This window comes from Ruegeria sp. YKSF070 (assembly GCF_059612725.1).
The window spans coordinates 1-56077 of record NZ_JBXWRD010000024.1 but is presented as its reverse complement, the minus strand read 5'-3'; the positions used below and the strand labels follow the sequence as shown (position 1 = coordinate 56077).

57 protein-coding genes, 1 tRNA gene and 1 pseudogene (1 of these 59 cut by a window edge) are annotated in these 56077 nt (G+C 61.4%); 34 read left to right on the top strand and 25 right to left on the bottom strand.

Features of this window, described 5'->3' with window-relative positions:
• Positions 1-1609, top strand: partial view of a di-heme-cytochrome C peroxidase gene (locus AC2FL1_RS13305; protein WP_496877261.1) — the 3' portion only. It extends 311 nt beyond the left edge of the window; the window shows 1609 of its 1920 coding nt (coding positions 312-1920); the start codon falls outside the window, past its left edge; its stop codon occupies positions 1607-1609.
• Positions 1610-1833: 224 nt separating this feature from the next.
• Here AC2FL1_RS13305 and crcB read toward each other — a convergent pair whose 3' ends face one another.
• From crcB to pobA, 7 genes are all read right to left on the bottom strand, one after another.
• On the bottom strand, positions 1834-2196 hold the full coding sequence (gene crcB / locus AC2FL1_RS13300) for a fluoride efflux transporter CrcB (RefSeq protein ID WP_496877260.1): 363 nt from the start codon (positions 2194-2196) through the stop codon (positions 1834-1836).
• Complete coding sequence (locus AC2FL1_RS13295; protein ID WP_496827029.1) at positions 2193-2573, bottom strand: FluC/FEX family fluoride channel; 381 nt, start codon at positions 2571-2573, stop codon at positions 2193-2195. The genes crcB and AC2FL1_RS13295 overlap by 4 nt, the downstream gene beginning before the upstream one ends.
• Before the next feature lie 31 nt (positions 2574-2604).
• A complete protein-coding gene (locus tag AC2FL1_RS13290; protein WP_496877259.1) occupies positions 2605-3444 on the bottom strand; it encodes a 3-oxoadipate:acetyl-CoA acetyltransferase in 840 nt (279 codons plus the stop codon).
• A 15-nt stretch (positions 3445-3459) separates the two neighbouring features.
• Positions 3460-4080, bottom strand: a complete 621-nt coding sequence (gene pcaG / locus AC2FL1_RS13285) for a protocatechuate 3,4-dioxygenase subunit alpha (RefSeq protein ID WP_496877258.1) — start codon at positions 4078-4080, stop codon at positions 3460-3462.
• A 64-nt stretch (positions 4081-4144) separates the two neighbouring features.
• Complete coding sequence (gene pcaH, locus AC2FL1_RS13280; protein WP_496877257.1) at positions 4145-4873, bottom strand: protocatechuate 3,4-dioxygenase subunit beta; 729 nt, start codon at positions 4871-4873, stop codon at positions 4145-4147.
• A gap of 44 nt (positions 4874-4917) precedes the next feature.
• Positions 4918-5295: a 4-carboxymuconolactone decarboxylase gene (gene pcaC / locus AC2FL1_RS13275; RefSeq protein ID WP_496827036.1), complete on the bottom strand. Its 378-nt coding sequence runs from the start codon at positions 5293-5295 to the stop codon at positions 4918-4920.
• A gap of 22 nt (positions 5296-5317) precedes the next feature.
• Positions 5318-6487, bottom strand: coding sequence for a 4-hydroxybenzoate 3-monooxygenase (pobA, locus tag AC2FL1_RS13270; protein WP_496877256.1), 1170 nt, complete (start codon positions 6485-6487; stop codon positions 5318-5320).
• Positions 6488-6579: 92 nt separating this feature from the next.
• Here pobA and pcaQ point away from each other — a divergent pair, with 92 nt between their 5' ends.
• The 9 genes from pcaQ to AC2FL1_RS13225 all read left to right on the top strand — a co-directional run bounded on the left by pcaQ (position 6580) and on the right by AC2FL1_RS13225 (position 15947).
• Positions 6580-7497: a pca operon transcription factor PcaQ gene (gene pcaQ / locus AC2FL1_RS13265; RefSeq protein WP_496827040.1), complete on the top strand. Its 918-nt coding sequence runs from the start codon at positions 6580-6582 to the stop codon at positions 7495-7497.
• 72 nt (positions 7498-7569) lie between these two features.
• Complete coding sequence (locus tag AC2FL1_RS13260; protein WP_496877255.1) at positions 7570-7968, top strand: DUF2946 family protein; 399 nt, start codon at positions 7570-7572, stop codon at positions 7966-7968.
• Complete coding sequence (locus AC2FL1_RS13255; protein ID WP_496877254.1) at positions 7962-10133, top strand: 4Fe-4S binding protein; 2172 nt, start codon at positions 7962-7964, stop codon at positions 10131-10133. The genes AC2FL1_RS13260 and AC2FL1_RS13255 overlap by 7 nt, the downstream gene beginning before the upstream one ends.
• Before the next feature lie 14 nt (positions 10134-10147).
• Entirely contained in the window at positions 10148-12055 is a 1908-nt protein-coding gene (gene nosZ / locus AC2FL1_RS13250) for a TAT-dependent nitrous-oxide reductase (protein ID WP_496877253.1), read from the top strand.
• A gap of 3 nt (positions 12056-12058) precedes the next feature.
• On the top strand, positions 12059-13315 hold the full coding sequence (locus AC2FL1_RS13245; protein WP_496877252.1) for a nitrous oxide reductase family maturation protein NosD: 1257 nt from the start codon (positions 12059-12061) through the stop codon (positions 13313-13315).
• A complete protein-coding gene (locus AC2FL1_RS13240; RefSeq protein WP_496877251.1) occupies positions 13305-14198 on the top strand; it encodes an ABC transporter ATP-binding protein in 894 nt (297 codons plus the stop codon). Before AC2FL1_RS13245 ends, AC2FL1_RS13240 begins: the two co-directional genes overlap by 11 nt.
• Positions 14195-15016 (top strand): ABC transporter permease, encoded by an 822-nt coding sequence (locus tag AC2FL1_RS13235; RefSeq protein WP_496827051.1) that lies wholly within the window; start codon positions 14195-14197, stop codon positions 15014-15016. The genes AC2FL1_RS13240 and AC2FL1_RS13235 overlap by 4 nt, the downstream gene beginning before the upstream one ends.
• Positions 15013-15534 carry a nitrous oxide reductase accessory protein NosL gene (locus AC2FL1_RS13230; RefSeq protein ID WP_496877250.1) on the top strand — a complete coding sequence of 174 codons (522 nt, stop codon included), beginning with the start codon at positions 15013-15015 and terminating at the stop codon, positions 15532-15534. The genes AC2FL1_RS13235 and AC2FL1_RS13230 overlap by 4 nt, the downstream gene beginning before the upstream one ends.
• A 35-nt stretch (positions 15535-15569) precedes the next feature.
• Complete coding sequence (locus AC2FL1_RS13225) at positions 15570-15947, top strand: c-type cytochrome (RefSeq protein ID WP_496877249.1); 378 nt, start codon at positions 15570-15572, stop codon at positions 15945-15947.
• Between the two features lie 31 nt (positions 15948-15978).
• Here AC2FL1_RS13225 and AC2FL1_RS13220 read toward each other — a convergent pair whose 3' ends face one another.
• Positions 15979-16593 carry a helix-turn-helix domain-containing protein gene (locus AC2FL1_RS13220; RefSeq protein WP_496877248.1) on the bottom strand — a complete coding sequence of 205 codons (615 nt, stop codon included), beginning with the start codon at positions 16591-16593 and terminating at the stop codon, positions 15979-15981.
• 379 nt (positions 16594-16972) lie between these two features.
• On the opposite strand from AC2FL1_RS13220, the gene gcvT reads away from it, so the two are divergent.
• The 4 genes from gcvT (at position 16973) to AC2FL1_RS13200 (ending at position 22488) form a co-directional block, all read left to right on the top strand.
• Complete coding sequence (gcvT, locus tag AC2FL1_RS13215; RefSeq protein ID WP_496877247.1) at positions 16973-18070, top strand: glycine cleavage system aminomethyltransferase GcvT; 1098 nt, start codon at positions 16973-16975, stop codon at positions 18068-18070.
• Positions 18071-18189: 119 nt separating this feature from the next.
• Positions 18190-18555 carry a glycine cleavage system protein GcvH gene (gene gcvH / locus AC2FL1_RS13210; RefSeq protein WP_234143734.1) on the top strand — a complete coding sequence of 122 codons (366 nt, stop codon included), beginning with the start codon at positions 18190-18192 and terminating at the stop codon, positions 18553-18555.
• A 56-nt stretch (positions 18556-18611) separates the two neighbouring features.
• A complete protein-coding gene (gcvP, locus tag AC2FL1_RS13205; protein ID WP_496827059.1) occupies positions 18612-21470 on the top strand; it encodes an aminomethyl-transferring glycine dehydrogenase in 2859 nt (952 codons plus the stop codon).
• A 61-nt stretch (positions 21471-21531) separates the two neighbouring features.
• Complete coding sequence (locus AC2FL1_RS13200) at positions 21532-22488, top strand: helix-turn-helix domain-containing protein (RefSeq protein ID WP_496877246.1); 957 nt, start codon at positions 21532-21534, stop codon at positions 22486-22488.
• Between the two features lie 57 nt (positions 22489-22545).
• Here the strand turns inward: AC2FL1_RS13200 and katG are convergent, their stop codons facing one another.
• From katG to AC2FL1_RS13165, 7 genes are all read right to left on the bottom strand, one after another.
• Positions 22546-24741, bottom strand: a complete 2196-nt coding sequence (gene katG / locus AC2FL1_RS13195) for a catalase/peroxidase HPI (protein ID WP_496877245.1) — start codon at positions 24739-24741, stop codon at positions 22546-22548.
• Positions 24742-24895: 154 nt separating this feature from the next.
• Positions 24896-25588 carry a cysteate racemase gene (gene cuyB / locus AC2FL1_RS13190; protein ID WP_496827065.1) on the bottom strand — a complete coding sequence of 231 codons (693 nt, stop codon included), beginning with the start codon at positions 25586-25588 and terminating at the stop codon, positions 24896-24898.
• 111 nt (positions 25589-25699) lie between these two features.
• On the bottom strand, positions 25700-28135 hold the full coding sequence (locus AC2FL1_RS13185; protein ID WP_496877244.1) for a GcvT family protein: 2436 nt from the start codon (positions 28133-28135) through the stop codon (positions 25700-25702).
• A gap of 140 nt (positions 28136-28275) precedes the next feature.
• Positions 28276-29058 (bottom strand): dimethylarginine dimethylaminohydrolase family protein, encoded by a 783-nt coding sequence (locus AC2FL1_RS13180; RefSeq protein WP_496877243.1) that lies wholly within the window; start codon positions 29056-29058, stop codon positions 28276-28278.
• Positions 29059-29064: 6 nt separating this feature from the next.
• The gene (locus tag AC2FL1_RS13175) at positions 29065-30666 is read right to left on the bottom strand and encodes a 5-guanidino-2-oxopentanoate decarboxylase (protein WP_496877242.1); all 1602 of its coding nucleotides are present in this window, start codon (positions 30664-30666) and stop codon (positions 29065-29067) included.
• Positions 30666-31853 carry a pyridoxal phosphate-dependent aminotransferase gene (locus AC2FL1_RS13170; protein WP_496877241.1) on the bottom strand — a complete coding sequence of 396 codons (1188 nt, stop codon included), beginning with the start codon at positions 31851-31853 and terminating at the stop codon, positions 30666-30668. The genes AC2FL1_RS13175 and AC2FL1_RS13170 overlap by 1 nt, the downstream gene beginning before the upstream one ends.
• Positions 31850-32497 carry a TetR/AcrR family transcriptional regulator gene (locus tag AC2FL1_RS13165; RefSeq protein ID WP_496877240.1) on the bottom strand — a complete coding sequence of 216 codons (648 nt, stop codon included), beginning with the start codon at positions 32495-32497 and terminating at the stop codon, positions 31850-31852. The genes AC2FL1_RS13170 and AC2FL1_RS13165 overlap by 4 nt, the downstream gene beginning before the upstream one ends.
• Positions 32498-32635: 138 nt before the next feature.
• Between AC2FL1_RS13165 and AC2FL1_RS13160 the strand changes: the two genes are divergently transcribed.
• The 17 genes from AC2FL1_RS13160 (at position 32636) to AC2FL1_RS13080 (ending at position 44308) form a co-directional block, all read left to right on the top strand.
• Entirely contained in the window at positions 32636-33418 is a 783-nt protein-coding gene (locus tag AC2FL1_RS13160; RefSeq protein ID WP_496877273.1) for an ABC transporter ATP-binding protein, read from the top strand.
• A gap of 32 nt (positions 33419-33450) precedes the next feature.
• Positions 33451-34221 (top strand): transporter substrate-binding domain-containing protein, encoded by a 771-nt coding sequence (locus tag AC2FL1_RS13155; protein ID WP_496877239.1) that lies wholly within the window; start codon positions 33451-33453, stop codon positions 34219-34221.
• A 9-nt stretch (positions 34222-34230) separates the two neighbouring features.
• Entirely contained in the window at positions 34231-34983 is a 753-nt protein-coding gene (locus AC2FL1_RS13150) for an ABC transporter permease (protein WP_234140126.1), read from the top strand.
• Positions 34980-35768 carry an ABC transporter permease gene (locus AC2FL1_RS13145; RefSeq protein ID WP_496827078.1) on the top strand — a complete coding sequence of 263 codons (789 nt, stop codon included), beginning with the start codon at positions 34980-34982 and terminating at the stop codon, positions 35766-35768. The genes AC2FL1_RS13150 and AC2FL1_RS13145 overlap by 4 nt, the downstream gene beginning before the upstream one ends.
• Positions 35769-35846: 78 nt before the next feature.
• On the top strand, positions 35847-36326 hold the full coding sequence (locus tag AC2FL1_RS13140) for a UPF0262 family protein (RefSeq protein ID WP_496827080.1): 480 nt from the start codon (positions 35847-35849) through the stop codon (positions 36324-36326).
• 3 nt (positions 36327-36329) lie between these two features.
• A complete protein-coding gene (locus tag AC2FL1_RS13135) occupies positions 36330-36788 on the top strand; it encodes an arsenate-mycothiol transferase ArsC (RefSeq protein ID WP_144084117.1) in 459 nt (152 codons plus the stop codon).
• Complete coding sequence (locus tag AC2FL1_RS13130) at positions 36785-37183, top strand: nuclear transport factor 2 family protein (RefSeq protein ID WP_496877238.1); 399 nt, start codon at positions 36785-36787, stop codon at positions 37181-37183. Before AC2FL1_RS13135 ends, AC2FL1_RS13130 begins: the two co-directional genes overlap by 4 nt.
• Positions 37176-37769 carry a GNAT family N-acetyltransferase gene (locus AC2FL1_RS13125; RefSeq protein ID WP_496877237.1) on the top strand — a complete coding sequence of 198 codons (594 nt, stop codon included), beginning with the start codon at positions 37176-37178 and terminating at the stop codon, positions 37767-37769. Before AC2FL1_RS13130 ends, AC2FL1_RS13125 begins: the two co-directional genes overlap by 8 nt.
• Positions 37770-37793: 24 nt before the next feature.
• Entirely contained in the window at positions 37794-38690 is an 897-nt protein-coding gene (locus tag AC2FL1_RS13120; RefSeq protein ID WP_496877236.1) for a carbon-nitrogen hydrolase family protein, read from the top strand.
• Positions 38691-38760: 70 nt separating this feature from the next.
• Complete coding sequence (gene infA / locus AC2FL1_RS13115; RefSeq protein ID WP_005978431.1) at positions 38761-38979, top strand: translation initiation factor IF-1; 219 nt, start codon at positions 38761-38763, stop codon at positions 38977-38979.
• Positions 38980-38989: 10 nt separating this feature from the next.
• Complete coding sequence (locus AC2FL1_RS13110) at positions 38990-39568, top strand: Maf family protein (RefSeq protein ID WP_496827088.1); 579 nt, start codon at positions 38990-38992, stop codon at positions 39566-39568.
• The gene (locus tag AC2FL1_RS13105; RefSeq protein WP_496877235.1) at positions 39565-40587 is read left to right on the top strand and encodes a ribonuclease E/G; all 1023 of its coding nucleotides are present in this window, start codon (positions 39565-39567) and stop codon (positions 40585-40587) included. The genes AC2FL1_RS13110 and AC2FL1_RS13105 overlap by 4 nt, the downstream gene beginning before the upstream one ends.
• Positions 40584-40766, top strand: coding sequence for a DNA gyrase inhibitor YacG (locus AC2FL1_RS13100; protein ID WP_496827092.1), 183 nt, complete (start codon positions 40584-40586; stop codon positions 40764-40766). Before AC2FL1_RS13105 ends, AC2FL1_RS13100 begins: the two co-directional genes overlap by 4 nt.
• 79 nt (positions 40767-40845) lie before the next feature.
• Positions 40846-40920: transfer RNA gene (locus AC2FL1_RS13095), tRNA-Phe, on the top strand.
• Positions 40921-41140: 220 nt separating this feature from the next.
• Positions 41141-42187 (top strand): Shedu anti-phage system protein SduA domain-containing protein, encoded by a 1047-nt coding sequence (locus AC2FL1_RS13090; protein ID WP_496877234.1) that lies wholly within the window; start codon positions 41141-41143, stop codon positions 42185-42187.
• A gap of 209 nt (positions 42188-42396) precedes the next feature.
• The gene (locus AC2FL1_RS13085; protein ID WP_496877233.1) at positions 42397-43359 is read left to right on the top strand and encodes a thymidylate synthase; all 963 of its coding nucleotides are present in this window, start codon (positions 42397-42399) and stop codon (positions 43357-43359) included.
• Between the two features lie 10 nt (positions 43360-43369).
• Positions 43370-44308, top strand: a complete 939-nt coding sequence (locus AC2FL1_RS13080) for an alpha-glutamyl/putrescinyl thymine pyrophosphorylase clade 3 protein (protein ID WP_496877232.1) — start codon at positions 43370-43372, stop codon at positions 44306-44308.
• On the opposite strand, the gene AC2FL1_RS13075 is transcribed toward AC2FL1_RS13080, so the two are convergent.
• The 3 genes from AC2FL1_RS13075 to AC2FL1_RS13065 form a co-directional block, all read right to left on the bottom strand.
• The gene (locus AC2FL1_RS13075; RefSeq protein WP_496877231.1) at positions 44287-45411 is read right to left on the bottom strand and encodes an ImmA/IrrE family metallo-endopeptidase; all 1125 of its coding nucleotides are present in this window, start codon (positions 45409-45411) and stop codon (positions 44287-44289) included. The genes AC2FL1_RS13080 and AC2FL1_RS13075 overlap by 22 nt on opposite strands.
• Entirely contained in the window at positions 45411-45698 is a 288-nt protein-coding gene (locus AC2FL1_RS13070; RefSeq protein ID WP_496877230.1) for a hypothetical protein, read from the bottom strand. The genes AC2FL1_RS13075 and AC2FL1_RS13070 overlap by 1 nt, the downstream gene beginning before the upstream one ends.
• A 307-nt stretch (positions 45699-46005) precedes the next feature.
• Positions 46006-46218 (bottom strand): hypothetical protein, encoded by a 213-nt coding sequence (locus AC2FL1_RS13065; RefSeq protein ID WP_496877229.1) that lies wholly within the window; start codon positions 46216-46218, stop codon positions 46006-46008.
• A gap of 159 nt (positions 46219-46377) precedes the next feature.
• Here AC2FL1_RS13065 and AC2FL1_RS13060 point away from each other — a divergent pair, with 159 nt between their 5' ends.
• Both AC2FL1_RS13060 and AC2FL1_RS13055 read left to right on the top strand, forming a co-directional pair.
• Positions 46378-47727 (top strand): hypothetical protein, encoded by a 1350-nt coding sequence (locus AC2FL1_RS13060; protein ID WP_496877228.1) that lies wholly within the window; start codon positions 46378-46380, stop codon positions 47725-47727.
• Positions 47728-48035: 308 nt separating this feature from the next.
• On the top strand, positions 48036-48266 hold the full coding sequence (locus AC2FL1_RS13055) for a hypothetical protein (protein ID WP_496877227.1): 231 nt from the start codon (positions 48036-48038) through the stop codon (positions 48264-48266).
• A 314-nt stretch (positions 48267-48580) separates the two neighbouring features.
• Here the strand turns inward: AC2FL1_RS13055 and AC2FL1_RS13050 are convergent, their stop codons facing one another.
• From AC2FL1_RS13050 to AC2FL1_RS13025, 6 genes are all read right to left on the bottom strand, one after another.
• On the bottom strand, positions 48581-48877 hold the full coding sequence (locus AC2FL1_RS13050; RefSeq protein ID WP_496877226.1) for a hypothetical protein: 297 nt from the start codon (positions 48875-48877) through the stop codon (positions 48581-48583).
• A gap of 135 nt (positions 48878-49012) precedes the next feature.
• The gene (locus tag AC2FL1_RS13045) at positions 49013-50314 is read right to left on the bottom strand and encodes an AAA family ATPase (protein WP_496877225.1); all 1302 of its coding nucleotides are present in this window, start codon (positions 50312-50314) and stop codon (positions 49013-49015) included.
• Positions 50311-51294, bottom strand: a complete 984-nt coding sequence (locus AC2FL1_RS13040; protein ID WP_496877224.1) for a DNA-primase RepB domain-containing protein — start codon at positions 51292-51294, stop codon at positions 50311-50313. The genes AC2FL1_RS13045 and AC2FL1_RS13040 overlap by 4 nt, the downstream gene beginning before the upstream one ends.
• 90 nt (positions 51295-51384) lie before the next feature.
• A complete protein-coding gene (locus tag AC2FL1_RS13035) occupies positions 51385-51609 on the bottom strand; it encodes a helix-turn-helix transcriptional regulator (RefSeq protein WP_496877223.1) in 225 nt (74 codons plus the stop codon).
• A 101-nt stretch (positions 51610-51710) separates the two neighbouring features.
• A complete protein-coding gene (locus AC2FL1_RS13030; protein WP_496877222.1) occupies positions 51711-52385 on the bottom strand; it encodes a hypothetical protein in 675 nt (224 codons plus the stop codon).
• The gene (locus AC2FL1_RS13025; protein ID WP_496877221.1) at positions 52304-53506 is read right to left on the bottom strand and encodes a tyrosine-type recombinase/integrase; all 1203 of its coding nucleotides are present in this window, start codon (positions 53504-53506) and stop codon (positions 52304-52306) included. The genes AC2FL1_RS13030 and AC2FL1_RS13025 overlap by 82 nt, the downstream gene beginning before the upstream one ends.
• 232 nt (positions 53507-53738) lie before the next feature.
• Between AC2FL1_RS13025 and AC2FL1_RS13020 the strand changes: the two genes are divergently transcribed.
• Positions 53739-55439 carry a patatin-like phospholipase family protein gene (locus AC2FL1_RS13020; protein WP_496877220.1) on the top strand — a complete coding sequence of 567 codons (1701 nt, stop codon included), beginning with the start codon at positions 53739-53741 and terminating at the stop codon, positions 55437-55439.
• Positions 55440-55988: 549 nt separating this feature from the next.
• On the opposite strand, the pseudogene AC2FL1_RS13015 reads toward AC2FL1_RS13020, so the two are convergent.
• Positions 55989-56077: pseudogene (locus tag AC2FL1_RS13015) on the bottom strand (IS5/IS1182 family transposase); the annotation flags it as partial.

Genomic DNA, 56077 nt, shown 5'->3' with positions numbered 1-56077 from the left:
GCTGCCGCTGGGCTGGGTGGTAGATCAGGACAAGACCCTGGATGCCGACCTGATGTGCGATACCTTCCCGGAAACCTGCGACGCGCTGACCATGCGCGAACCCTGGGTCGGGCTGACCTGCTCGGCCTGCCACACCAACGAGATTACTCATCAGGGCCGTCGCCTGCGGGTCGAGGGCGCGCCGACGCTGGCCGATTTCCAGCGGATGGAAGAGGACCTGTTGCAGGCGCTCAAGGACACGGTGGCCGATCGCGACCGGTTCGACCGTTTCGCGCGCGGGGTGCTGGGGGCCGATCAGACGATCGACGGGCGCGAGTCGCTGGAACTGCAACTCAACGAACAGATCGTCTGGCAACAGGCGCTGGCCGACAAGAACGCAGCACCCAAGGTGCGCTATGGCCATGCCCGGCTGGATGCGCAGGGCCATATCCTGAACAAGGTGGCGCTGACCATCCGCCACCCGAACCAGATCACCAATGTGCTGGCCGACGCGCCGGCCAGCTATCCACATATCTGGAACACCTCACAGCAGGACCAGCTGCAATGGAACGGCATCGCGCCGCGCATGTTCAAGATCCGGTTCCTGGGTGAGAACACCGAGTTGGGCGCGCTGGTGCGCAATACCTCCGAGGTGATTGGCGTCTTTGCTCATCTCGAAACGGACAAGTCCAAGGTCCTGCGCGGCTATCCCTCAAGCGCCCGGGTGCGCGAGCTGATTTCGCTGGAACGCCAGCTCGAAAGCCTGCAATCACCACGCTGGCCCGAGGAGATGCTGGGTGCCATCGACTGGGATCTCGCAGCGCGTGGGCGCGAGGTCTTTACCCGCAAGATCGACGGTGAAAGCTGCGCCGACTGCCACAGCCACATGGCGCCGACCGATACCAGCAGCAATATGAAAATCAGCATGACGCCGCTGGCAGAGTTGGGGACGGATGTGTTCACCACCTGCAATACCTTCCTGCATCGCTCGAAATCGGGCAATTTCGGCGGCCAGCTTGTGGACACGAAATTCACCCGCATCGACCGGGATGAGGACTATACCCGCCTGATGCTGGTCAACGCGACCGTGGGCACCATCCGTGGCAAGTTGTTCGAGGTTCTGGCTGCGATCCTGGGCGAGGATGACCGACCCAGCGGGATTCGCACCGAGACCGGGCTGGTGACCGAATACCTTCCCGGTGTCAGCGACGCGAAGAAGAAAGCCGATGCCGAGGAATGCCTGACGCAGGAGCATCCCCTCTTGGCTTACAAGGCCCGTTCGTTGAACGGGATCTGGGCCACCGCGCCCTATCTGCATAATGGTTCGGTGCCGACGCTCTATGACCTGCTGTTGCCCGCGCGCATGCGCAACGTCGCCACCGCGCTTGACGCGGAACTGCCCGAGGACGCGGCCACCCGGCCCGAGGTCTTTGGCGTCGGCAGCCGCGAGTTTGACCCGGTCAAGGTCGGTTTCGTGTCGGGTCTTGACCAGAACCCGTTCACCTTCCGCGCCCGGGGCGAGGATGGCGAGCCGATCCCGGGCAACTTCAATTCGGGCCACGATTATGGCACCGCGGGTTTGAGCGAGGAGGACCGCCGCGCGTTGGTCGAATACCTCAAGACGCTGTAACCAGGCGGTGCGCCTTCGGCGCGCTCAGGGTCTCGTCGTCGTTCCTCCTCCTCGGCGCGGGACGAGAGGTGACGTATCCTCGCCCCGGCTGCGCGGCTTGCCGGGTGCGGCGCCTCCGGCGGGAGTATTGTGAACCAGAAAGAAGCAGGGACCCTCTTGTTTCTTTCTGGTCGGAAATACTCCAGGGGGTCTGGGGGGCTGGTCCCCCAGCGCGGTCGTCAGGATCAACCGCCCAGATGGGTGCCCAACAGGTAGGCAAGTGCGCAGAGCCCCACGCTGGCGAGGATGTTGACGGCGGCGCTGGCGATCGAGCGGGCGCGATGCAGGTCGAGCGTCTGATAGGCAAAGCTGGAGAAGGTGGTGAAGCCGCCACAGAAACCGAGGATCAGCTGGCGGCTTTGGTCCGGGTCCGCTGCACCGCTTGCGGGTTGGCCGAGCCAAATACCCAGCAGAAGGGTTCCCAGCACATTGACCACCAGGGTTGCGAGCGGCAGGTCATGTGTCACACGACGCGCGACCCAGTGGCGCAGGACCGCCCCGAGACCGCCGCCGAGTGCAAAGAGCGCATGCAGGGCAAAGGTCGTCAACGTCGTGCCTCGCGGCCGCGCCCCAGCGCTTCGCCCAGGATGGCGGCGGCAAGGCCCGCGGCGATTTCCACCGTCATGGCGATGAGGCCGATGGACCAGCCGCCGGAATTTGTGAGCCGGTCCAGTTCGAGGATGAATGAGGAAAAGGTCGAAAGACCTCCGCAAAACCCTACCGCGCCCAGGTGCAACAGATGGGGGTGCAGCCGATGGCGGATGGCATAAAGCCAGCCAAGCAGGAAACACGCGGCGATGTTGATGCCGAAGGTGGCAGTGAGGAAGGGCAGTCCTGGCAGTTGGGCTCCCAAGAGTTCACGCAGGACAGAGCCTGTTGCCCCGCCTGCAAATACCGCCAGATAGCTGCCCGCCCTTTGTCTCATTGGGCTCGCATAGCTGGGTGTCCGACCGTTTTCAATTCCGCGCCGTTGCCGGAAGCCCGAGAAGCTCACGTGCCTGCTGCCAGGTGGCGACCGGGCGCTGGTATTTCTCGCACAACTCGACGCTGCGCCGTACCAATGCAGCGTTCGAGGGCGCAAGCGTTTGCCGGTCGAGGCGGATATTGTCCTCAAGCCCTGTACGCGTGTGTCCGCCTGCCGCGATTGCCCATTCGTTTACCGCCAGTTGATTGGCGCCGATCCCGGCGGCACACCATTCGGCCCGAGGGGCGCGGGTCTGCATCATCCGGACGTAGAAATCGAACACTTCGCGATCGGCAGGCATCGCGTTCTTCACCCCCATCACGAATTGCACATAGAGCTTGCCGTAGAGCAGCCCGTGCCCGTGCATGTCGATGGCGCGCAGGATATGGCTGAGATCGAAGGCCTCGATTTCCGGGGTGACCTGATGGGTTCGCATCTCGGAGGCCAGCCATTCGACCAGGTCGGGCGGGTTCTCGTAGACGCGGGTCGGGAAGTTGTTGGACCCGACCGAGAGCGAGGCCATGTCAGGTTTCAGTGGCAGCATGCCACCGCGCGCCCGACCGGCCCCTGACCGACCACCGGTCGAGAGTTGCACGATCATACCCGGGCAATGTTTGTGCAGCCCCTCCATCAGCCGGGCAAAACGGTCTGGATCGCTGGTGGGGGTGCCGTCATCATTGCGCACATGGCAATGGGCGATGGTGGCGCCGGCCTCGAACGCCTCATGTGTGCTCTCAATCTGTTCGCTGACCGAGATCGGCACGGCGGGATTGTCGGCCTTGGTGGGAACGGAGCCGGTGATTGCAACGCAGATGATGCAGGGCTTGTCCATGGGCAGTCTCCGGTCTCAGATATCGAAAAAGACGGTTTCCTGCGGGCCTTGCAGGTGAATGTCGAAGCGGTAGAGCGGTTTGCCCTCGCGTTCGTCGCGCGCTGCGATCAGGGTGGTGCGGCGGTTTTTCCATTCGATCAGGTTCAGCACCGGGTCGGCGGCATTGGCATCGGCCTCGTCGCTGAAATAGAGCCGGGTGTTAAGGCCAATGTTGATGCCGCGCGCCACGATCCAGAGGGTCAGGTGCGGCGCCTGTTTTGAACCGTTGCGCCCGGGTACCGGGCCGGGTTTGACGGTGTCAAAACCCCACTCGCCGGTCTCGAAATCGGTAATCACCCGGCCCCAGCCGCGAAACCCGTCCTCGACCTCGCCGGCGTGTTCGGGATGGGCATGGATGCCGGCGGCATTGGCCTGCCAGACCTCGATCAGCACATCCTTGACCGGGCTGCCGGTGCCGTCGATGACCCGGCCTTCGACCCGGATACGCTCTCCGGCGGCATTGGGTCCGGCAATGTCCCAGCCCAGCTCACGGTCATAGATGTCGAAACCGGCGGCGCCTGGGGCCAAACCGATATGGACATAGGGACCGGCGGTCTGGGACGGTGTTTCCTTCAGATAGTCGAGTCTCTGGGACATGATCATCTCCTCTTTGTCGCGTTTCCGAACCGGAAAATCGGACTTCATTTTGCCTTGAAACGCTTCAGTTCCCCTCAAGCCGGTTCTCGAACAGGGTCGAACGGCGCCCGCGCAGGACTACGTCGAACCGGTAGGCTAGGCTATCGAAGGGGATTGCGGCATTCATGTCGAGCGGCGCGATCAGCCGGTCGACGGCGTCGGGGTCGGGGATGGTGTTGACGATCGGGCATTTGTGGATCAGCGGGTCGCCCTCGAAATAGAGCTGGGTGATCAGCCGCTGGGCAAAGGCGGTTCCGAAGATCGACATGTGGATATGGGCGGGTCGCCAGCTGTTGACCCAATTGCGCCAGGGATAGGCGCCGGGTTTGACGGTGCGAAAGTAGTAATAGCCGTTCTCGTCGGTCAGGGTGCGCCCGCAACCACCGAAATTGGGATCGATGGGGGCCAGATAGGTATCTTTCTTGTGGCGATACCGCCCGCCCGCATTGGCCTGCCAGATTTCCACCAGTGTGTTCGGCAGGGGCCGAGAATTTTCGTCGAAAATTCTCCCATGCAAGAGGATCCGCTCGCCGATGGCGCTTTGGCCCGTCTGGGCGTAGTTATGGATCAGGTCATTGTCGCCAGCTCCGATATCGGTATGGCCGAAAACCGGTCCGGTTATCTCGCTCACCGTGTTCTCGAGGCTGATCAATGCCTGCCGGGGAGAGCGCGCAACCGAGGTCTTGTAGTCGGGGACATGCGCGGGCGGGTGCCAGGCGCGGTCGCGCTGGTAGAATTCGCCGGGTTTGGTCATCTGGGCTGTCTCCTCTTGGCTGGGCCGTTCGCGCTCCGGTCCGCTCACTCCGCTTCCATCTCGTCATAGGTCTGTCGCGCCAGCTTCAGCGCCTGATTGGCGCGCGGCACGCCGGCATAGATCGCCACATGCTGGAAGGCCTCCAGCACGTCCTGCTTGCTGGCGCCGGTACGGGCGGTGGCACGGATGTGCATGGGAATTTCGTCGAAATTCCCCAGCGCCGCCAACAGCGCCAGTGTCAGCATCGACCGGTCCCGGTCGCTGATCCCGTCCGATGCCCAGACCGTGCCCCAGGCACCTTCGGTGATCAGCGTCTGGAACGGGCTTTCGAACTCGGTCCGGTTCGCCTCGGCCCGGTCGACATAAGCGTCACCCAGCACCTGGCGGCGTACCTTCATTCCGTTGTCATAGCGTTCAGACATTCGTCTTCCTTTCCGCCATGCCCTAGTAGGGCAGACCGACATAGTTCTGTGCAAGCACCGTTTGCGCATCGCGGCTGTCGCGCAGGAATTCCAGTTCGGCCCGCTGGATGCGCAGGTCGAATTCGGTCTGTTCGGGAAAACGGTGCAATAGCTTGGTCATCCACCAGCTGAACCGCTGGGTTTTCCAGATGCGGGCCAGCGCCTGTTCGGAATAGCGATCAATCCCCTCGGTCTCGCCGGTCTCGAACACCTGCACCAGCGCGTGATACAGGTAATGGATATCGCTCGCCGCCGTGTTCAGCCCCTTGGCGCCGGTTGGCGGCACGATATGGGCCGCATCCCCGCAAAGGAACAGCCGCCCCCAGCGCATCGGTTCGCAGACAAAGGACCGGAGCGGCGCGATGGATTTCTCGATCGATGGTCCGGTGACCAGCCGGTCCCCCAGTGCGCGCGGCAACCGCTGTCGGAACTCGGTCCAGAAGGCATCATCGCTCCAGTCGGTCACCTTGTCGGACAGCGCACATTGGATGTAGTAGCGGCTGAGCGTGGCGTTGCGCATGGAACAAAGGGCAAAGCCGCGCTCGGACAAGCTATAGAGCACTTCGTCGCTCACAGGTGGCGTTTCGGACAACAGCCCCAGCCATCCAAACGGATAGACCTGTTCATATTCCTTGCGGATGCCGGCCGGAATGGTTTGTCGGCTGATCCCGTGGAACCCATCGCAGCCCGCAACATAGTCGCAGTCGATCCGGTGTTCGGTGCCGTCACTGCTGTAGGTGACATAGGGCGCGTCGCTGTCGGCATCGTGGATCGTGACACCCTCGGCATTGAACACCGTCTTGCCGCCCACAGCATCGCGGGCGTCATACAGATCATGCGTCAGTTCGGTCTGGCCATAGACTACCACGTGTCGCCCGATCAGATCCTCGAAACTGATGCGGATCTGTTCCTCGCCATGGGCCAGGATGGTGCCGTGATGCACGAAACCTTCGCGGTCCATCCGCTCGGCGACACCGGCCTCGCGCATCAGGTTGACGAATCCCGCCTCAAGCACACCGGCCCGGATGCGGCCCAGCACATGCGCGCGTGACTGGCGTTCCAGTACCACCGTGTCGATGCCCTTGCGATGCAACAGCTGCCCCAGCAGCAAGCCCGAAGGGCCACCTCCGACAATCACTATTTGCGTGCGCATCGTGTTTCCTCCCGTTCAGAACAGGATGAATGATTGAATGCGTGATGTAAAATGAGTAGTAAGGCAACTTAATTTCCAAAATAGGAAAGTTAATGATCGACCGCCGCATCAAGTTCCGCCACATCCAGTGCTTTGTGGAAATCGCGCGCGAGGGCAGTCTGAAGACGGCGGCGGAAAAGCTGTTCCTGACCCAGCCGGCCATGTCCAAGACCCTGAAGGAGCTGGAAGAGATCACCGGCACCACCCTGATGCGCCGCAGCCGGGCCGGGGTGGAGCTGACCAAGCCCGGAGAGGTGTTTCTGCATTTTGCCCGAATGTCACTGGCCAGCCTGCAACAGGGGCTCGACGGGATTGAAACCGAGGGGCGCCGCCAGCGGGAAACGCTGTCGGTGGGTGCCTTGCCCAGCGTGGCGGCCTATCTGATGCCGCGGGCGGTGGGCGAATTCGCGAGACTGGCACCTCATGCGCTGTTGCGGATCCAGGACGGGCCGCATGGCTATCTGGTCGAACGGCTGCGTTTGGGGACGCTGGATCTGGTGATCGGGCGGATGGGTCCGCCCGAGACGATGCAGGGGCTTTCGTTTACCCAGCTCTATCAGGAACAGGTGGTGTTTGTGGTGCGCCCCGGTCATCCGCTGCTAGCCGCGCCCGATCTGGCGCGGGTGGCCGACTGGCCGGTGATCTATCCGCCGCCCGGCGCCGCGATCCGGCCGTTGGTCGAGCAGATGCTGATCGCAAACGGGATCGGCGAGTTTCCCAACCGGCTGGAAACCGTCTCGGGCGCGTTTGGCCGGGTGCATACACGCCGCTCGGATGCGGTCTGGATTATCTCGCGCGGGGTGGTTGCCAACGAGATTGCCGAGGGGCGGCTGGTGGCGTTGCCGTTCCAGACCGGGTTGACCCGGGGGCCGGTGGGGTTGATGACGCGGCCCGACAGGCCGGATAGCCCGGTGGCGCAGCTCTTTGCGCTTGCGTTGCGGAATGTGATCGCAGCCGAGGCGGGGGCCTGACCAAAGTCAAGTAAACGGCGCGGCGGGGCGCATAGGACTCGGGCCAGACGCAATCCCGTGCCCGAGGTGCTTATGCCCCGCCAAACCGACACACCGGACCCGACCCGCAGCGCCCTGCGCCGCGTCGGCGGTGTATTGGGCATCGTGCTGATGGTGCTGCAACTGCTGGCACCGCAGCTGGCCCAGGCAGGCGAGGGCGCGTGGATCGAGATCTGCTCGGAAGAGGGCGCGGTCTGGATTCAGATGCCGGTCGAGGGCACGGATGATCCCTGCCCCGATTGCGGCGATTGCCTGATGTGTTCGGCAGCGACTGATCTTCTGACGCCCGCCTATGGCGGGGGCGTCGAACCGGTCCTCCTCAACGTCCGGCAACAGACGGGTACCGACGTGCCGGCTCTGGCGGCGCGACACCGGCTTTGGCCTGAAACCCGTGGCCCCCCATTCCAAGACAAGGGAGGTGCGATGTGCTGATCACGCGCGTCATCCGGGTTCTGCTGACCCTTCTGTTTCTGGCCCCCATCCCGGCGCTGGCCAGCGACCTGCCCCGGTTTCTGGCCGCGCTTGCGCCCGCCGATCTGGCCCCCGGTGCCGACGCCTTTGGCCCGCTGCGCGAGGATGTGCCGGTGGCGCCGGTGCTCAAGGGTGGCGAGACCGTTGCCTGGGCCTTTCTGACTTCGGATTTTGTGGGCACCACCGGCTATTCCGGCAAGCCGATCCATGTGATCGCCGCCATTGATGCCGATGCGGTGCTGACCGGCGTCAAGCTGGTGGAACATTCCGAACCGATCGTGCTGATCGGCATTCCCAATTCCAAGATGGTCGCCCTGACCGAGGGCTATCAGGGTCTTGACCTGAAACGCGAGGCCGAGACCGGCGGCGAGGGGCATGATCTCGACATCATTTCGGGCGCCACCGTCACCATCATGGTGATCGATGACAGTCTGGTGCGCGCAGGGCTCAAGGTGGCCCGCGCGCTGGGCCTGGGCGGCCTTTCGCCGGCCACCCCCGAAGGCCCGCGTCGCGAGATCGACATGGGCCAGACCGGGACCAGCGACTGGTTCACCCTGTCGGGCGACGGCTCGGTCCGGCGGATGACCTTGGACATCGGGCAGGTCAACGCGGCCTTTGAGGCAACCGGCGACGCCCGCGCCATCAAGCGACCCGAACCGGGCGCGCCCGAGGATACGTTCATCGACATGCATCTGGCGCTAGTCTCGGTGCCCGAGATCGGCCGCACCCTGTTGGGCGAGGCGGAGTATGCCAACCTGCAAAACTGGCTTGAGCCGGGCGAGCAGGCCATTCTGGTTCTGGGGCGTGGTGCTTACAGCTTCAAGGGCTCGGGCTATGTGCGCGGCGGAATCTTCGACCGGATCCAACTGATCCAGGGCGACAGCGCGGTGCGGTTCTTCGACCGTCAGCAACGCCGCCTGGGCACGGTCGCGGCGACGGATGCGCCTGCGTTCTCCGAGCTTGACCTGTTCAAGATCCCCGCCGATGCCGAATTTGACCCGGCCGCCCCCTTCCGCCTGCAACTCTTGGTGCAGCGCGCCGTGGGCGCGGTGGAGAAAAGCTTCCTCACCTTCGATCTGGGCTACCGCCTGCCGGAACGCTTCCTGCTGCCCGCCGCCGCGCCGGCGGTGGTCGAGGATGCGGGCGACGAGGCCGCCGCCAAGGCCGCGCTGTGGCAACGGATCTGGAAGGACCGCACGGTCGAGATCGGCATCCTGAGCGCGATGCTGCTGCTGCTGACGGCGACATTCTTCTTCCAGTTCCAGGCCACGATGAATGCGCGCGTCTTCTACTGGTTCCGCATCGCCTATCTGACCGCAACGCTGTTCTTCATCGGCTGGTATGCCAATGCCCAGCTGAGCGTCGTCAACCTGATGGCGCTGGCGGGAAGCCTGCGCACGGGCTTCAGCTGGGACGCCTTCCTGCTCGACCCGCTGGTGTTCATCCAGTGGTTCGCCGTAGCCGCCGCGCTGATCTTCTGGGGCAGGGGGGCCTATTGCGGCTGGCTTTGCCCGTTTGGCGCGCTGCAAGAACTGACCAACAAGGTGGCCCGCGCCCTGCGCCTGCCGCAATGGACCCTGCCTTGGGGGCTGAACGAGCGGCTTTGGCCGGTGAAGTACATGATCTTCCTGGGTTTGTTCGGTCTCAGCTTTGTCTCGATCCCGCTGGCCGAAACCTATGCCGAGGTCGAACCGTTCAAGACCGCGATCATTCTCAAGTTCATGCGCGACTGGCCCTTCGTGGTATTTGCGCTGCTGCTCTTGCTGATCGGCCTTTTCATCGAACGGTTCTATTGCCGCTATCTCTGCCCGCTGGGCGCGGCGCTGGCGATCCCCGCCCGCATCCGCATGTTCGACTGGCTGCGCCGTTACAAGGATTGCGGCAACCCCTGTCAGACCTGCGCCAACGAATGCCCGGTTCAGGCGATCCACCCCACCGGCGAGATCAACCCGAACGAATGCATCACCTGCCTGCATTGCCAGGTGCTCTATCAGTCCGAGGCCAAATGCCCCGTCGTCATCCGCCAGATCAAGCGGCGGGCGCGCACAGGGACGGTCGATCCGAAACTGACCCTCGGACACCCACCGGCGAACCATCCAAACGCCAAACCGCAAGAAGCTTCCTGAAAGGAGGAACGATCATGTCGGACCACGATAACAACCTGAGCGTCACCCGCCGCGGCCTGCTGGGCGCGACAGCAACCGGCGCCGTTCTCGCCAGCACCGGCCTGGGCGCCACCCTGATGACCGCGCGCGAGGCATCCGCCGCCGCCAAGGCCAATCTGGAGCCCGGCGAGCTGGACGAATATTACGGCTTCTGGTCCTCGGGCCAGACCGGCGAGCTGCGCATCCTCGGCATCCCCTCGATGCGCGAGCTGATGCGGGTGCCGGTGTTCAACCGCTGCTCGGCCACCGGCTGGGGCCAGACCAACGAGTCGCTCAAGGTGCTGACCGAGGGTCTGCTGCCCGAAACCAAGCAGTTTCTGGCGTCCAACGGCAAGAAGACCTATGACAACGGCGACCTGCACCACCCGCATATGTCGTTCACCGATGGCACCTATGACGGCCGTTACCTGTTCATGAACGACAAGGCCAACACCCGGGTTGCCCGCGTCCGCTGCGACGTGATGAAATGCGACAAGATCATCGAGATCCCCAACGCGCATGACATCCACGGCCTGCGTCCGCAGAAATACCCGCGCACCGGCTATGTCTTTGCCAATGGCGAGCATGAGGCGCCGCTGGTCAATGACGGCCAGATCCTCGACGATCCGTCGCAATATGTGAACATCTTCACGGCGATTGACGGCGACAGCATGGAAATCGCCTGGCAGGTGATCGTGTCGGGCAACCTCGACAACACGGATTGCGACTATCAGGGCAAATACGCCTTCTCGACCTCGTACAACTCGGAAATGGGCATGAACCTTGCCGAGATGACCGAGAACGAGCAGGACCATGTGGTCGTGTTCAACCTCAAGGAAATCGAGGCTGGCATCGCCGCGGGCGATTATCAGGAGCTGAACGGCGTCAAGGTCGTGGACGGGCGCAAGGGTGCGGGCAAGAACTATACCCGCTATATCCCGATCCCCAACAGCCCGCACGGCTGTAACGCTGCCCCCGACAAGCGCCACATCATGATCAACGGCAAGCTCAGCCCGACCGTCTCGGTCATCGACGTCGAGAAGGTGGACGCGCTGTTCTCTGAGGATGCCGATCCGCGCTCGGCCATCGTGGCCGAACCGCAGCTGGGTCTTGGGCCGCTCCACACCGCGTTCGACAACAAGGGCAACGCCTATACCACCCTGTTCCTGGACAGCCAGGTGGTGAAGTGGAACATCGCAAAGGCGATCGAGGCCTATGCCGGTGCCGATGTCGACCCGATCCTAGACAAGGTCGATGTGCAGTATCAGCCGGGCCACAACTCGACCTCGATGGGTGAAACCGCCGAGGCCGACGGCAAATGGCTGATCTCGATGAACAAGTTCTCCAAGGACCGGTTCCTGAATGTAGGCCCCCTCAAGCCCGAGAACGAGCAGCTGATCGACATCTCCGGCGACAAGATGAAGGTGGTGCATGACGGCCCGACCTTTGCCGAGCCGCATGACAGCATCATCGTGCACCGGTCCAAGGTGAACCCGGTCAACGTCTGGGATCGCAACGACCCGATGTGGGAGGATGCCCGCCAGCAGGCCGCCGCCGATGGCGTCGACCTGGAGGAAGGCGCCGAAGAGCCGATCCGCGACGGCAACAAGGTGCGGGTCTACATGACGTCCGTGGCGCCGACCTTCAGCCTTGAGAAGTTCACGGTGAAGCAGGGCGACGAGGTGACGATCTATGTCACCAACCTCGACGATGTGGATGACGTGACCCACGGGCTGTGCATGGCCAACTTTGGCATCGCGATGGAAGTGGCACCACAGGCGACCGCCTCGGTCACCTTCATTGCCGACCGTCCGGGCGTGCACTGGTTCTATTGCCAGTGGTTCTGCCACGCGCTGCACATGGAAATGCGCGGCCGGATGTTTGTCGAGCCGCGGGGGGCATAAATCATGCGCTGGCCCCTGCTGATTGCGACCCTCTTTGCCACGCCCCTTTGGGCGGCGGATTGGGACGTGCCCAACCGGGCGGGGGCCATCTCTGAAACACTTGCCCAGGCGGCGGATGGTGACACCCTCCGCCTGGCGCCCGGCATCTATGCCGAAACCCTGGTCCTGTCCCGGCCCGTCACCCTTGACGGGATGGGGCAGGCCACCATTGACGGACAAGGCACCGGCAGCGTGATCACCGTGACCGGCCCCGGCGTGACCCTTCGCGGGCTCACCGTGATCGGCTCCGGCTCGGACCATGACGGCATCGACAGCGGTATCCAGCTGACCAAGACCGCCCGCGCGCCGGTGGTGGAAGACAACGTGCTGATCGGCAATCTCTACGGCGTCGATATCCACGGCGCCAAGGATGCGCTGGTCAAGGACAACCGGATCGAGGGCCGCCGGGACCGCCACATGAACGCCCGCGGCAATGGCGTCTATGTCTGGAACGCCCCCGGCGCGGTGGTCGAGGGCAACGATATCCAGTACGGGCGCGACGGCATCTTCGTGAACTCCTCGCGCCGCAATCTGTTCCGCAACAACCTGTTCCGCGATCTGCGCTTTGCCGTGCATTACATGTATGCCGACAATTCCGAGGTCACGGGCAATGTCTCGATCGGCAACGACCTGGGCTATGCGGTGATGTTCACCAGTCGGGTCAAGGTGGTCGACAATGTCTCGATCGGCGACCGCGAACACGGGGTCATGCTGAACTATGCCAATGACAGTGTGATTTCGGGCAATGTGGTGAAGGGGGCAAAGGAGAAATGCACCTTCCTCTACAATGCCAACAAGAACGAATTCACCAACAACTGGTTCGAAGGCTGCGGCATCGGCATCCATTTCACCGCCGGGTCCGAGCGCAACCGGATCGTAGGCAACGCTTTTGTCGGCAACCGGACCCAGGTGAAATATGTCTCGACCCGTTGGGTCGAATGGTCCGAGGACGGGCGTGGCAATTACTGGTCCGACTTTGCTGCCTATGACGTCAATGGCGACGGCATCGCCGACGCCCCCTATCGCCCCAACGACAGCATGGACCATGTGCTGTGGACCCAACCGGCAGCCAAGCTGCTGCTTGGCTCGCCGGCCGTACAGCTGGTGCGCTGGTCGCAATCCGCCTTTCCGGCCCTTTTGCCCGGCGGCGTGATCGACAGCAACGCCCTGATCAAAGCCCCTGAACCCCCAGCTCTGAAAAAGGTGCCTCATGACGGATAAGGCCCTGACCATCACATCATTGTGCAAGGATCGCGGACCAACCCGCGTTCTGAGCGATATCTCCCTGCATGTCGCCCCCGGCGAGCGCGTGGCGCTGCTGGGCCATAACGGCGCCGGGAAATCCACGCTGATCAAATCCATCCTGGGCCTGACCCCGACCGATGGCGGCACGATTCGCATCGGCGCTGCTGCCCCCGGCAGCGCACAGGCCCGCCGCGATACCGCCTATTTGCCCGAAGCGGTCTCATTCCATCCAGCCCTGACCGGGCGAGAGCAACTAAGGCTCTTTGCCCGCCTGTCCGGCGAACGGGCCGATGTGTCCGGATTGCTGGAGCGGGTCGGGCTGGCCGACGCGATGGACCGCCGCATCGGCGCCTATTCCAAGGGGATGCGGCAGCGGCTGGGCCTCGCGCAGGTGCTGCTGGGCAAGCCCCGCGTGGCGCTGCTGGACGAGCCGACATCGGGGCTCGACCCGATCTCGCGCCAGGATCTCTATGCCATCATCGACGAACTGGCGGGGCAGGGGGCGGCGGTGCTCATCGCCAGCCACGCCCTGACCGAGGTCGAGGCCCGCACCGACCGCATCGCCATCCTGCGCAAGGGGGTCAAGGTGGCCGACGACACACTGGCCAACCTGTCGGCGCTTGCGGGTCTGCCGATCCGCCTGCGGGTCAGGGCGCGCGAAAACGCCGATGCGCTGGCCGCCCGGCTGGGCGGCAGCCGGGTCAACGGCGCCTCGGTCGAACTGCTGTGCGACCCCGCCGACAAAATGACCGCGCTGCGCAGCATCGCCGCCATGGGCGAGGCGGTTGTCGATGTCGACATGACCCCGCCCCGGCTGGAGGACCTCTATCGCCATTATGCAAAGGAGACGCTGCAATGACCCGTTTTCTTGCCGTTGCCCAAACCGAAATGCTGATCCTGCGCCGCAACCGCTGGCTGCTGGTCGCGACCCTGATCATGGTACTGTTTGCGCTGGCGCTGACATTTGCGGGTAGCGCGCCCACCGGTACGCTGGGGGTCGATATGCTGACGGTCTCGGTTGCCTCGATGACCACACTCAGCGTCTATCTCGCGCCACTTCTGGCGCTGATGATCTCGTTCGACGCGGTGGCGGGCGACATGGACCGGGGCAGCCTGCCCCTGTTGCTGTCCTATCCGGCGGGGCGGGGCGAAATCCTGTTGGGCAAGTTCGCCGCGCATCTGGCCGCGCTGGCCTTTGCCATGACCGTCGGTTTTGGCACTGCCGGTGCGGTGGCTGCCTGGTTCGGTGGCGCGGGCCCTGAAAGCCTGATGGCGCTCTTGCGCCTCATCCTCACCTCGATCCTGCTGGGCGCTTCCTTTCTGGCGCTGGGATACCTGCTGTCCGCGACCGCCCGAGGCTCGGCCGCAGCAGCGGGTCTGTCGGCCGGGCTCTGGCTGGTTTTTGTCGTCCTCTACGATCTTGGCCTGTTGGGGGCCGTGGTCATGGACAAGGGCGGCACCTTCACCCAATCCGTCTTCCCCTGGGTGATGGTGGCCAACCCGGCCGACGCTTTCCGCTTGTGGAACATCGCTGCGACCGATGGGGTCGCCATGGCCTCGGGCATGACCGGCGCCGCGCAGGCGCTGCCGGTCTGGGCCGCGCCCGCCTCGCTGCTCATCTGGCCGGTGCTGGGGCTGCTGCTGGCCCGCGCCGCCTTCCGGAGGGTCGAGCCATGAGAGCCCTTGCCCTGATCGCCCTGATCACGCTGGCCGCTTGCAAGGAGGAAGAGGCCGCCGCGCCGCCTGTGCCTGTCGATCTGACCGAAAGCGCGCTCAGCTATTTCTGTCAGATGAACGTGGCTGAGCATGGCGGGCCAAAGGGTCAGATCCACCTTAAGGGGCATCCGGCACCGCTGTTCTTTGCCCAGGTGCGCGACATGGTCGCCTATCTCAAAAGCCCCGAGCGCGAGGCCGAGATCACCGCCATCTATGTCAGCGACATGGGCGCCGCGCGCAGCTGGGCCGAGCCTGGGCCGGGCAACTGGATCGCTGCTGACAGCGCGCTGTTTGTCACCGGCGCCGATGTGGCAGGCGGCATGGGCGCGCCCGAACTGGTGCCCTTTGCCACGGGTGAGGCCGCCGCGCGGTTCATCGCGCGCCATGGCGGTCAGGCGCTGCCGCTCAACGACATTCCCGATGCCGCGGTCCTGGGTCCGGTCGACCTGACCCAGCCGCTGGCGACACCGGTGCTGTAACCCCGCACCCGCAACCCCGAGAGAAGGAGAAACCCATGTTCAAAAACCGACTGATCCTGACCATTCTGGCCGCCGGGCTGGCGCTACCGGCGCTGGCCGATGGCGATGCCGACAAGGGCAAGAAAGTGTTCAACAAATGCAAGGCCTGCCATGCGGTCGGCGAGGGCGCGGCCAACAAGGTCGGGCCGCAGCTGAACGGCATCATCGGCGCCGCCGCCGGTCAGGTCGAAGGGTTCAAGTATTCCGACGCCCTGATGGAAGCCGCCGCAGGTGGGCTGGTCTGGGACGACGAAAGCCTGGCCGCCTTTCTGGCCAAGCCCAAGGATTTCATGAAGGGCACCAAGATGTCCTTTGCCGGGCTCAAGAAGGAAGACGAGATCGAAAACGTCATCGCCTATCTGCAAGGGTTCTGACCCTGCGGGGCGGGGCGCCTAGCGGCCCGCCCTAACCTTCGAGCGAGACCCAGAGCACGCGCGCGTCCTCGGCGCTGGTCGAGACGCAGCCATGGCCCATGCCGCTGTCGTAATAGACGCTGTCGCCCGCCTTCATCGGCAGGGGCCGGTAATGTTCGGTATAAAGGGTCAGCTCGCCGCTCAGCACGAACATGAACTCCTCCCCCCGGTGGCGCACCCAGGTGTCGAACTCGCTGACATCGCGGGCCTTGATCGTGCTGATATAAGGCAACATTCGTTTGCTGGTCAGTTCGGTGCACAGCAATTCGTGATCATAGGTGCGTGTGACCTGATGTTCGCCCTGATCCTTGCGGGTGAAATCGCGGCGGCCCGAGATGTCGCTCTTGCCCGATTGCACGAACAGCTGCGGCGTCTCCAGATCCAGCGCCTGCATCAGGCGGCGGATGATGTCGAAGCTTGGCCGGGTCTGGTTGTTCTCGATCTTGGACAGGGTCGAGCGGCCGATCGCGGCCGACCGCGCCGCTTCCTCCAGCGTCAGGCCCTTGTCCTTGCGGGCATCGCGAATCATCTTGCCCAGCGTTTCGCCATCGGGCGCTTCCAGCATGTCGGGGCTCATCCCCTCGTCTTCGGCCTGTACCGGCTCCATCGCATTCGTCCTTGTTTTCCCGATCTCCCTGCAAAGCAGCCTAACCTATTCAAATTTTCTCATGCAAATCTTTTGTTGCGAATAAGGGAAAAGTTTCCTATAGGAGACTTGTCTTGTGTGCGACGGGATACAAATGCCGCACCAGCAGGGCATTCAGGGGGGTTCTCGTGAGCGAGCGCGTTTCGTCACTGATCGGCAGAGGGGAGGGCCAACCAGGCCCCGCCCCAGCCGTGGACCACGGGTTCACCTCCAAAAAACTGCCGTTCCGGTCCGGTCGCGCCGCTGGCCCCTCTCTCCTTTTCCCGGCCTGGGTCGATCCTGGCCGGAACGGTCTCTTCTCCGCCGCATCCTGTCTTTCAGCCCAAGGGATCCCCCAGTCATGACCGATACGCCCAAACGCACCCCGCTTTACGATCTGCATGTCGAGCTTGGCGGCAAGATGGTGGATTTCGCCGGATGGGAAATGCCGGTGCAATACCAGATGGGGATCATGGGTGAACACAAGCAGTGCCGGGAAAAGGCGGCGCTGTTCGATGTCAGCCACATGGGGCAGGTGATCCTGCGCGGAGACGATATCGGCGCCAAGCTGGAAAAGCTCTGCCCGCAGGTGTTTTCCACCCTACCCGAGGGCAAGGCCCGCTATGGTTTCTTTACCAATGCCCAGGGTGGCATCATGGATGACCTGATCGTGTCGAACGCGGGCGACTACTTCTTTGTCGTGGTGAACGCGGCGCTGCGCCATCAGGACATCCCCCATATGGCAGCGCATCTGGACGGGGTCGAGGTGACCGAGATCTTCGATCGCGCGCTGGTTGCGGTGCAGGGCCCCAGTGCCGAGGATGTGGTGGGCCGCCTCTGCCCCGCCGCGCGCGACCTGAAATTCATGGAGACCATGCTGGGCGAGATCGACGGTGTAGACTGCCGCATCTCGCGGCTGGGCTATACCGGCGAGGATGGTTACGAGATTTCGATCCCCGAGGGCGAGGCGATCCGCATCTCGCGCCTGTTCCTGGCGCATGAGGATTGCGAACCGGCGGGTCTGGGGGCCCGCGACAGCCTGCGGCTGGAAGCGGGTCTTTGCCTCTATGGCAACGATATTGACAACGGCACCTCGCCGATCGAGGCCAGCCTGCTCTGGGCGATCCAGAAACGCCGTCGCGAAGAGGGCGGATTTCCGGGCGCCGAGCGCATCGTGAAGGAGATCGCCGAGGGCGCCCCGCGCAAGCTGGTCGGTATCAAGCCCGAAGGCCGCGCACCCGCACGCCAGCATGTGGAGATCCAGAGCCTTGACGGCGAGACCATCGGCGAGATCACCTCGGGCGGGTTCGGCCCGACGGTCGGCGCGCCGGTGGCGATGGGCTATGTCGCCAGCGCTCATGCTGCACCCGGCGAAAAGGTCAACCTGATCATCCGGGGCAAGGCCCAGCCCGCCGAAATCGTCTCGCTGCCCTTTGTTGCGCAGAATTACAAACGCTAACACATCCCTGCCGCGCGGCAGGGGCACAAAGCCTTGTAAAGGCTTTGTCCACAAGGTTTTTTCAAAACCTTGCCCCCGCCCGTGGTAACCGAAACAAACTATCTGAAGGATCGACAAACATGACCATCTACTACTCCGAAGATCACGAATGGCTCAGCGTCGAGGGCGAGATCGCCACGCTGGGCATCACCAAACACGCCGCCGACCAGCTGGGCGAGGTGGTGTTCATCGAACAGAAAGAGGCCGGTGACGACTTTGCCCAGGGTGACGAGATCGGTGTCATCGAGTCGGTCAAGGCCGCCTCGGAAATCTATGCCCCGGTCGATGGCGAGGTGGTCGAGGTGAACGAGGACCTGGCCGACAATCCCGGTGCCCTGAACGACAGCCCCGAAGGCGATGCCTGGATCTACAAGATCAAGCTCAGCGATCCGTCGCAACTTGACGGTCTGATGGATCTCGCCGCCTATAACGACATGATCGGCTAAGCCGCCGGCCGCCGGCCCTGCCGGCGGCGCCAACCGCCTGACGAGGACCCAGAGCCATGGCCTTCAAACTCACCGATTACGAAGCCTACGATTTCGCCAACCGCCGCCATATCGGGCCCAGCCCGCGCGAGATGGCCGATATGTTGCAGGTGATCGGCTTCAAGACGCTCGACCAGCTGATCGACGCCACCGTGCCGCCGTCGATCCGGCAGAAAGAGGCGCTGGACTGGGGTCCGGCCATGACCGAGCGCGACGCGCTCTATCACATGAAACAGGTGGCCTCGAAGAACAAGGTTCTGACCTCGCTGATCGGCCAGGGCTATTACGGCACCACCACCCCGGCGCCGATCCTGCGCAACATCCTGGAAAACCCGGCCTGGTACACCGCCTATACCCCCTATCAGCCGGAAATCAGCCAGGGCCGGCTTGAGGCGCTGTTGAACTTCCAGACCATGGTCAGCGACCTGACCGGGCTGGACGTGGCAAACGCCTCGCTGTTGGACGAGGCCACCGCGGCGGCCGAGGCCATGGCCATGGCGAAACGCTCCAGCCGGTCCAAGGCCAACAACGCGGCCTTCTTCGTCGACAAGAACTGCCACCCGCAGACCGTCGCGGTGATCCGCACCCGGGCCGAGCCGCTGGGCGTGGATGTGCAGGTGGGCGACCCGTCCGAGCTGGAGGCCGGGGCAGTGTTCGGCGCCATCTTCCAGTATCCCGGCACCTATGGCCATGTGCGCGACTACACCGCCGAGATCGCGGCGCTGCACGAGCATAACGCCATCGCCATCGTCGCCGCCGACATCCTGTCGCTGGCGCTGCTGAAATCGCCGGGCGAGATGGGTGCCGATATCGCCATCGGTTCGACCCAGCGCTTTGGTGTGCCGATGGGTTATGGTGGCCCGCACGCGGCCTATATGGCCACCACCGACAAGCTCAAGCGTGCGATGCCGGGGCGGATCATCGGCGTCAGCATCGACGCGCGTGGCAACAAGGCCTATCGCCTGGCGCTGCAAACCCGTGAACAGCATATCCGCCGCGAAAAGGCCAATTCGAACGTCTGCACCGCCCAGGCGCTGCTGGCGGTGATGGCCTCGATGTATGCGGTCTATCATGGGCCCGACGGGATCAAGGCGATCGCGCAATCGGTGCATCGCAAGACCTCGCGTCTGGCTGCGGGGCTTGAGGAGCACGGGTTCAAAGTAGCGCCGGAAGTATTCTTTGACACCATCACGGTCGATGTCGGCCCCCTGCAAAAGACGGTGATCGAGGCTGCGGTGGCGCGCGGTGTCAACCTGCGCAAGGTGGGCAGCGACCGGATCGGCATTTCGCTGGACGAACAGACCCGCTCCGAGACCATCGAGGCGGTCTGGGGCGCCTTTGGCATCGACAAGAAGGATGACAGCGTCAAGAACCGCGCCTATCGCCTGCCCGATTACGCGCTGCGCGATACGCCCTATCTGACCCATCCCATCTTCCACAAGAACCGGGCCGAGGCCGAGATGACCCGCTATATGCGGCGTCTGGCCGATCGCGACCTGGCGCTGGACCGGGCGATGATCCCGCTGGGCAGCTGCACCATGAAGCTGAACGCCACCATCGAGATGATCCCGGTGACATGGCCGGAATTTGCCAATCTACACCCCTTCGTGCCCGAGGATCAGGCGCAGGGTTATCTCGAGATGATCAACGACCTGTCCGAGAAACTGTGCCAGATCACCGGCTATGACGCGATCTCGATGCAGCCCAATTCGGGCGCACAGGGGGAATATGCAGGCCTGATGACCATCCGCAACTATCACGCGGCTCAGGGGCAGGGGCACCGCAACATCTGCCTGATCCCCACTTCGGCGCATGGCACCAACCCGGCCACCGCGCAGATGGTGGGCTATCAGGTGGTGCCGGTCCGCTCGGACGATCACGGCAATATCGACCTGGCCGATTTCCGTGCCAAGGCCGAGCAGCACAGCGCCAATCTGGCGGCCTGCATGATCACCTATCCCTCGACCCATGGTGTGTTCGAGGAGACGGTGCGCGAGGTCTGCGACATCACCCATGAACATGGCGGTCAGGTCTATATCGACGGGGCCAACATGAACGCGATGGTGGGCCTGGCGCAACCGGGCGAGATCGGCGGCGACGTGAGCCACCTGAACCTGCACAAGACCTTTTGCATTCCGCATGGCGGGGGCGGCCCCGGCATGGGCCCGATCGGGGTCAAGGCGCATCTGGCCGAACATCTGCCGGGCCACCCGGAATACGGCACCGCCGTGGGTCCGGTTTCGGCGGCGCCCTTCGGCTCGCCCTCGATCCTGCCGGTCAGCTGGGCCTATGTGCTGTTGATGGGTGGCGCGGGCCTGACCCAGGCGACCAAGGTGGCGATCCTGAACGCCAACTATATCGCCGCGCGGCTCAAGGATGCTTATCCGATCCTCTATACCTCGGCGACGGGGCGGGTGGCGCATGAATGCATCCTCGACACAAGGCCGCTGAACGACGAGGCGGGTGTGACGGTGGACGACGTGGCCAAACGCCTGATCGACAGCGGGTTCCACGCGCCGACGATGAGTTGGCCGGTGGCGGGCACGCTGATGGTCGAACCCACGGAATCCGAGCCCAAGGACGAGCTGGACCGGTTCTGTGATGCGATGCTGTCGATCCGGGCCGAGGCACAGGAGATCATCGACGGCAAGATCGACGCTGAGAACAACCCGCTGAAACACGCGCCCCATACGGTGCGTGATCTGGTGGGGGATTGGGACCGGCCCTATAGCCGTGAACAGGCCTGCTTCCCGCCGGGCAACCTGGGTGTCGACAAATACTGGCCGGTGGTGAACCGGGTCGACAACGCCTATGGCGACCGTCACCTCGTCTGCACCTGCCCGCCGATGGAGGCCTATGAAGAGGCTGCCGAATAAGATCATGATCCGGGGCGGGCGCCAGCGTCCGCCCCGTTTTTGACAGTACGGGGAGGATAGCATGATCTGCCCTGACCAGGCTCGCGCCGCGCATCCGGCGCGGGGTATCGACATCATACTGCCCGACGCCAGCCCGCCTTCGGCAGCGCGGATGCTGGCCGACCTGTTTCGCACCACGAACGAAATTCTGGGCGCACCGGTCTATCGGGTTTCGATACACCGGCTTGCCGCGCAACCTTGTGCCGATCCGCGCCGCTGGACCCGGCGTACCGTCATCCTGCTGGGCGATATCCGTACCCGCTGGAGCGTGACCGACCCGCTGCGCCCGCTGTTGCGGGTGCTGCTGGCGCAAGCGCCGCGCCGGGTGCTGGTGGGTGGCGCGGTCTTTCTGCTGAGTGATGCCGGTTTGGCCCGCGGTTGCGCGCTGGCGATTCACCCCAATTTTCGCGCTGCTGCCGCTGAAGAGGGTCTGGAGGCGTTACCCGACGCACCTCTCTCGGGGGTGTCGGGTTCGGTTGCAAGTGCGGTCAGCGGCTTTGCCGCGGTGCCACTGATGCTCGACCTGATTGCCGAGGATCATGGGCAGGTTACCGCCAACGCGCTGCGTGCCTATCTGGGCCTGCCCGCGCCCGAGTCGCAAGCGCGCAGCCGTCTGAGTCTGGGCCTGTTGCAAAGGGCGCGTGGTGACCGGCTGATCGACCGCTCGCTGGCGGTGATGCAGGAGCATATCGAAGAGCCGCTCAGAATTGGCGATCTGGCGCGAAAGCTTGGCGTATCGACCCGCAAGCTACAACGCCAGTTTCTGGAACTGACCGGCGAGGGACCGCTTTCCGTTTATCGAGCGCTGCGGATCGAGCGAGCGCGGCAGCTGCTGGAACAGACCAATTTGCCGCTGGTCGAGATCATCGCGGCAACCGGATTTGGCACCCATTCCAACCTGGCCCGGTGGGTGCGCAAGGAGCATGGTGTCAGCCCGCATGCTCTGCGACAGCGCGCCATGTCCGGGCGCGCAGCATAGATTACACGCGAACGGGGCGGCCAAGGCCGCCCCGTCCTGTTTACAACCCGACCCGGTTCAGTTCAGGTCGAACCGGTCGGCATTCATCACCTTGACCCAGGCGGCGACGAAATCAGCCACAAAGCTGGCCTCGGCATCGTCCTGGGCATAGCGTTCGGCCAGCGCGCGAAGCTGCGAGTTGGAGCCGAAAACCAGATCAACCCGTGTCGCGGTCCAGCGCGGCGCACCGCTGGTGCGGTCGCGGCCTTCGTAGATGCCCTTGCCCGACGGTTTCCACTCGGTCCCCATGTCCAGCAGGTTGGTCAGGAAATCGCTGCTCAGCACGCCGGGACGGTTGGTCAGGACGCCATGGGACGAACCGCCATGATTGGCGCCCAGAACCCGCAGACCAGCGACCAGAACCGTCATCTCCGGCGCGGTCAGACCCAGAAGCTGGGCACGATCGACCAGCATCTCCTCGGGCGAGGTGGAAAGCTCGCGCGCCTGATAGTTGCGGAACCCGTCCGTCACCGGTTCCATCACCTCGAAGCTTTCGGCGTCGGTCTGTTCGGCACTGGCATCGCCCCGGCCCGAGGCAAAGGGCACCTCGATCTGGTGACCGGCGGCCTTCGCCGCCTGCTCGACACCGGCGCAGCCCGCCAGCACGATCAGGTCGGCCATCGACACCGACTTGCCGCCGCTGCTGAACCCAGCCTGAATCCCTTCGAGCACGCCCAGCACGCGGGCCAGTTTCGCGGGCTCGTTGACATCCCAGTCCTTTTGCGGGGCCAGGCGGATACGGGCGCCATTGGCACCGCCGCGCATGTCAGAACCGCGATAGGTCGAAGCCGAGGCCCAGGCGGTCGACACCATGTCGGACACGCTCAGGCCCGAGGCCAGGATCTGCGCCTTGAGCGCCGCAGCATCCGCCGCGTCGATCTGCGGGCCTGCCGGGATCGGATCCTGCCAGATCAGTTCCTCGGCGGGCACTTCCTTGCCCAAGTAGCGGGCGCGCGGTCCCATGTCGCGATGGGTCAGCTTGAACCAAGCGCGGGCAAAGGCATCGGCAAACTCGTCGGGATTGGCATGGAAACGGCGCGAGATCTTCTCGTACTCCGGATCCATCCGCAGCGACATGTCGGCGGTGGTCATCATCGGTGCGTGGCGTTTGTCCGGGTCAAAGGCATCGACAACCATATGCTCGGGTTTCACGTCCTTGGCACGCCACTGGTTTGCACCTGCCGGGCTTTTGACGAGTTCCCACTCATAGCCGAACAGCACGTCGAAATAGCCCATGTCCCACTTGGTCGGGTTGGGTTTCCAGGCGCCTTCGATGCCGCTGGTGATCGCGTCACCGGCCTTGCCGGAGCCATAGGTGCTGAGCCAGCCCAGGCCCATTGCCTCGACCGGTGCCGCCTCGGGTTCGGCGCCCACATGGGCGGCATCGCCCGCGCCATGCGCCTTGCCAAATGTATGGCCGCCCGCAACCAGTGCCACGGTCTCTTCGTCATTCATCGCCATGCGGGCAAAGGTTTCACGCACGTCGCGCCCCGAAGCGATGGGGTCGGGATTGCCGTCCGGGCCTTCGGGGTTCACGTAGATCAGGCCCATCTGCACGGCGGCCAGCGGGTTTTCCAGATCGCGTTCGCCCGAATAGCGGCTGTTGGGCTTGTCCGACGTGGCAAGCCATTCGCCTTCGGACCCCCAATAGATGTCTTCCTCGGGCTCCCAGATGTCGGGGCGGCCACCGGCAAAACCGAAGGTCTTGAAGCCCATCGATTCCAGCGCCACGTTGCCGGCGAGGATCATCAGGTCGGCCCACGAGATCTTGTCGCCGTATTTCTTCTTGATCGGCCAGAGCAGGCGGCGGGCCTTGTCGAGGTTGCCGTTATCGGGCCAGCTGTTGAGCGGGGCGAAGCGCTGGTTGCCGGTGCCGCCACCGCCGCGCCCGTCGGCCAGGCGATAGGTGCCCGCGCTGTGCCAGGCCATGCGGATGAAGAGGGGGCCGTAATGGCCATAGTCGGCGGGCCACCAGTCCTGGCTGTCGGTCATCAGCGCGGTCAGATCGGCCTTTACAGCGTCTAGATCGAGCGACTTGAACGCCTCGGCATAGCTGAAATGGGCGCCCATCGGGTCCGATTTGGACGAATGCTGGTGCAGCAGTTTCAGATTGATCTGGTTGGGCCACCAATGATGGTTGCGCATACCGCTGCCTGCGGCATGTCCATGCATCACCGGGCATTGGCCTGCGCTGGGGGCGTCGTTTCCGTCCATGTCTGTCTCCGATCGTGAGTTGATAGAATGGGTTTCAGCACCAGAAGGAACCGGCACTGGCCGGGGCATTCTGATGTCATGAGATGAGACTAGCAAAGGAAATTGATCGGAATAAGTTGCATTTTCCGATCTATTTCATAATGAAAAACTATCGCTATTCGCGTGTATGATCGCGGATCGCTTCGGCCAGCACATCGACCGTGTCTATGACAGGCGGGATACCGGGCAGGCTGTCGGCAATCAGGGAGAATTCGGAGCAGGCGACAAAGATGAGCGCCGCGCCTTTCTCTGCCAACTCCTCTGCCGCGCTGATCAGGATCGCGCGCGCGGCGGGTACCGGCCCTTCGGCCTTGATGGTGCGAATCGCGGTCAGCATGCGGTCGGCGTCCTCCGGCCAGAGCGGCGCGAGCTGCGCCTCGTCCAATGCTGCGTCGAAGACACCCGCCATCCGCACGGCGGGCGAGGCAAGCAGGCCCACTCGCGCACCCGGTGCCAGCAGCGCGCGCGCCCGCGCCACCGACAGCGATACCATGTTCAACAGCGGGATCGACACCGCCGCCTCGATCGCGGGGGCATAGTGATGGGCGGTGTTGCACGGCATGCCAAGCGCGGTGGCGCCGGCCTGCTCCAGCCGCTGCGCCATCCGGGCAAGGGTAGGGCCGGGATCGGTGCCGGTGCCCTGTATCAGATGCGCGATGCGCGATGGCACCTGCGGGTTCATGTCGATGAGCAGTGGCAGATGATCGGCATCATCCGCCGCTTGCACCGTTGCCAGCAGCCGCTGTTGCAGCAGGATCGTCGCCTCGGGACCCATGCCGCCAAGAATACCGACCACGCGCCGGGTCATGTCGGGAACCGGTCGCGGCAGGAGAGAAGACTGGGCATGGCAATGTCCTTTCGGTTTGGTACATCAAAGGGCAGCGCTTACGAAAACCGCAACCTTGCGGATAGGCAAGGGTCAGCCGCGCATGCGGGCATGGTCGGGATCATAGGGAGAAGGCGCAATCACCCGCGCGGCCACCATGTCACCGCACAGATCAAGCGTCATGCTGCTGCCCGGTGCCGCCATCGCGGGATCGACAAAGGCATAGGCCAGGTTCTTGCCGATCCGATAACCCCAGCCACCGGACGTCACGGTCCCGACCACCTGTTGCCCCTGCATCAGCGAGGCGCCCGGGTGCGCGGGGGCGTGGGTCGTGTCGATATGCAGGGTCACGAGCTTTTTGCCGGGGTCCTTGACCTGCCGATCCAGCAGCGCCTGCTTGCCAATGAAATCGCCTTTGTCGAGCTTGACGAACCGGCTGAGCCCGGTCTCGAACGGGTCGAATTCGGTGATCAGATCGGCTTTCCAGTGAAGGAACCCTTTCTCCATCCGCATCGATTCCACCGCGCGGGCGCCGAACAGTTTCAGGCCATGTGCCTCGCCCGCCTTCCTGAGCGCCAGATAGGCCGCATAGAGCGCGGCGTTGGGAATGTGGATCTCATAGGCCAGTTCGCCCGAGAAGCTGACGCCCATGACCGTTGCTGGGGCAAATCCGATGAAACATTCACGCACCGACAGCCAGGGAAAGGACGCGCGCGACCAGTCGCCCCGGGCGCAGGATGAGAGCACGTCACGCGCCCGGGGACCGGCCAGAACCAGGATCGTCTGGTCATTGGTGAGCGAGCGCAGCTTGACGTCCTCATCTGCGCGCAAGTGGCTGTGCAGCCAATCCATGTCATGAAACTCGCTGGCGGCGGCGGACCCGTACCAGACCCGGTCAGGCCCTCGATCCGAGGCAGGCAGGTTCGCGACCGTCGCCTCGCCCTTGATCCTGCCGTGATGGTTCAGCAGATAGCACAGCCCGACCCGGCCCGCGCGTCTGGGTACGGCGCCGCAGATCATCCGGTCAAGAAAGGCGTGCCGGTCGGCACCGGTGATCTCGATCCGGTTGAAGCCGTTCACCTCGGCCAGGCCGACGCCGGTCTGTACCGCGTGCACCTCGGCCCCGATCAGGTCAAAGGTCTCGTCAAAGGTAAAGCCGAGCGTTGGGTGGAAATCGGGCGCAGGCTTGATGTAATCCACCCGCTCCCATCCGTTGACAACGGTGAATTCGGCGCCCTCGGCGGCCAGAACCGGGGTCAGCGGCGTGGTCTTGGCGGGGCGTCCGGCGGGGCGGTGCTCATGCGGAAAATGAAAGCGGAACTCGTTCTGATAGTCCTCAACGGCTTTCAGCGCGGTCAGTTCCACATTGGCGTGCCCGGTGAAGCGGCGCGGGTCGATGCACCAGGTGTCATAGCAGGCTTCGCCATGTACGATCATCTGCGCCAAGAGCCAGCCATGGCCGCCGCCTTCGCCCAGACCGGCGCGCAGGCCGATGGCGCAGAACGCGTTGCGTTTGCCGGGAATGGGGCCGATCAGCGGGGCGCCGTCGATCGTATAGGTAATCGGGCCGTTGACGATGGCGCGGATACCGGTCTCGCGCAGGGCGGGCATGCGGGCAAAGGCACCTTCGAGCACGTCCATCACCCGATCCACATCGTCGGGGCAAAGGGCGTTGACGAAATTCGGGTCGATCCCGTCCATGCCCCAGGTCTTGCAATCCTGCTCGTAGAAGCCGATCAGCAACCCGTTCTTTTCCTGCCGACAGTAATAGTCCGAGATTGGACAGCGGATCAGCGGCATGCGGTGGCCTGCTGCCACGATTTCCGGGATATCCTCGGTCAGGAAATACTGATGCTCCATCGAGGCGACCGGGTGATGCACACCCATCATGGCGCCCACCTCGTTGACGCGATAGCCGCAGGTATTCACCACGATATCGCAGTCGATATCACCGTGTTCGGTATGCACGGTCCAGGTGTCGTCCTTGTGCTGGGTCAGCGCGGTCACCGGCGTGTTGCGATAGATCTCGGCCCCGGCCTTGCGCGCGTGATAGGCCAGCGCCTGGCACAGCTGCGCCGGGTCGATATCGCCATCCAGCGGATCCCACAGCCCGCCCAGCAGGTTCTCGGTCGAGATCAGCGGGTGTCGGCGGGCGCATTCGGTGGCGTCGATCACCTCGAAATGCACATCCATGCCGCGCGCCATCGAGGCGAAATGACGATAGCCCTGCATCTGCTGAGGCATGTTAGCCAGCCGGATGCCGCCATCGCCATGATGGTAGTTGATCGGATATTCCGGGTTCTCCGCCAGCGCCTTGTACAGCGCGATGGAATGGCTTTTCAGACCTACCATCGTCTGGTTCATGCCGAAATTGGTCACCTGCGCCGCTGAATGCCAGGTGGTGCCGCTGGTCAGCTCGTTGCGTTCGACAAGAACCACGTCCGACCAGCCTTCTTGTGTCAGATGATACAGCGTCGAACAGCCGGCGATGCCGCCGCCGATGACAACAACCCGAGTACGCGATTTCATGTTGGGGTGCCTCCAAAACTCTGCGCCGATTAGGGCATGGGTTTTTCGTCACCGGCAACACGCGGATTGCGGATCAAGCAACATCAAAAGAAGATTTGAAAGTTTGAAATCCGCACCACCCCACGAGGGGTGGCGCAGGTTCAGAACCGCAGCGACAGACAGGACATGCCGCCATCCAGTTTGGCGCATTCGCTGTTGTCGATTTCCACAACCTCGAATCCGGCCTTGTCCAGAGTCTCGGCGGTTTTCGGGAATCCAGCGGGCATCAGCACCAGCTTGTTGAACCGGATCGAGTTGGCGGCGGCCTCTTCTCCCGGGGCCGTGTGGATCACATGGTAGCCGTCGAAGCATCCCGAGGCATCAAGCCGCTCGGTCGCCAGGATGGTTTCGCCATCCAGGAGGGAACAGTCGGTCTTGAAATGCAGCACGCCGGGCGGGGTAAAGACCTCGCGCAGGGTATAGCCCCAATCGCTGACGATATCGGCCAGTTCGGCCACACCGGCGGCATCGGTCCGGTCCGAGCGGCCCACAAGTATCTCGCGCCCGGTGACGAGGATATCGCCGCCCTCGATATGACCGGGGCCGGTGATTTCGCGCAGCTCGGCGTAACAGGCGCGCAGGGCCGGGGCCATCTCGGCCACCTCGCCCATGCGGCTGGGGGCGCCGGGGCGCATCAGCACTGCGCCCTTGGGCAGGCAAAGCGCGGTATCCTCGACAAACAGCGCGTCGGGATAGGCATCGATCGGGGGCAGTTCGATCACTTCGGCACCGGTGCTTTTCAGGGTGGCGACGTAATGGTCATGCGCCTTTTGCATGCGGGCCAGATCGGGGGTGCCGATATCCTCGGCCCTGAGCCCATCGATAACGCTGGGGGCCGGGCGGCGGGTGATGGCGCGGGTGAATTCATAGGTCGGGTCGGTCATGGCGGATCAATCCTGTTCCGGCGCATAGGGCGCGTCGATTTCGATGAGCTTGGGACCGGCATGGCGCCGAGCCTCAGTCAGGGCGGTGGCAAAGCCGGCCGGGTCACCGGCGGCGCAGGTGGCGTAGGGCATGCCACAGGCGGCGGCGATGGCGGCGAAATCGGGCGGGGTGGGATCGCAACCCACCACCTCGACACCCACCGCGCGCATCGACATGTCGATCTCGCGATAACCGCGGCTGTTCCAGATCACGAAGGTGATGGGCAGGTTTTCGTCGCGGGCGACCATCAGCTCAGCCAGGCTGAATTGCGCCCCGCCATCGCCCGTGACACAGATCACCGGGGTCTCGGGGGCGGCAATGGCGGCGCCGATGGCGGCGGGAATGCCATAGCCTAGGGCGCCAAACCCGGTGGCGGCGTTGAACCAGCCGCCGGGGCGGTCGTGGTCGTAAACAAGGTTCCCGGCATAGATCGGCTGGGTTGAATCCCCGACCATCAGCGCGCCGGGCACGGCATCACGCGCGGCCTCCAGCATCTCGACCATGCTGCGCATATAGGGGCTGATCTCGTCCAGAGCCGCCTGCCGCGCGGAGCTGGATCGGGCGACGCCGTCGTGGTTGCGCGCGCCCTCGGGCAGCCGGGCCAACAGCCCCGCCACGGCGGCACCCGCGTCGCCCCGGATCGTCAGGTCGGCGGGGTGGCGGGCAAGCTGAGCGTCGCAGATGTCGATGCGGATCAGCCCCGCCATCTGTGGCATGGTGCCGGTGGCATACATGTCGTAATCGGTCGGGCCCAGCTCGGTCCCGATTGCCAGCACCCGGTCGGCGCCTGCAATCAGGGCGCGCACCGCGTCAAGGCTGGGGCTGGCGGCCACCGTCAGGGGATGGCCATGCATCAGCCCGCGCGCGTTGACCGTCTGCACCACCGGCGCATCCAGCCGCTCGGCCAGGGCCTGTACAGCCGCTTCAATGCCCTTCGCCCCGCCTCCGATCAGGATCACCGGGCGTCGCGCGGCGTCGAGCCGCGCGGCAGCAGTGTCGAGCAGCGTGGCCTCTGGTTCATCGGGCTTTGCAGGGTCAGCGGCGGGCAGGGCACCGTCGAAATCGATCCCGGCCACATCTAGCGGTACCTCGATATGACAGGGACCGCCGCGACCTGTTGCGAGCCGGTCAAACACCGATCCCAATGCCGGGGCCAGCTGATCCATCTGCGAGATGCGATGCGCCTCCAGCGCCACCTGCGAGACCAGCCCCAGCTGGTCGGGCAATTCGTGCAGATGCCCCATGCCGCGCCCCAGGCTGACGCGCGTGTTCACGCCCGAAACCACCAGCATCGGCACGCTGTCGGCGCGGGCCTGTCCCATCGCGGTCAGCGTGTTGGTCACCCCCGGTCCGGTGATGACAAAGGCCACACCGGGCCGCCCCGAGACCCGGGCATAGCCATCGGCCATGAACCCGGCGCCCTGTTCGTGGCGGGGGGTGACATGGCGGATACCCGAAGCGGCCAGCCCGCGATACATCTCGATCGTGTGCACGCCGGGAATGCCGAACACGCATGTCACGCCGCGTGCGGAAAGACCGGCCACCAGTGCCTCTCCCACAGTTGTCATCAGGCGTCCTCTCTCTGAAACTCTGCCGCATGGGCAGCGATGCGCTCGCAGGCGGTGTCAAAGGCCACGTCCCCGGCGGTCAGGGCCACCCGAACCCAGCCGTCGATCGTGTCGCCGAACGAGGCGCCCGGCATCACCGCCACCCCGGCATGATCCAGCAGATGTTCGGCATAGGCCTCGCCCGTCATGCCGGTGCCGGTGACATCGATCATCGCGAACATGCCGGCCTGCGGTTTCAGAACGCGCAGGCAGGTCTGCCCGTTGAGCCGCTCGGCCAGTCGGTCCGCCCGCGCGGCGAAACGCGTCCGCATGCCCGGTGCGACCGAGGATCCGTTGCGCACCGCCACCTCGGTCATGTCGGCGATAAAGGGCTGGTTGCCGAAGAGCATGGTTTCCGACAACGGCAGCAGCGCGGCGGTAAACACCTCGGGTCCGATGCACCAGCCACTGCGAAAGCCGGGCGCGGCGTGGGATTTGGAGATTGATGAGACCACGATCACCCGGTCGGCCAGATCGGACTGGGCCAGCGGCGAGGTAAAGCCTTGCCCGTCGAACACCAGCTGCTCGTAAACCTCGTCCGAGATGATCCACAGATCATGCTTGCGGGCGAGGTCGCCAATTGCGGCGATATCCTCGGGCGTCAGGATGGCGCCGGTGGGGTTGTGGGGCGTGGTGAGCAGGATCGTACGGCTGCGCGGCGTGATGCGCGCGGCGATATCGTCGGCTGAAATGCGAAACCCGTTTTCGGGCCGCAGCGGCACCGGTACCAGATCGGCACCAGTGGCGCGGATCACGCCGGCATAGGTGGCATACATGGGATCGCCCACCAGCACCTCGGCGCCTTCCTCGGCCACGCCCATCAGCACCGCGTAAAGCGCGGTCTGGGTGCCCGGAAAACACATGACCTGCGCGTCCGAAATCGCCCGCCCGGTGCTGGCGCTATAGCGTTCGGCGAGCGCCGCGCGCAGGCCCGGCTCGCCCGCACCATCGGAATAGGTGGTGCGCCCGGCGCGCATTGCGGCCTCGGCCACATCCATCAGCTCGGTCGGTGGCGGCACGTCGGGTTCGCCGATGGTCAGGCTGATCACATCGGCGCCCTTGGCGATCATCGCCTTGGCGCGCAGGTAGATGCCCCATTTGGCGCCACCCAGATCGGCCAGGCGGCGGGTAATGGCGGTTGTTTTCATGCCTCTTCTCCCGGATCGTTCAGGGTCAGTCCCAGAATGGCGCCGACCGACGTCAGGCCGATGTTCACAAGTTCGCCCGGATCAAAGGCATCGGGCAGCGCGCCGCCCTCCAGCCAGAGCCCGTCGATGACGGCGTTACAGGCGATGGCCAGCGCGCGCAGTTGCTCGGGTGAGGGCACTTCGCCCGCTTCCTCCAGCGCCGGGGCGATCAGCGCCTGCAGGCGGTCGCGGAAATCGTAATAGGTACGGCTGTGCACCTCGGCCATGCGCGGATCGCGCTGCACCATGGTGAGGAACCCGGCCCACAGACCCACCGCCTGCGGGCTGCTGACCGGCGGGGTCAGGCTGGCGCGCACGATTCGAGCAAGTTGCCGCGCCGCCGGTTCGCCCGCCTGCCGGGGGCCTTCCATCGTGGCATCGGTCAGATGACTCATATGCGCCTGATAGGCGGCATAGATCAGCTCGTCCTTGCCATCGAAATAGTGCCGGATCAGGCCCAGTGTCACGCCCGCCTCGTCCGCGATGCCACGCACGGTGGCTGCCTGTACACCCTTGCGCCCGATCAGGGTCAGCGTCGCCCGGATAAGCGCCTCGCGCCGGTGTTCGGCGGATTCGCGGGTAAAGCTGCGGCGTGGGCTGTCCAAGGGTGGGGCCTCCTGCGGGGTGAAAAGCGGGCTTGATTTGCGTCGCTCATATTGTTATACAGTTGTATAAATATAAGCAGAGCCGGGCCGAAAAGGCAACCGGAAAGTCAGGGGGATCGCGTGACAGCAACGCAGGAACTGACGCCCGACGCGGGGGCTGCCAGCGATTTGGCGGGGACATTGCTGATCGAGGATCTTCACAAATCCTTCGGCGATCTCGAAGTGCTCAAGGGCGTGTCGCTGACCGCCAACCGGGGGGATGTGATCGCGATCATTGGTGGCTCTGGCTCGGGCAAGTCGACCATGTTGCGCTGCATCAACTTTCTGGAAACCCCCAGTTCGGGCCGGATCGTGATCGGCGGCGAGGAAATCCGCATGCGCGCCGATGGCACCGCTGCCGACCGCAAGCAGTTGGAGCGGGTGCGCACCCGGCTGGCGATGGTGTTCCAGTCGTTCAACCTGTGGACCCACCGCACCCTGCTGGAAAACGTGATCGAAGTGCCCGTGCATGTGCTGAAAGTGCCGCGCGCGCAGGCGATCGAAAAGGCGCGCGCCCTGCTTGCGCGCGTGGGCCTGGCCGAGAAAGAGGAAACCTATCCGCTGTTCCTCTCCGGCGGTCAGCAGCAACGCGCAGCCATCGCGCGCGCGCTGGCGGTGGACCCGGCGGTGATGCTGTTTGACGAGCCGACCTCGGCGCTGGACCCCGAACTGGTGGGTGAGGTGCTGGGCGTGATGCGTGATCTGGCCGCCGAGGGGCGCACCATGCTGGTGGTCACGCATGAGATGAACTTTGCCCGCGAGGTCGCGGACCATGTGGTGTATCTTTATCAGGGCCGGATCGAGGAACAGGGACCACCCGACCAGATCTTTGGCAATCCGCAATCCGAGCGGCTGAAACAGTTTCTGAAATCCATCAACTGAACCCCAAGAATGAAAAACAGGGAGACCAACATATGAAACTCAAGACATCGCTGCTGGCCGGTCTGGCCGCATTGGCCCTGGGCGCGGGCGCCGCGGCCGCCGAAGAGGTCAAGATCGGCATCGCGGCCGAACCTTATCCGCCCTTCGCCTCGCCCGATTCCGCCGGCAACTGGGTCGGCTGGGAGGTCGAGGTGATCGACGCCGTCTGCAAGGCGGCCGCACTGGATTGCGTGCTGACACCCGTCGCATGGGACGGCATCATCCCCTCGCTGACCGGCAAGCAGATCGACGCCATCATGGCCTCGATGTCGATCACCGAAGAGCGGATGCAGACCATCGACTTCTCGAATCCCTATTACAACACGCCCGCCGTGATCGTGGCCGACAAATCGCTGGATATTGATGCGTCGCCCGCCTCGCTGGCTGGCAAGATCATCGGTGTGCAGGCATCGACCATCCACCAGGCCTATGCCAACGCGTATTTCGGCGATGCGGAAATTCGTGTCTACCAGACCCAGGACGAGGCCAATCAGGACCTTTATGCCGGTCGCATCGACGCGACCCAGGCCGACAGCATCGCCATGGCCGATTTTGTTGCCACCGATGCGGGCCAGTGCTGCGAGATCAAGGGCAACGTCGCCAATGACGAAGCGATCCTGGGCAAGGGCGTTGGCGCCGGAGTGCGCAAGGGCGACGATGCGCTGCGCGAGGCGCTGAACAAGGGCATCGCCGCGATCCTCGCCGATGGCACGCACGAGGCGATCACCGCGCGTTACTTCACCGCGCCCATCTACAGCGAATAATCGCAGTCGATGGAGGGGCTTCTGGACCTGCTCGGCCTGGCGAAAAGCGCCGAGCTGTTGTCGCTGTCGCCGCCGGGCTGGGGGATGAACCTGCTGCGCGGTCTGGGCAAATCGCTCCAGATCGCGTTCGGGGCCTTTGGTTTCGGTCTGGTGATCGGGCTGTTCGGAGCCTATGGCAAGCTTTATGGCGGGCCGGTCATTCGTGACCTGCTCGCCATTTACACCACCGTTGTCCGGGCGGTGCCCGAACTGGTGCTGATCCTCATTCTCTATTTCGTCGGCACCGACCTGATAAACCGGGCGTCCGAGGCGCTGGGATATGGCCGGGTCGAGATCAGCGGCGTTGCCGCCGGTATCTGGGTGCTGGGCGTGGTGCAGGGCGCCTATTCGACCGAGGTGCTGCGCGGCGCCATCCTGGCGGTGCCGCAGGGCCAGATCGAGGCGGCGCGCGCGTTTGGCATGCCGCCGGTGATGCTGATGCGGCGGGTGACCATTCCGGCGATGCTGTCCTTTGCCCTGCCGGGGCTGGCGAACCTGTGGCTGATCGCCACCAAGGATACCGCGCTGTTGGCGGTTGTGGGCTTTAGCGAGCTGACACTGGAAACCCGGCAGGCGGCGTCGAGCACGCGGGCCTATTTCACCTTTTTCCTCGCCGCGGGCGCGCTCTACCTGATGGTGACGCTGATGTCGTCCGCGCTGTTCCAGCTGCTTGAGCGGCGGTCGCGGCGCGGGCAGCCCTCTCTCAAGGGGGCGGGCCGATGATGCGGTTGATCCGTCCAATGCTGATGCCGCACCGGCTGGTGCTGATTGCTCTGGCCGTGGCGCTGGCGGTCTGGTGCGCCCTGACGCTGCGCTGGGATTGGCTGCCGAAGTATCTGCCGCTCGCGATGGAGGGGCTGTGGCGCACGGTCTGGCTGCTGGTGGCAAGTACATTCCTGGGTTTCCTGCTGGCGGTTCCGCTGGGCTTTGCCCAGGCGGTGGGGCCTTGGTATCTTGCCGTTCCGGCGCGGGTGTTCTGCACCCTGATCCGGGGCACGCCGCTGCTCTTGCAGATATGGCTGCTCTACTATGGGCTGGGGTCGGTCTTTCCCCAGATCGACGGCATTCGCGACAGCGTTCTGTGGCCCTATCTGCGGCAGGCCTGGCCCTATGCGCTGCTGGCGCTGACGCTGTCCTTTGCCGGGTACGAGGGTGAGGTGATGCGCGGGGCCTTCTCGGGCGTCAACCGAGGCCAACTGGAGGCCGCGCGCTCGTTCGGGATGCCTCGTTTCACCCTTTTCCGTCGCATCTGGCTGCCACAGGCGATCAACAACGTGCTGCCGACGCTGGGGGGTGAGACCATCCTGCAACTGAAGGCAACGCCGCTGGTGGCGACGATCACGGTGGTCGAGATCTTCGCGGTGTCGTCGCGGGTACGGCAGGACACGTTCGTGATCTACGAACCGCTCCTGTTGCTGGCGCTGGTCTATATGGTCATCGCGGGGCTGATCGCGCTGGCGTTTCGTTGGCTGGAAAACCGGGTGCCGACGCGTCGACCGGGGAACTGATCGCGCATCGCGACACGTTGCCCATCGCAAACCCATGGTGTAGGTCTGTCCCGATCTATCGAACAGGCACCCGTGACGATGAGCCGTATTTCTCATATCGAGCTGGATGACAGCAACCTTCCCCCGCCCACGCCCGAGATCGAGCAGGAGCGCAAAGTCGCGATCTATGATCTGCTGGAGGAGAACAGCTTTGCCCTTCCGGCACGCGACGACCGCGTGGTGCCAGACGGACCCTACCGGGTGAACCTGTCGATCCGCGACAAGCGGCTGGTCTTTGATATCCAGACCGAGGACGAAGAGAAGGCGGCAGAATTCCACCTGTCGCTGGGTCCATTCCGCCAGGTGGTCAAGGATTACTTCCAGATCTGCGAAAGCTATTTCAACGCGGTCAAGACCCTGCCGCCCAGCCAGATCGAGACCATCGACATGGCCCGGCGCGGCATCCACAACGAGGGCAGCCGGGTGTTGCAGGAACGGCTGGAGGGCAAGGCCGAGATCGACACCGACACCGCGCGCCGCCTGTTCACCCTGATATGCGTTTTGCATTTCGGGGGCTGAATGGTGCATCCGCTTCCGCAGTCGGTCCTGTTTTGCTGCGACCACAACGCGGTCCGCTCGCCCATGGCGGAAGGCATCATGAAGAAATTCTATGGCACCGGCACCTATGTGCAATCTGCCGGTGTTCATAACGACATGGAAATCGACGGGTTCTGCATCGCCGTCTGCCAGGAGATCGACGTCGAACTGGCGCGCCACCGGTCGCGATCCTTCGACATGATGCAGGAATGGGGTGACGACCTCAGCTCTTTCGATCTGGTGGTGGCGCTGTCGCCCGCCAGCCAGCGCCGGGCGCTGGAACTGACCCGTTTTTTTCACCTCGATGTCGAATATTGGCCAATTATGGACCCTACCGGACTGGGTGAGACGCGGGCGGAGAAGCTACACCACTATCGTCAGACCCGCGATCAGATCATCAAACATCTGAAAGAGCGCTGGGGAGAGCCAACGGAGAGATCATGAGCGAGACCGTCAAACGCTATTTCGACGCCTTCAACGCAGGCGATGTACAGGGCATGCTGGACTGCCTGTCCGACGACGTGGCCCATCACGTGAACGAGGGGCAAATCCGAGTTGGCAAAGAGAAATTCGCCGAATTCTGCGCCCATATGAACCGCTGCTACAAAGAGTTGTTGACCGACATCGTCGTGTTTGAGGCCGAGGGCGGCACCCGCGCGGCGGCGGAGTTCATCGTCAACGGGACCTATCTGCAAACCGATTCCGGCCTGCTCGAGGCGCATGGCCAGACCTATCGCCTGCCTGCGGGGTCGTTCTTTACGCTGACGGGTGACAAGATCTCGCGGGTGACAACCTTCTACAACCTGGCCGATTGGGTGAAACAGGTCTCGAATGGCTGAGGTGACCGAGGTTCGGGTGCTGACCGGCGCGGCGCTGAACGCCGCGCTGGAAGATGTCGCCCGGCTGCGGATCACGGTGTTCCGCGCCTGGCCCTATCTCTATGACGGCGACCTGGACTATGAGCGGGACTATCTGCAGGCCTATCGCAACAGCGACCGGGCCATCGTGGTCGGCGCCTTTGACAGCGACCGGCTGATCGGTGCCTCGACCGGCATGCCGCTGGCCGATCATGCCGACGATTTCGCCGCCGCCTTTGCCGATAGCGGGTTGGCGCTGGAGCAGGTGTTCTACTGCGCCGAATCCGTGCTGTTGCCCGAATATCGCGGCCATGGTGTCGGGCATCGGTTCTTTGACCTGCGCGAGGACCATGCCCGCGCGTTGGGATTTACGAAATGCGCCTTTTGCGGCGTGCAGCGCCCCGCCGATCACCCGCTGAAGCCCGACAGCTATCGCCCGCTCGACGCGTTCTGGCGCGCGCGGGGGTACGAGAAACTGCCTGGAGCGGTGGCGCATTTCAGCTGGAAAGACCTGGATCAGGACCACGAGACCGACAAGCCGCTGCAATTCTGGATACGGGATCTCTGATCCAATGCCCTGGAAGGTTGACATATGAAAATCGCCACCGCCGCCTATCCGCTCGACTGGCTCGACAGCTGGGCGCAATACGAGGACAAGCTGGCCCATTGGGTATCCGAGTCCGCCGGACAAGGGGCCGACCTGCTGGTCTTCCCTGAATACGGCGCCATGGAGCTGAGCACGTTGGCCGGGCCTGCGGTCGCTGCCGACCTCGAAGGGTCGATCCGCGCGGTCAACGAGCGGATGGAAGACGCCGCCGCCCTGCATTTGAAACTGGCCGCTGAACATGGCGTGCATATCCTGGGTGCGTCGGCGCCGGTTGATCCCGGTGCAGGTCGTCCGGTGAACCGGGCGGAACTCTACACGCCCGACGGCGGACGTGACCATCAGGACAAACAGATCATGACCCGGTTCGAGCGCGAGGATTGGGACATCGCACCCGGCGGGCCGCTGAAACTGTTTGATACCGCTCTGGGCCGGATCGGTATTCTGATCTGTTATGACAGCGAGTTTCCCCTGCTGGGCCGTGCTCTGTCCGAGGCCGATATCCTGCTGGTCCCGTCCTGTACCGAGGCATTGGCGGGATACAGCCGGGTGCGGATCGGCGCGATGGCGCGGGCTCTGGAAAACCAATGCGTGACCGTCATGTCCTCGCTTGTGGGTGACAACGATTGGTCCGAGGCGGTGGACCGCAATACCGGCATGGGCGGCATATTCGGCCCGCCTGACAAGGGTTTTCCCGGCACCGGCATTCTGGCCGAAGGGCAGATGAACCGGCCTGGATGGACCTATGCCGAGGTCGACCTGTCAGCCATCGCCCATGTACGTGCCGATGGCGGTGTCCTGAACCGTAGCCATTGGGTCGAACAGGACGGGCGGGTCGGTTCGGTCACAAACTCTTGCCTGCGCGCAAAAGCACCCTTGAATTAGGGGGGAAATGAGCGCATTTAAGCGCCAGTGCCTGCGGATTCCGCGGGCTAAACGCAATGATGGAGACAACATGGCCAAGGAAGATACGCTCGAATTTCCCGGTGTCGTGAAGGAACTCCTGCCCAATGCGACGTTCCGGGTCGAGCTTGAAAACGGCCATGAGATCATCGCGCATACGGCAGGCAAGATGCGCAAGAACCGCATCCGAGTTCTGGCTGGCGACAAGGTGCAGGTCGAGATGACCCCCTATGATCTGACCAAGGGTCGGATCAACTACCGCTTCAAGTAACGCCTTTCGCATGGCGTTCATTCTCGGATCGGGCAGCCCAAGGCGGCTGGACCTGCTGGCGCAGCTTGGCATCACGCCAGATGCCGTGCGCCCACCCGAGATCGACGAGACTCCGGCCAAGGGCGAGTTGCCCCGCGCTTATTGCACCCGCATCACCCGTGAGAAGGTGGCCGCCGTCGAGGCCGGGCCGGACGATATCGTGCTTTGCGCCGATACAACCGTCGCGCTTGGCCGTCGTATCCTAGGCAAACCGGCAGACGCGGGAGAGGCGGCCGAGTTCCTGCATGCGCTGTCCGGGCGCCGGCATCGCGTGATCACCGCTGTGGCGGTCCGACGTGGCGACCGCCTGTGGGAGCGGGACGTGGTGAGCCAGGTCAAGGTCAAGCGCCTCTCGGATGTCGAGGTGAATAGATATCTCGCCACCGGCGATTGGAAGGGCAAGGCAGGGGCTTATGCCATTCAGGGCCCGGCGGGCGCGCTCGTTCCCTGGATCTCGGGCTCGTTCAGCGCAATCGTCGGGCTGCCCCTGGCCGAAACCGCCGCCCTGCTGGCTGCTGCGGGTCATCCCAAATTCAAAGGTGACATATGAAGGGCCGTACCATTGTTCTGGACCATGTCGCAGGTCGCGAGGCCGCGGCCCTGATGGTCGATGGCCAGCTGGACGATTTCCTGATCGCCAGCGATGCGCCGCCCCCCGGAACCATCTATCGCGCCCGCGCCGATCGACCGGTCAAGGGGCAGGGCGGCATGTTCCTGACTACCCCCGATGGCCCGGCCTTTCTGCGCCAGGTCAAGGGGCTGGCCCCCGGTGCCCATCTGCTGGTGCAGGTCACCGGCTATGCGGAGCCGGGCAAGGCGATACCGGTTACGGCTAAGCTATTGTTTAAAAGTCGCTATTCCATCGTCACGCCCGAGGCGCCGGGGCTGAATCTATCGCGTAGCATCCGCGATGAGGCCGAGCGAGACCGCCTGTTGGAAATCGCTCATGATGTGATGGAGGGCCATGGCTTTGGCCTGATCCTGCGCTCGTCTTGTGCCGAGGTCGCGGCCGAGGTGATTGCCGAGGATATCGAGGCGATGATCTCTCAGGCCCGGCAGGTGCTGGAGGATGACGGCAAAGGTTGCGAGACCCTGATCGAAGGCGACGGACCGCATGTTCTGGCCTGGCGCGACTGGACCGATCCGGCCGAAGTGGTGACCGAGGCGGGCGGGTTCGAGGATCATGGCGTGCTCGACGCGCTGGAGCAGGTGCGCGGCATCGCCGAGCCACTGCCGGGCGGCGGCCACCTCTATATCCAGCCCACCCGCGCGCTTGTGGCGGTGGATGTGAATACCGGCAGCGATACCTCGCTGGCGGCGGGTCAAAAGGCCAATTTTGCCTGCGCGAAACTGCTGCCGCGCGCCCTGCGCGTGCGGGGCTTGGGCGGCCAGATCACGCTGGATCTGGCGCCTATGGCCAAGAAGGACAGGCGCGGGTTCGAAGCCGCCCTGCGGGCCGCGTTGAAGGCCGATAGCGTAGAGACGACCCTAGCGGGCTGGACCCCTCTGGGCCATTACGAGCTTCAACGCAAGCGCGGCCGGGTGCCGGTGTCGGAGGCGCTGTCATGAGTTGCCCGATCTGCGGGTCCGAGACCGTTCCCGCCTATCGTCCCTTCTGCTCGAAACGATGTGCCGACCTTGATCTGGCCAAGTGGCTGAACGGGTCCTACGCGATCCCGTCTTCGTCTGAAGAGGAAGACGAAGCCCTTGGTGACGAGGCCGAAACTCAGGCCAAGCTGCGGCACTGAAAAAACTTGAAAAAGCCTCTGGACACCGCCTCAGCCACGTCCTAGAAGGCCTCCACCCAGCGGCAGACGCCGTTCCCGTGCCCGGGTAGCTCAGGGGTAGAGCAGTGGATTGAAAATCCTCGTGTCGGTGGTTCGATTCCGCCCCCGGGCACCACTAAAGCCGAATAAAATCAAGCATCTACCGTATCGTACGTAGAGCCGTTAGTCTGCGCAACTTGACGTGGGTATCATTTGGGTAGCATTGCTCGATGAATTTGAGTTCGTCCCACCTTGGTATTTTTGCTAGATGCGCTTGCCTGTGCTGCTACAATGGACGGAAAGCATAGGACGCCAGCTTGCTAGAAGACGCTATCGACGAGTTCTATTCGTCCCCAATGGACCTACAGGTGCTTCATAAGTTCCTGACGGCTTGTATGGACGATGGAGGCAATACGGCGATTGAACACGTTCGACGGCTGTTTGCTGACGACTATGGTGGTCATACATACAAGTGGGAGTTCAAAGAACCTGCAGGAACTGCACTGCTTGCATGGGGAGATGCAGGCGTGGAGGAACTGAAACGCGTTTTCTCGGAGAGTGAAAGCTACGCCAATCGTACATTAGTTTTTGATATCCTATCGGCAGCGGCGGCGGGAAAGGGACCGACGAGGATAGAACTAGGCGCTTCGACAGATCTCTGGGACCAGATAACGGTTTCAGGTGAATTGCCGTCTGCTGTCAAGCAAGCAGCACGAAGGGCTTTAGTTGACTTGGTGCTTTCTGTGGAAGCCATAGATGACGTTGCTAGTCTGATCGGTGGAGTACTTCAAAAACAAAGCTTCAGGGACGATGGTGCTGCCGTCGAGCTTATCCGATCAGCATCAAGTCGATGGCTTGCAATTGGTGATCGTGTATTGAAAGACTTCCGCGAACTCATCACAACTTGCCCAAATGATGAACCTGCTTTTCAGCGTTTCTTAGAGACCAACCCTCAGCTATTGGATCCAATGGCAATTGAGGTATGGCCGGAACCGAACTTGTTTGGCTCTCGAAAGCCTGACTTCGTTGTAAAGCGTTCGGACGGAAGTTATCTGGTTGTTGAAATCGAATGCCCTGCGAAAACGCTTATTACTCGGGCTGGACACCCTTCTGCAGAAGTCACCCACGCCGAACATCAAGTAACAGACTACCGGAATTACATGCTCAGTCATATCGGAACTGTGAAAAATGTCTTTTCGGGATTTTCTGATCCAGACTGTTTGGTTGTCGTCGGTTTGGAAAGCACTTTGACACCCGAGCAAAAGGCGACCTTGTCGGCACTCAATGGTGCCCGCCATCGGGTAAAAGTCGTTGGATTTGACTGGTTGCTTGAACGAGCGGAGAGAATATCCAAGAACGTCTCCGAGCACGGCGTGGTAGTAAGCGTTCAGCGCATGACATAGCCCGCATATGTGGCTGAGCGCATGAAACTTGAACTTGCTCTTGAAAGCGTATCGTAGAAGGCAGACATTCAACCGACAGATGAGGTTGAACGACAGTGTTTCACGCGAGCGAGGATAGCCTAGACGACCTATTGAGAACTGTTTTCAAGCAGCTACTATCAGGGCGTGGGAATTTTGAGGTCGACTCCAACAAGGGTAGAAGCACCGAGGTGTTCGGCGCGCTCTTGGAGCTTAAGAACCCGCGCGCGCGGCTGAGCAGGTCGTTTTCGAAAGCTAAAGCCTTCAGTCCACTCGGCGAGTTATTTTGGTACTTGGCAGGCAGTGATAGCGTCGAGTTCATCAAACACTACATCCCCAATTACCCGAAGCTGATTAAAGATGAAGTAACGGCGAATGGGGCCTACGGACCAAGAATTTTCGGCGATATGGCATCTGAAAAGCGAGACGAAACGAGTCAGTGGGATCGGGTGATCCGCACTCTCCGGGAAAGAGAAGGCTCGCGCAACGCACTTATCCAGATTTACGCCAACTCCGATGCAAAGCCGAAGAACGGAGACAAGCCATGCACCTGCACCATTCAGTTCGCGGTCAGGAACGGGCAGTTGTTGATGCACACGCATATGCGTTCCAATGATGCATTCTTCGGGCTTCCCCATGACATTTTTACATTTACAATGCTGCAAGAGATAGCGGCTCGTGAACTTGGCTACGGATTGGGAAGGTACACGCACTCAGTGACAAGTTTACATCTATACCATGACAGCGCAGCAACGAAAGATCGTCCTGCGAACACTTCAACGTCCGGTGCTGAGGCCTATTATCGAGAAGGCTTTCATGAATCTCGCCCAATGCCTGAGATGCCCTCGGGAAACCCTTGGCCGGACATCGAACAGGTGAAGATCGCCGAGCGGGAAATTAGGGGCGGAAACATTGAATATACCGCGCCGACAGACCTCGCGCGGTACTGGAAGGACTTCATTGAACTTTTTAGAATTCACAAGATGTTTGAAGACATGCGGAAACGCGGCGATGACCTTACAACTGAAAGACCCGAGTTGCGCCGAATTGTGAAGACAATGAAGGAAATTTCGCCGATCTACGAAATATATATTCGCGACAAGCTGCAGAGAAAGCAATCGCCCGTTCGAGACCTATTCGAGAACGCAGGTTAAGGTGCAAGGCATGAACGGCATCCACAAAGACAGACTAAATGAGTTCATTGGAAAAATTGAACAGCTTGACGCTCAGCTTGGCCCCCTTCCCGGAATCGCGACTGCTCAACGGAGACAGTGCTGGGCGCAACAGATCGTGTCCAGCCTACGTCGAATTTCATATATTGACACTTTGTTGATGCGTAGCGTGAATGCGGCGAGGTGTGATCCGCATTCTGGTATTTTCGACCCCGTACGAGGGGCGCTCCACTTTCAGAGAAGCGGACAACTCGACGAAGCGGTCTGGTTAACTTTCGTCCTCACCCATTTCGGAAAACACGCGGTAGACGAATGGAAGCTGGCTGCAAATGTCTATGGTTCGTTTGGCGTGGGACCAGTTTGGACGTTCGCACGGTATGCTGCAGCCCCTGCAGGGTTCGAGAACATGTTGGCCGCAAACTCTGGCCGGTTGGCGGACGCCAGCATTTCGGGTAGTTTTTCTAACCACCGCAAATTTCAGAGTAAGAAACCTCAAGCCATAGCAAAGACGTTTCGCACGTACTATGAGTGGCAGACTGAGTTCGGCGGATTTCGTGATCGAATGATCGCGACACATGCAAGTGTCGGTCAGGAACCCCAAGCGGCTTTCGATGCTCTCTACAAGTCCATGAAGGGGGTGTTTGGCTTCGGTGGAGGACGCCTCGGAAGGTTCGATTTCCTTACGATGCTCGGCAAACTTCAGCTTGCTCCGATTACACCAGGCAGCGTCTACTTGGATAAGGCAACAGGACCGCTCGCAGGGGCACGGCTACTGTTTTTCGGTGATCGCGACCATCACATTACCGGTAGAGCCTTGGAGCTTCGCGTTGATGCCTTGGACGGGGTTCTTGGCGTGGGAAAACAGGTGATCGAAGACAGCCTGTGCAATTGGCAAAAAAGCCCTGATGTTTACGAGTATTTCCGAGGTTGAGAAAGGACCGGCAGTTTAGTGCTCCCTTCCCATTTGTAACGGCGCTTTAGATCATTAAACTGGTGCTGCTGGAGCGCCCCAGCTTTTTGAAGCTGTCCGACAATGATGCCCGGTGTCACCCCGGCTTTACGAGCGATTCTCCGTGCATGAGGACGGGTCGGCATTGCGTTTAACATCTCATCTCGCAAGTCAGCCGGAACAAGCGTATCTTGAGCGAAAATGTCAGCTTCATCTTCGAATACAGACGCGCCTAGCGGTGACGGATCAGCGCCATCCACCGAAATGTGGTCAGTGCCATGCAGAACCACGTGTGCGGCCTCGTGGAAAAAAGTGAACCAGAAATGGTCTTCACTCAAATAGCGAAAGCTTAGCAAGATAATCGGGTTGCCGTTTGGGGATGTCCAAGTGGCACCGCTCGCTCGACAACCTTTCGGGGCCTTCGAGCTTACCAGACCAACACCTTCCTCAGCGCAAGCTTGCTGCAGTTTTGGAAAGAATAACTCGGGGCGCTTGAGCGCACATAGCTTCTTCAACTCAGTCAGACGTTTCTTGAAATTACTCGCGGAAAACTTCGCCAAGGTCAGGTTTTCAGCTTGCATCTCTCCGATACGCAGCCAAGCCAAAGTCGCCATCTCGTCGGTCTCAAAGGCAAAAGATGTTCGAAATGCAACTTGGCCAATCCCAGCGGAGTACCGCTCGTTCCAACCGCTGATGCTATCGCATCCAAAAAAGCTCAGGATGTCCTCGGATAGACGCTCACCGCGAGAGCCTTTCGGCAGCCAACCGAGTTCTCGGAGGGCTCGAACTGGAAACGACTGCCCCCACCTAGACAGCTCTTCGGTTGGCGCAGAACCTGCAAGCCGCGCTCTATCGCCCAGAAACTGTTTATAGCGTTCGATCCAGAACTGGCGTGATGCACCAAGCTCCGAAGATAGGGCGTCTGCGATTTCATCGGAAATCACAACGCGCCCTTCCATTATTCTAGAAAACAAGTCTTCTTCGAACCCGATGCGTTCGGCCAACTCGTGAATTGATGTTTTTCCAGCCGCCGCCAGCCGTGCGATTGTGTCGCCCGGTGGGGAAGCCCAGTTTGGTTCAAACATCAAGCAAACACCTCCCCTTCAATTACGATAGCTTTCAGGTGGATTCGATGAGCATCTTTCCACGCTTCGTCTCCAGCGCCGGATGCAGCTATCACCGTCTTCAGTGTGCAGCCAGTGGATACGAACCAGTCCAACTCAAAGGTGCCTTCGACTTTCGTCGCTGAAAGCGGTCCCATAGGTACGTCACCGGCAAAGAACGCCGCCCTGAAATCCGCCACCAAACCAATGAACGCCTGACCGTTTTCACTTCCGAGGTGACGGTAGGCTTTCTTGGGTTCTGTTGCCAAGTCCCTCATGAGCTTGCTCGAAAAAGTCGGTTCCAAGGATCCAGCATCCCAAAAGTTGCACAAAATGGAGCCTTGGAAGGCGCGTCTCTTACGATATCTTCCCAGCAGTCATACATGCAGTGGGTGTAGCGGGCTTAGCCGCAAAAGTCACGAGCGAACTGTCGTGAGGTTAGGATTGGCTGACGACATCTGCCACACCGATCTGTTCGGTAATATTGGCGTCTATGAGAGACTGAACGCCAGCCCTCACCAAGGAAAGGGGCGTGATGTGCGCCCCTCTCGTTGTTCCCTGATGTGTTGGGTAGCCCTACGAAGGCTTCTTCGGCTGCAAGGCGCGGCGTGCCTGCTTCTCGGCCGCAGAACCCTTCACCCATTGCCACGGGGTGCGTGGCTTCCTCGCCTTCGCCAGTTCGGGGTTCGCCTTGGCGTCGCTGGCGGCGGCGCGCAGGCGTTCGCGGGCCTCGCGCGGGTCGATCTTGAGTTCGTCGCAGATGGCCTTGAGCGTCACGATATCTGTCATGTCGATCTCCTAAGTTGCTGATGCAGATCGATAAGACGCAAGGTCAGAGCGTGTCAGGGATAACCCTTATGAACTAGAAATTTGAAATCGAACAGGGCTTTACAGCCCGTGCGTGTTGCGCGAACGTCCGAACAGTATCCTGCACTCTTAGAGAAACTCATGGCCGGCTTGACTGATATGGAGGAATTGCTGAGCGAAATCAGCAATAAAGACTTTGTCGACTACATGCGCGAAGCAATCGCGTGCTATAGTGGTGGCGCGTACCGTGGTTGCATCGTTATGAGCTACATCGCACTTTTTGACGACATTCGCGGAAAGCTCTCTGAGCTTGCTAAGGTAAACAGCGACGCGAAGAAGATATGGCAAGACGTTGAGAAGCGTGCTGGCAATCAAGAAGTTTTCGAGAGCTATATGGCTGACCAGCTAAAGGCTAAGGGCTTACTTGAGGAGAAGAAATATCAAAGGCTCAACCTAGTTCGAGACTTGAGGAACAAAGCGGCTCACCCTTCCGGCGTACATGCATCCGCTGAAGAAGCAAGATTCGTATTTCGAGTTGTGATTAAAGAATTTCTCTCAGAAAGTCTGCTCAAAACAACTCACGCTGTAGATTCTTTGATTGAGGGCCTGAGTAGCTCCAACTTCTTCCCAACAAGCAAAATTTCGGATATTGAGGAAATTACTGAAGATGAGATAAAAAGACTGCACGAAAGGGCGTATCCGTATTTAATTAATCAACTCATGAATGCCCGAGCAAGTTCTGATGCGACAACCAGTTTGAACGGGGAAAGGTTTCTGGTCGGTTTGGCATCTCTGAAGTTCGAAAACGTTCGGGAGCTGTTAAGAAAGAAAGTCGTTGTGCCTTGCTGTGTAGACGACGACAACGCTGCTTTTGTTGGCCGTATGATCTCTGCCGACGGGTCTTTGCTCGATGGCCTCAATAAAAAAGACCATTCGCGTGTCTGTAAGCTGCTAGTAGAACACGCGAAGACTTCAAAAACAGGCCTTTCGTCGAAGCTGTCGCATCCTGCTAAGCAAATGGGATCAATAGCTACATCTTTGGAAGAAAGCCTCATACTAAAGAGTTACGCTGAATTTTTCGAAGAGGTCTCAAAGCGACACCCCTACGAACCCGTATTCTTTGAATCTCTGAAAGGGAAGGACGAGCTGTCCCGAAGTCTTGTCGCGAAGTGGAAAAAGAACGCAGGGTCCTCGACCTTTGATGTGGCAAATAAGTTTGCAGGGTCCATTCAAGAAATAGACCGGGCTGTTGGAAAATTGATAGATAACAAGGACGCCTTTGAGCTTATTGCGGCTGTCAAAGAAGCAGCAGACTGGAATGCTTTTGAGGCTAAATCTCTTACCAAGAGCAAATTTTCCGACGCGCCCAAACTTTCCGAAGCAGCGCAGAAATATATCTCGGATGAAAAAGAAGAAGCCGAAAGTTTCATAACATCTAAGTGCATCGCTGACAGTTTGCAGGAGTTTGTGGCGGCCGTGTTTGACGCTTAGAGTAATAATCGGAGGAATCGGGCGCGACCTGCAACTAACCCCGAGGATCGAGGGCGAAACGCGCGCGCGGCGGCGTTGTGTTGAGCCAGGAGCGCCGGGGCGTGCCTCATGCATGGTGATCCCGTCGCAAACCCGGCTGGCGCGTTTTACGCTGCGCTCACGGTGATCATCCCGGCATCTGCACGGACGTGGGGCTTCGTCACGGCTACCCCTGTGGTCTCCCTCGTCGGCACGGGAATTACCCTGACTGACGATGGTCCCTGATCTTATTGCGCTGGCATCGAAACCAGCCAGAGAGGAAATCGGCAATGACGATACGCGCGACATGGGCCTTCAACGGCCAGACGAAAACCATCTTGGGCAACTGGCACCGCCTGTGGTGCCTCCTGTTCGGCCCATTCTACTACCTGTTCAAGGGTATGTTCCTGTGGACGATCTTGTCGTTCTTCACTTTGAACGGTCTGTGGATCGGCTTCCCCCTATTCAACCGGGCCATCGTGCTGCGACATTACCATCGCAAGGGGTGGGTGCAGCAATGACTAATAGAATGTCCGTCCGAGCAGTTTGCCACCCGAGTGGAACCCGGTGCGCGGTACCGAAACCCAGTGCGATTGCGGACTGCATGAAAAGGCTCGGCAATTCGGGTCCGGCTCACATCCGACAGACTGATAGATAGTCAACGGGTCGCTCCGAGGCGTTCCGCGCGGTGCCCGATGCGGCGCTGTCACAGGGCCACCACAGGGGGATGGGGGGAGGCGTTTTTTTAACGGCGCGCACCCTGCGGGCAGACGAGGGGTCATATCGACTGCCGAGAATTTCGGCTCTGAGCCGCCCCCGCCCGACTTGGTAGGGTCTAGTTGATTTTCGAACGCGGGATCACGTCGAACGGCAATCGCCCCTCCTGCCTGAGTTTCAAGAAGCGATAAATGTGCTGGTTCATGGTCATCGCATTCTTGAACGCCACGTCGATGGGTTCATAGGTATCGAACGTATGCAGCGATGCATATAGCCCGGCGATCTCCAGCAGGGCCTCGACAACGTCCGTGTTGGTGAGGTTCACCTCGTCGGTGCCTTCAGCCTTGCCTTCGTTCCGAATTGCCTGCTGGATCGCGGATTTCAGGCGGTTCTGCATTTCGACATGCTTGGTCATTTTGGATTTCCTTTTGCTATGTGACACGCCTGAGCCAACAAGGCCCGTAAGCGCGGTTTTCCGTGGGGGGATGAACACTTGCTCAAAAATCCCACACGTGCGTGACTTCTGAGCAAGTGATCGTGGCGGCGCGGATCAGGGCAGCGACCAGACGGAGGCTTTCCCGTCCTTCGACTTCACCACGCCGAGTGCATCGCCTGCGCGCCGAAGGGTCGGGAGTGAAATCCCTTCCTCCTTGGCCCAGCCGTCCAGTACCTTCTTCTTGACCGGCCCCTTGCGCAGGACGCTTTCCAGCCAGCCCGTGGCCGTTTCCCGTTCCTTGGGCGGTCGCCCACGCTCCGAGTCCGGCGGTGCCAGCAGGTCACCCACCGTCAATTCCGGGTCGCAAGGGTGCCAGATCACGTGGGGATGGGATCGGGGGCCAGTGCTCTGCATCTCGAAGACGATGGTCGGCCCCGGCTCGGCATAGTTCGATTTGGCATGTGCAACGGCACGCTTGCGCGGATCGTCGGGATGCGGCGCGAGGATCAAACCTGAGCGCACCCGCGCTGATATCGAAATCGACCCGATACCTTGGTGCATAGCATGGTCCGCCCGCGCTTTCCGCAGGTGCCGCACGATCAGGATGGCCGTGTCGAACTCGCGGGCCAACTGGTCAATCTGCACCATGAAGTGCATGGTCTCGGTTGCCTTGTTCCCATCCGCGCCCTCCTTCATGAACGCGATGATGGGGTCGATCACTACGAGCGCGGGCGTGTTCGCCGCGAGTTCTAGCCGCAAGAGAGTGAGGCCGCGTTCATCCAAGGTGAACGGTTCCTCTTGGTATCGGACCTTCGAGACATCGGCCCCGGCCTTCATGAGGCGGGGTTTCAGCACGCGCGATGGGTCGTCCTCGGCAGACATGAACAGGACCGAGCCTTTTTCGATGACATCCACGAACGGCGGGGGCCTGCCTGTCGTGACAGCGGCGGCGATTGCGCATGTGAAGGTCGATTTCCCTTGACCCATGTTCCCGTCGAGAACCGTCAGGGCACCCTTCACGATATAGGGATATGCGAGGAACTGTGGATCATCTTCCTCTACGTCCCCCAACCAGCCGAATGCTGCCTCGTGTCCAGCCTCGTACTCGCTGACGCTCGCGGCGATGCGTTCGACCTCATCGGCGTCGAGTGGCGGGCTGCACGCCGCCACGTTGATCGCCTGCAACGCGCCCGCGATGGCGGTCTCAGCTAGTCCGCGAAACCTTAGCGAACCGGCAATCTTGGTCAGTTCGCTGTTTCGGCCCCCGGCCTTGAACGCGACGACCTTATCGGGTCGCCTTGCTCTTGTCGGAGTCTCCTTCGGGGATTTCGCGTTACGACCCGCCCGTTTCGCTGGGCGTGCCGTACCCTTCTGGTGCTGAGGCCGCTGCCTGCTGGGATTGGATCGCTTGTTCATGCGCCATCCCCCAGCTTGCCGATAACACGGGCGATTTCCTCGTTGAGCTTGCCGAGGTCATGGCCGTGCTTTTCGACGAAATAGGGGTTCGGCCAGATCACGCTGGCGATTTCATCATGACACGCGCCTGCCTCGTGTAGCGCGGCGATCATGTGGAAAATCTGGGCAGATCGGTTCGGCTCGTATGCCTTTCGGTTCCCCATAAGCGTTCGCGCCTTTGGATGAAGGTCCTTGCGGTACTTCCTTATGACCTCGGCCCTGTCGAACTTGGTCGGATCGACATCTACCTCGGGCAGAGGACTCGTCAGCTTTGTTCGATCTCGCTTCAAGGCAAGCGGACGAGCGCGAATTTTGGTCCAGTCACACGCGACCGTGTGAACATAAGGTTCGTCATACTGGGGCTTGTGGTTGACCGATCCCATGAGGCGCAGCATCTTCGTGATCGTCCAGCCGTTCCTGTCGCCACCATGCCGATATGCCAGCGCCTTGGAGAACCGTTCGGCCTCGTCTGGTTCGTGGTACGTGTCCCATGACCAAAGCGCCTGATACCGATTGGGCGAAGTCTCCCAGACCAAGCTCGGCCACGGGTCATAAGCGTTGGGTTCGCTCTCGTCGATGTCGCACCAGCCGAAACGTGTCGGCAGGGCATACTGGCGCTTGCGGCGCGGCTTGGAGAAGGCGTTCGGGCAGAAATACTGATCGTAGTCCCAGCGATTGAACTGGGTAAGGAGGTCGAAAACCTCAATCGAAAACGCGCCGTTCCTTATCTTGATGGCCTTCTCGATCCATTTCCCGTCCGAAACCCTCTTGAAGCCCAAGAAGGTATAGACTGTCCCTTTCGGCACTTCCCAGAAATCCCAAATATCCATGAAGAATTGGTACTGGCTGCGGGTGACATCGGCGTCGTCATCAAGGTCCTTGAAGATCCGGGCCGTGTTCTTGGGGTGCTTGTTGGGCACATAGGTTTTCTTGTTCGTCATGATCGTCTCCGACATGCGACCCTGCCGCCACAGGTGATGGACACCCTCAGGCGCGCGCAGATCGCTTAATTGGTGGGGTGTGGTCGCCGGTCAGTATTCGGCGTAATGCGTGCGGGCGCGCTCGGCGGCGCGGTCAGCGAGCCAGTCCTCGATCTCGGACAGGAACCACGCAACGCTGGTTCCGGCCATCCTGATGCGTCGAGGGAAGCGTCCACGGGCCTCCCAGCGCAGCAGGGTGGTGTTGCTCACGTTGATGCCAAGGCGCTTGAGGTCAGCGCGTGTGGCCAAGGTCTTGCGACCGTCTGAAATGTTCATCTGTCTTTTCCTTCAGCAAGTTAGGGTTTGCGAAGGAGCGCTCCGACAAGGAGAAAGATGGCGCAGATCGTGACACGTTTCGAGCGAAGGTCCTGAAAGCGTCAGGTCGATTTGCGTTGGGATTTTCTGACGTCTTGGAGGGCGAGTTGGATGGGGCCGTCAAGCCGTTCATCTCCCCCCGTGGTCTCCAAGAACACACGCCGCACGTAGTCAGGCAAAATCCCGACCTGCTTGTGCTCTGGGTCCCAATTGCCCCGCGACAGTGGAAATTCGGGAAAGAATTCGTGGAGGTCCCGAATGGCATCATAGACGATGTTGAATCGGATTTCGTCATTGGCCTGAACCTTCATGCGGAGATCGACACGAAGTTTCGCAATCAAGGCTTCAGTCTGATCTCTGAGTGCGGCTAGACCGGCCAAGGTGCTGTCTATGTCCTCCGGCAGGAAGGAGCCGCGAGGACCCAGATACTCCTCTTCCCAATGGACAAAGTGCGGCTTGTTCGGGGCTTCCAGCGCGGTTTCCAGCCTCTCAACGGGATGCATCACGTTCCGTTGCAGCCAAGTGATGCGCTGCGTTGCCGACATGTCGAACGGCGAAACCGCGAAGGCGGACGGCGACATTTGCAGAGCTCGGCGTTTCACCTTACCCGATGCACTGATCTTTTCCCAGAAATCTGGAAAGCGTGGATCGTCTTTCAGGCCGAGAATTGCGCCGACATCTTTCCGGCAGGCCGATCCGAATGGCCCTGACTCATCTTGGTCAGATGGCGGTTCCACTGTTCCAATGCCTCGCGCTTCTCGTCCGCGTATGAATAGACATTGTAGATAGCGGCCACGCCTGAGACCACACCCGTCTTGTGGTTGAGCAGCGCTTCGGTGACGGGCTGGGGAACGCCGAGCATCGCCATGTTGGTGGACATCGTGCGGCGCAGGTCGTGGATGATCCACGGTTCGGTGCCCTTGGGCAGCGCCTTGTCGAGCCGAGCTTTCAGGCGACCGAACCCCGACACGGGCGACTTGCCGGTGGTCGTGAACACGTAGTCCGACCCGAGGAACCTCGGCACTTTGCGCAGCACGTCCAGCATCGCGTCGGTGATCGGGACGGTGTGCTGCCTGCCGTTCTTGGCGCGCTGCGAAGGCAGGGTCCACAGGCGTTTTTCAAGGTCGAGTTCCGACCAGCGCATTTCGGCGACCTCGGCGCGTCTCTGGCCGCTCAGGATCAACAGCTTCATGCAATCCCCGAAAGGATAGCCTTCGGCGTCACAGGCCGTCCACAGCGCACCCAGCTCGTCATCGGTCAGCACGCGCTCGCGCGACCGTTCCTTCGACAACGGTTTCATCCCCGCGATGGGGTTGGCATCGATCATACCGCGTTCAACACACCAGCCCATCAGGTGCTTGAGATGGGCCAGCGCGCGGTTCGCGCTGACCGGCGCGGATTTGTGGATCACGTCGCAGGCTTTCACGACATCGGCGCGCTTGATCTCGTCGATCCGTTTGCCGTGCAGTGTGGTGAACTTCGCCAGCAGGGCTTCCTTGCGCTTCCAGTCGCGGTTGTGAACCTTGGCGTGCTTCTCGATGTAATCGGGGATCACGTCGCCTAGCGTGGGCTTCGTTTCGACCTCCACGCCCGTGCGATCCTCGAACCGGCCCGTCTCGATTTCGTAGAGAACCTGTCGCACCCGTTCACGCGCCTCGGCCAGCGACACGACGCCGAACCGACCGATGGTCAGACGGCGCATCTTGCCGTTGATGCGCTTGTGCAGGCAGAACGTCTTGGTGCCGGACTTGCTGATGCGCAGCACCAGGCCCGGCATCAACTCGTCCCGGAAATCGAGACGTTTCGACAGGTCTGGCTTCTGGCGTTCGATGAACTTGGTGGTGAGCTTGCGTTTCATAAGCCCATGATAAGATGGGCGGATGAGCCGCGTCAGGGACAACCCTAGAGGGTTTGCAGGGTTTTGGATCGGGTTGTGACGGCGTCAATACCAACGGCCAACGGATACACTCGCGATAGATGATTCGATTTTCACCGTCGTAGTTTGAAAGCGCCGTCCCTTAGGCAGTGCTTAGTGGCTTGACCACGGCTTTAGTTGTATTGAGTATTGTCTCAAGTTGGGGGAAGTCCGTTTGGCAAAAACACAGTTTGTATTCCAAGGTGGCGGCGCGAAGCTCTCTGCGTTGGCAGCGGCCGTCGAAGCTTTGCAAGCGTGCAGGGAGCAAGGTGCAACTCAAGTCACTCGGGTTGCCGGTACGTCCGCAGGGGCCGTCGCTGCGGCGATGGTTGCGTTCGATATTCGTGTCAATGAAATCGACTCTTCAATGCTTGAGCCCGCACTTACACTGCTGAGAAATTCTGAGGAGGTTCGGGAATTAAAGAAGAAAGGATGGATCGCGAATGGTGAAAAGCTTTTGCAAATATACCGCGGCAGAGCTCTTGTCCCTGAAAATCTGCTAAAGGATTTCATGGCGGCTCTGCTCGATGGTCTTGGCGTTGCAAAAGAGGCCCGAGTTTGTGATGCCAAAATACCTCTTTTTATAAGTGCCGCCTCTCTTTCGGATGAGCGCGCTATCTACTTCTCGTCAGAAGACGACAGTGGAGATGCATTACTTTTGGACGCTTTGGTGGCATCGTGCAACATACCACTTCTGTTTTCTTCATTTGATAAGGTTAAAGATTGGCGCAACGCATACGTAGATGGCGGTCTTTGTGAGAATTTGCCAGTTGAAGTCCTTACCCCAGACAGTGACAAATACGGCCAAATCTTAGCAGTTTCGCTTAGATCGAGCGAAAAGAACTGGCCACCCGCCAATGCTAAAGACTTTCTATTGCATTTGTTTGATATTTCAATAAATAATAGCGTAGAGAGAGCTAAACGAGAAATTGGCGCTGACAATATACTATCTGTAAATTCAGAGTTGTCGTCATTAGACTTTCTGGATGTGCCGTCTACGTTTCGCTTATCTACTTCTTATAAGGATACTAGGAATCGATGTCTGGCCTGGATGAAAGCACGTTTCCATGCGTTGGCAGAAGCAGAAGAAACTTCGAAGCGCGAAATTCCTTCTGCCCCAACGCAGAGCCAGCTTCTGGCGCAGAACTGGAGATCTCTTCTTTATAGGATCAAAGACAAATCTTTTTCTGTGAAGTACTCCGCCATGATCGCCAAGCCTCGATGCTGGAGGAGAGGTTTGTCAGACGGCAGTGATAGCCCTGACTCCCTTATTCGAGCACATCTAATACCGAGGCAAAAGGATTTCAGACTTCAGGAATACCCGATAGGTATTTCATCACTCGATGGGCAGTGGAGCACCCCGCCTCTGCTGCAAGTCAAAAAGAAAAGAAAGAATGGCAGTTTCATCGACGTGAATTATGAAGCTGCAACTTTCTTGAAAGAAGCTACAGTTTTTGGAGAGTTCAGGCAGATCTATCAATGGGTCTTGACTCTTGAGGAGCCACTTCGTCAAGCCGAAGAGGCGATAGACGATGATGAGGCGGACGCTCTTTTCGTGTGGTATGAGCAAACTGCACCATGCTTGTTTAAAGATCTAAACGATCCGAAGGAAAAGTTCGACACTCTGGGCTTACAGCTTGGAGGATCAGTCAAGGGGTACTTGGAGAACGTTTTTTTGATCATTTGTGGGAACCCAACGGACGCCGGTGTCTCTGTGCAAAAGGATCCAAAATCGGTCGATCTTAAACCATTTCGTAACTATGAGTACTTACCTACCGAGGTGGCCGTGCTATGTGACCATGACAAGCCCTTGTATGGGTGGCACGCTTCTGGCATCGAGAGTGGCCAAGGGGCGCGAGTAAGGCTGACAACTTAAGGACCAATCGATGAGCACCATGATAGACGAAACAGTTTTGGTGTAACTGCAAGGTGCCCGCACGCTGCGGCCTCAGTGCATTGCCGTTCGCCGCTCATGCTCGGCGTCCGTGGGTATCGCTGGGGTAGCACGAGCAGCGTGCTTGAATGCTCCGGCGTGAGATCGGTCGAGACGATCTGCCAAGCACAAAGATCAAGAATTTCAATCGGCTACGTTGTAGGTTGAGCAATCTTGAAACAGCACGCCTGGATCAACAGACCAATTGAAAATCCTCGTGTCGGTGGTTCGATTCCGCCCCCGGGCACCAAAGCACCTCCAAGTATTAATAATATCAATGAGTTACGGGGCAAAATCGTCCCACCGTTTTCGCTCTGGGGTAAAAGTGGGACTTTTTTGTTCGTGAGACGTTCGCGTTCTCGACCTCTGGGAGGCCAATATGGTTCCTTGGATGGGCTGCAAGGAGCGGACGAACTGCCAACTCTCGCTCCATTTTGGACCCTTGGCATGTATCTAGTATCAATCGGTACTAGGCTCCAGACTCATTGATTTTCAGAGCCAGAAGATGACTGCGGCGGCGAGTGCGATGGCTGATAGGAATACCTTCGGACATCTGTCGTAGCGGGTTGCGACGCGTCGCC

Excerpts from the sequence above, each read along its gene's own strand:
- AC2FL1_RS13295 (WP_496827029.1), bottom strand. The coding sequence starts at position 2,573 with ATGAGACAAAGGGCGGGCAGCTATCTGGCGGTATTTGCAGGCGGGGCA.
- AC2FL1_RS13290 (WP_496877259.1), bottom strand. The coding sequence starts at position 3,444 with ATGGACAAGCCCTGCATCATCTGCGTTGCAATCACCGGCTCCGTTCCC.
- pcaG (WP_496877258.1), bottom strand. The coding sequence starts at position 4,080 with ATGTCCCAGAGACTCGACTATCTGAAGGAAACACCGTCCCAGACCGCC.
- pcaH (WP_496877257.1), bottom strand. The coding sequence starts at position 4,873 with ATGACCAAACCCGGCGAATTCTACCAGCGCGACCGCGCCTGGCACCCG.
- pcaC (WP_496827036.1), bottom strand. The coding sequence starts at position 5,295 with ATGTCTGAACGCTATGACAACGGAATGAAGGTACGCCGCCAGGTGCTG.
- pobA (WP_496877256.1), bottom strand. The coding sequence starts at position 6,487 with ATGCGCACGCAAATAGTGATTGTCGGAGGTGGCCCTTCGGGCTTGCTG.
- pcaQ (WP_496827040.1), top strand. The coding sequence starts at position 6,580 with ATGATCGACCGCCGCATCAAGTTCCGCCACATCCAGTGCTTTGTGGAA.
- AC2FL1_RS13260 (WP_496877255.1), top strand. The coding sequence starts at position 7,570 with ATGCCCCGCCAAACCGACACACCGGACCCGACCCGCAGCGCCCTGCGC.
- nosZ (WP_496877253.1), top strand. The coding sequence starts at position 10,148 with ATGTCGGACCACGATAACAACCTGAGCGTCACCCGCCGCGGCCTGCTG.
- AC2FL1_RS13245 (WP_496877252.1), top strand. The coding sequence starts at position 12,059 with ATGCGCTGGCCCCTGCTGATTGCGACCCTCTTTGCCACGCCCCTTTGG.
- AC2FL1_RS13240 (WP_496877251.1), top strand. The coding sequence starts at position 13,305 with ATGACGGATAAGGCCCTGACCATCACATCATTGTGCAAGGATCGCGGA.
- AC2FL1_RS13235 (WP_496827051.1), top strand. The coding sequence starts at position 14,195 with ATGACCCGTTTTCTTGCCGTTGCCCAAACCGAAATGCTGATCCTGCGC.
- AC2FL1_RS13230 (WP_496877250.1), top strand. The coding sequence starts at position 15,013 with ATGAGAGCCCTTGCCCTGATCGCCCTGATCACGCTGGCCGCTTGCAAG.
- AC2FL1_RS13225 (WP_496877249.1), top strand. The coding sequence starts at position 15,570 with ATGTTCAAAAACCGACTGATCCTGACCATTCTGGCCGCCGGGCTGGCG.
- AC2FL1_RS13220 (WP_496877248.1), bottom strand. The coding sequence starts at position 16,593 with ATGGAGCCGGTACAGGCCGAAGACGAGGGGATGAGCCCCGACATGCTG.
- gcvT (WP_496877247.1), top strand. The coding sequence starts at position 16,973 with ATGACCGATACGCCCAAACGCACCCCGCTTTACGATCTGCATGTCGAG.
- gcvH (WP_234143734.1), top strand. The coding sequence starts at position 18,190 with ATGACCATCTACTACTCCGAAGATCACGAATGGCTCAGCGTCGAGGGC.
- gcvP (WP_496827059.1), top strand. The coding sequence starts at position 18,612 with ATGGCCTTCAAACTCACCGATTACGAAGCCTACGATTTCGCCAACCGC.
- AC2FL1_RS13200 (WP_496877246.1), top strand. The coding sequence starts at position 21,532 with ATGATCTGCCCTGACCAGGCTCGCGCCGCGCATCCGGCGCGGGGTATC.
- katG (WP_496877245.1), bottom strand. The coding sequence starts at position 24,741 with ATGGACGGAAACGACGCCCCCAGCGCAGGCCAATGCCCGGTGATGCAT.
- cuyB (WP_496827065.1), bottom strand. The coding sequence starts at position 25,588 with ATGACCCGGCGCGTGGTCGGTATTCTTGGCGGCATGGGTCCCGAGGCG.
- AC2FL1_RS13185 (WP_496877244.1), bottom strand. The coding sequence starts at position 28,135 with ATGAAATCGCGTACTCGGGTTGTTGTCATCGGCGGCGGCATCGCCGGC.
- AC2FL1_RS13180 (WP_496877243.1), bottom strand. The coding sequence starts at position 29,058 with ATGACCGACCCGACCTATGAATTCACCCGCGCCATCACCCGCCGCCCG.
- AC2FL1_RS13175 (WP_496877242.1), bottom strand. The coding sequence starts at position 30,666 with ATGACAACTGTGGGAGAGGCACTGGTGGCCGGTCTTTCCGCACGCGGC.
- AC2FL1_RS13170 (WP_496877241.1), bottom strand. The coding sequence starts at position 31,853 with ATGAAAACAACCGCCATTACCCGCCGCCTGGCCGATCTGGGTGGCGCC.
- AC2FL1_RS13155 (WP_496877239.1), top strand. The coding sequence starts at position 33,451 with ATGAAACTCAAGACATCGCTGCTGGCCGGTCTGGCCGCATTGGCCCTG.
- AC2FL1_RS13150 (WP_234140126.1), top strand. The coding sequence starts at position 34,231 with ATGGAGGGGCTTCTGGACCTGCTCGGCCTGGCGAAAAGCGCCGAGCTG.
- AC2FL1_RS13145 (WP_496827078.1), top strand. The coding sequence starts at position 34,980 with ATGATGCGGTTGATCCGTCCAATGCTGATGCCGCACCGGCTGGTGCTG.
- AC2FL1_RS13140 (WP_496827080.1), top strand. The coding sequence starts at position 35,847 with ATGAGCCGTATTTCTCATATCGAGCTGGATGACAGCAACCTTCCCCCG.
- AC2FL1_RS13130 (WP_496877238.1), top strand. The coding sequence starts at position 36,785 with ATGAGCGAGACCGTCAAACGCTATTTCGACGCCTTCAACGCAGGCGAT.
- AC2FL1_RS13125 (WP_496877237.1), top strand. The coding sequence starts at position 37,176 with ATGGCTGAGGTGACCGAGGTTCGGGTGCTGACCGGCGCGGCGCTGAAC.
- AC2FL1_RS13120 (WP_496877236.1), top strand. The coding sequence starts at position 37,794 with ATGAAAATCGCCACCGCCGCCTATCCGCTCGACTGGCTCGACAGCTGG.
- infA (WP_005978431.1), top strand. The coding sequence starts at position 38,761 with ATGGCCAAGGAAGATACGCTCGAATTTCCCGGTGTCGTGAAGGAACTC.
- AC2FL1_RS13110 (WP_496827088.1), top strand. The coding sequence starts at position 38,990 with ATGGCGTTCATTCTCGGATCGGGCAGCCCAAGGCGGCTGGACCTGCTG.
- AC2FL1_RS13105 (WP_496877235.1), top strand. The coding sequence starts at position 39,565 with ATGAAGGGCCGTACCATTGTTCTGGACCATGTCGCAGGTCGCGAGGCC.
- AC2FL1_RS13100 (WP_496827092.1), top strand. The coding sequence starts at position 40,584 with ATGAGTTGCCCGATCTGCGGGTCCGAGACCGTTCCCGCCTATCGTCCC.
- AC2FL1_RS13090 (WP_496877234.1), top strand. The coding sequence starts at position 41,141 with ATGGACCTACAGGTGCTTCATAAGTTCCTGACGGCTTGTATGGACGAT.
- AC2FL1_RS13080 (WP_496877232.1), top strand. The coding sequence starts at position 43,370 with ATGAACGGCATCCACAAAGACAGACTAAATGAGTTCATTGGAAAAATT.
- AC2FL1_RS13075 (WP_496877231.1), bottom strand. The coding sequence starts at position 45,411 with ATGTTTGAACCAAACTGGGCTTCCCCACCGGGCGACACAATCGCACGG.
- AC2FL1_RS13065 (WP_496877229.1), bottom strand. The coding sequence starts at position 46,218 with ATGACAGATATCGTGACGCTCAAGGCCATCTGCGACGAACTCAAGATC.
- AC2FL1_RS13060 (WP_496877228.1), top strand. The coding sequence starts at position 46,378 with ATGGCCGGCTTGACTGATATGGAGGAATTGCTGAGCGAAATCAGCAAT.
- AC2FL1_RS13055 (WP_496877227.1), top strand. The coding sequence starts at position 48,036 with ATGACGATACGCGCGACATGGGCCTTCAACGGCCAGACGAAAACCATC.
- AC2FL1_RS13050 (WP_496877226.1), bottom strand. The coding sequence starts at position 48,877 with ATGACCAAGCATGTCGAAATGCAGAACCGCCTGAAATCCGCGATCCAG.
- AC2FL1_RS13045 (WP_496877225.1), bottom strand. The coding sequence starts at position 50,314 with ATGAACAAGCGATCCAATCCCAGCAGGCAGCGGCCTCAGCACCAGAAG.
- AC2FL1_RS13040 (WP_496877224.1), bottom strand. The coding sequence starts at position 51,294 with ATGACGAACAAGAAAACCTATGTGCCCAACAAGCACCCCAAGAACACG.
- AC2FL1_RS13035 (WP_496877223.1), bottom strand. The coding sequence starts at position 51,609 with ATGAACATTTCAGACGGTCGCAAGACCTTGGCCACACGCGCTGACCTC.
- AC2FL1_RS13025 (WP_496877221.1), bottom strand. The coding sequence starts at position 53,506 with ATGAAACGCAAGCTCACCACCAAGTTCATCGAACGCCAGAAGCCAGAC.